General features: G+C 71.4%; 40 protein-coding genes and 2 pseudogenes. 29 read left to right on the top strand and 13 right to left on the bottom strand.

All coding sequences use genetic code 11. From position 1 onward, the window contains the following. Positions 1-168 precede the first annotated feature (168 nt). Both ACIQPT_RS36050 and ACIQPT_RS36045 read right to left on the bottom strand, forming a co-directional pair. Positions 169-1,092 carry a glutamate ABC transporter substrate-binding protein gene (locus ACIQPT_RS36050; protein WP_401162364.1) on the bottom strand — a complete coding sequence of 308 codons (924 nt, stop codon included), beginning with the start codon at positions 1,090-1,092 and terminating at the stop codon, positions 169-171. Between the two features lie 32 nt (positions 1,093-1,124). Further along, a complete protein-coding gene (locus ACIQPT_RS36045) occupies positions 1,125-1,910 on the bottom strand; it encodes an amino acid ABC transporter ATP-binding protein (protein WP_401162362.1) in 786 nt (261 codons plus the stop codon). Between the two features lie 389 nt (positions 1,911-2,299). On the opposite strand from ACIQPT_RS36045, the gene ACIQPT_RS36040 reads away from it, so the two are divergent. Further along, positions 2,300-2,992: a response regulator transcription factor gene (locus tag ACIQPT_RS36040; protein ID WP_073882150.1), complete on the top strand. Its 693-nt coding sequence runs from the start codon at positions 2,300-2,302 to the stop codon at positions 2,990-2,992. Between the two features lie 21 nt (positions 2,993-3,013). After that, entirely contained in the window at positions 3,014-4,411 is a 1,398-nt protein-coding gene (locus tag ACIQPT_RS36035) for a sensor histidine kinase (protein WP_401162359.1), read from the top strand. Between the two features lie 35 nt (positions 4,412-4,446). On the opposite strand, the gene ACIQPT_RS36030 is transcribed toward ACIQPT_RS36035, so the two are convergent. Continuing rightward, positions 4,447-5,448: a TAXI family TRAP transporter solute-binding subunit gene (locus tag ACIQPT_RS36030; protein WP_401162357.1), complete on the bottom strand. Its 1,002-nt coding sequence runs from the start codon at positions 5,446-5,448 to the stop codon at positions 4,447-4,449. 144 nt (positions 5,449-5,592) lie between these two features. On the opposite strand from ACIQPT_RS36030, the gene miaB reads away from it, so the two are divergent. Next, complete coding sequence (gene miaB, locus ACIQPT_RS36025) at positions 5,593-7,113, top strand: tRNA (N6-isopentenyl adenosine(37)-C2)-methylthiotransferase MiaB (RefSeq protein WP_401162355.1); 1,521 nt, start codon at positions 5,593-5,595, stop codon at positions 7,111-7,113. Positions 7,114-7,280: 167 nt separating this feature from the next. After that, positions 7,281-8,000: a class III extradiol dioxygenase subunit B-like domain-containing protein gene (locus tag ACIQPT_RS36020; protein WP_401162353.1), complete on the top strand. Its 720-nt coding sequence runs from the start codon at positions 7,281-7,283 to the stop codon at positions 7,998-8,000. A gap of 93 nt (positions 8,001-8,093) precedes the next feature. Here the strand turns inward: ACIQPT_RS36020 and ACIQPT_RS36015 are convergent, their stop codons facing one another. Then, complete coding sequence (locus tag ACIQPT_RS36015) at positions 8,094-8,363, bottom strand: antitoxin (protein WP_401162351.1); 270 nt, start codon at positions 8,361-8,363, stop codon at positions 8,094-8,096. A 148-nt stretch (positions 8,364-8,511) separates the two neighbouring features. On the opposite strand from ACIQPT_RS36015, the gene miaA reads away from it, so the two are divergent. The 6 genes from miaA (at position 8,512) to hflX (ending at position 16,523) form a co-directional block, all read left to right on the top strand. Beyond that, positions 8,512-9,450, top strand: a complete 939-nt coding sequence (gene miaA / locus ACIQPT_RS36010) for a tRNA (adenosine(37)-N6)-dimethylallyltransferase MiaA (protein WP_401162349.1) — start codon at positions 8,512-8,514, stop codon at positions 9,448-9,450. 107 nt (positions 9,451-9,557) lie between these two features. After that, positions 9,558-10,010 carry a hypothetical protein gene (locus ACIQPT_RS36005; RefSeq protein WP_401162368.1) on the top strand — a complete coding sequence of 151 codons (453 nt, stop codon included), beginning with the start codon at positions 9,558-9,560 and terminating at the stop codon, positions 10,008-10,010. A gap of 72 nt (positions 10,011-10,082) precedes the next feature. Continuing rightward, positions 10,083-10,949 (top strand): diaminopimelate epimerase, encoded by an 867-nt coding sequence (gene dapF, locus ACIQPT_RS36000; protein WP_401162348.1) that lies wholly within the window; start codon positions 10,083-10,085, stop codon positions 10,947-10,949. A gap of 171 nt (positions 10,950-11,120) precedes the next feature. After that, positions 11,121-13,301, top strand: a complete 2,181-nt coding sequence (locus ACIQPT_RS35995) for a RelA/SpoT family protein (protein ID WP_401162347.1) — start codon at positions 11,121-11,123, stop codon at positions 13,299-13,301. A 124-nt stretch (positions 13,302-13,425) separates the two neighbouring features. Beyond that, the gene (locus tag ACIQPT_RS35990) at positions 13,426-14,871 is read left to right on the top strand and encodes a M1 family metallopeptidase (protein WP_401162346.1); all 1,446 of its coding nucleotides are present in this window, start codon (positions 13,426-13,428) and stop codon (positions 14,869-14,871) included. A gap of 131 nt (positions 14,872-15,002) precedes the next feature. Next, the gene (hflX, locus tag ACIQPT_RS35985; protein WP_401162344.1) at positions 15,003-16,523 is read left to right on the top strand and encodes a GTPase HflX; all 1,521 of its coding nucleotides are present in this window, start codon (positions 15,003-15,005) and stop codon (positions 16,521-16,523) included. Between the two features lie 82 nt (positions 16,524-16,605). Here the strand turns inward: hflX and ACIQPT_RS35980 are convergent, their stop codons facing one another. Together ACIQPT_RS35980 and ACIQPT_RS35975 are read right to left on the bottom strand one after the other, a co-directional pair. After that, on the bottom strand, positions 16,606-17,778 hold the full coding sequence (locus tag ACIQPT_RS35980) for a trypsin-like serine peptidase (RefSeq protein ID WP_401162342.1): 1,173 nt from the start codon (positions 17,776-17,778) through the stop codon (positions 16,606-16,608). A 204-nt stretch (positions 17,779-17,982) separates the two neighbouring features. Further along, on the bottom strand, positions 17,983-19,152 hold the full coding sequence (locus tag ACIQPT_RS35975) for a trypsin-like serine peptidase (protein WP_401162341.1): 1,170 nt from the start codon (positions 19,150-19,152) through the stop codon (positions 17,983-17,985). Between the two features lie 355 nt (positions 19,153-19,507). Here ACIQPT_RS35975 and ACIQPT_RS35970 point away from each other — a divergent pair, with 355 nt between their 5' ends. From ACIQPT_RS35970 to ACIQPT_RS35950, 5 genes are all read left to right on the top strand, one after another. Further along, positions 19,508-20,902, top strand: coding sequence for a diaminobutyrate--2-oxoglutarate transaminase family protein (locus tag ACIQPT_RS35970; protein WP_401162339.1), 1,395 nt, complete (start codon positions 19,508-19,510; stop codon positions 20,900-20,902). Between the two features lie 28 nt (positions 20,903-20,930). Beyond that, positions 20,931-22,853, top strand: coding sequence for an IucA/IucC family protein (locus ACIQPT_RS35965; protein WP_401162338.1), 1,923 nt, complete (start codon positions 20,931-20,933; stop codon positions 22,851-22,853). A gap of 83 nt (positions 22,854-22,936) precedes the next feature. After that, positions 22,937-23,662, top strand: coding sequence for a GNAT family N-acetyltransferase (locus ACIQPT_RS35960; protein ID WP_401162336.1), 726 nt, complete (start codon positions 22,937-22,939; stop codon positions 23,660-23,662). A 60-nt stretch (positions 23,663-23,722) separates the two neighbouring features. Beyond that, entirely contained in the window at positions 23,723-25,690 is a 1,968-nt protein-coding gene (locus ACIQPT_RS35955) for an IucA/IucC family protein (RefSeq protein ID WP_401162335.1), read from the top strand. A 38-nt stretch (positions 25,691-25,728) separates the two neighbouring features. After that, the gene (locus ACIQPT_RS35950) at positions 25,729-27,699 is read left to right on the top strand and encodes an ATP-dependent DNA helicase (protein WP_401162333.1); all 1,971 of its coding nucleotides are present in this window, start codon (positions 25,729-25,731) and stop codon (positions 27,697-27,699) included. A gap of 112 nt (positions 27,700-27,811) precedes the next feature. Here ACIQPT_RS35950 and lexA read toward each other — a convergent pair whose 3' ends face one another. Next, the gene (lexA, locus tag ACIQPT_RS35945; protein ID WP_274033980.1) at positions 27,812-28,609 is read right to left on the bottom strand and encodes a transcriptional repressor LexA; all 798 of its coding nucleotides are present in this window, start codon (positions 28,607-28,609) and stop codon (positions 27,812-27,814) included. 534 nt (positions 28,610-29,143) lie between these two features. On the opposite strand from lexA, the gene nrdR reads away from it, so the two are divergent. Together nrdR and ACIQPT_RS35935 are read left to right on the top strand one after the other, a co-directional pair. Beyond that, a complete protein-coding gene (nrdR, locus tag ACIQPT_RS35940; protein WP_030577138.1) occupies positions 29,144-29,656 on the top strand; it encodes a transcriptional regulator NrdR in 513 nt (170 codons plus the stop codon). A gap of 175 nt (positions 29,657-29,831) precedes the next feature. After that, positions 29,832-32,729, top strand: a complete 2,898-nt coding sequence (locus ACIQPT_RS35935) for a vitamin B12-dependent ribonucleotide reductase (protein WP_401162331.1) — start codon at positions 29,832-29,834, stop codon at positions 32,727-32,729. A gap of 145 nt (positions 32,730-32,874) precedes the next feature. Here ACIQPT_RS35935 and ACIQPT_RS35930 read toward each other — a convergent pair whose 3' ends face one another. Both ACIQPT_RS35930 and ACIQPT_RS35925 read right to left on the bottom strand, forming a co-directional pair. Further along, entirely contained in the window at positions 32,875-33,411 is a 537-nt protein-coding gene (locus ACIQPT_RS35930) for a TerD family protein (RefSeq protein WP_401162330.1), read from the bottom strand. A gap of 152 nt (positions 33,412-33,563) precedes the next feature. Next, positions 33,564-34,341, bottom strand: a pseudogene (locus ACIQPT_RS35925) (DUF1152 domain-containing protein); the annotation flags it as partial. Positions 34,342-34,429: 88 nt separating this feature from the next. Here ACIQPT_RS35925 and ACIQPT_RS35920 point away from each other — a divergent pair. From ACIQPT_RS35920 to ACIQPT_RS35895, 6 genes are all read left to right on the top strand, one after another. Further along, positions 34,430-35,035: a YdbC family protein gene (locus tag ACIQPT_RS35920; protein ID WP_401162328.1), complete on the top strand. Its 606-nt coding sequence runs from the start codon at positions 34,430-34,432 to the stop codon at positions 35,033-35,035. A 66-nt stretch (positions 35,036-35,101) separates the two neighbouring features. Then, positions 35,102-35,761 carry a histidine phosphatase family protein gene (locus tag ACIQPT_RS35915; protein WP_401162326.1) on the top strand — a complete coding sequence of 220 codons (660 nt, stop codon included), beginning with the start codon at positions 35,102-35,104 and terminating at the stop codon, positions 35,759-35,761. A gap of 12 nt (positions 35,762-35,773) precedes the next feature. Further along, positions 35,774-36,682: an ADP-ribosylglycohydrolase family protein gene (locus ACIQPT_RS35910; RefSeq protein ID WP_401162325.1), complete on the top strand. Its 909-nt coding sequence runs from the start codon at positions 35,774-35,776 to the stop codon at positions 36,680-36,682. A gap of 187 nt (positions 36,683-36,869) precedes the next feature. Further along, positions 36,870-38,708: a DUF4153 domain-containing protein gene (locus ACIQPT_RS35905; RefSeq protein ID WP_401162324.1), complete on the top strand. Its 1,839-nt coding sequence runs from the start codon at positions 36,870-36,872 to the stop codon at positions 38,706-38,708. 150 nt (positions 38,709-38,858) lie between these two features. After that, a complete protein-coding gene (locus ACIQPT_RS35900) occupies positions 38,859-39,569 on the top strand; it encodes a ribonuclease HII (protein ID WP_401162323.1) in 711 nt (236 codons plus the stop codon). Positions 39,570-39,635: 66 nt separating this feature from the next. Continuing rightward, positions 39,636-40,265, top strand: a complete 630-nt coding sequence (locus tag ACIQPT_RS35895) for a hypothetical protein (RefSeq protein ID WP_401162366.1) — start codon at positions 39,636-39,638, stop codon at positions 40,263-40,265. A gap of 78 nt (positions 40,266-40,343) precedes the next feature. Here ACIQPT_RS35895 and ACIQPT_RS35890 read toward each other — a convergent pair whose 3' ends face one another. Beyond that, positions 40,344-40,994, bottom strand: a complete 651-nt coding sequence (locus ACIQPT_RS35890) for a hypothetical protein (RefSeq protein WP_401162322.1) — start codon at positions 40,992-40,994, stop codon at positions 40,344-40,346. Between the two features lie 306 nt (positions 40,995-41,300). Here ACIQPT_RS35890 and ACIQPT_RS35885 point away from each other — a divergent pair, with 306 nt between their 5' ends. Both ACIQPT_RS35885 and ACIQPT_RS35880 read left to right on the top strand, forming a co-directional pair. After that, complete coding sequence (locus ACIQPT_RS35885) at positions 41,301-43,460, top strand: RecQ family ATP-dependent DNA helicase (protein ID WP_401162320.1); 2,160 nt, start codon at positions 41,301-41,303, stop codon at positions 43,458-43,460. Between the two features lie 108 nt (positions 43,461-43,568). Beyond that, positions 43,569-43,983 (top strand): annotated as a pseudogene (locus ACIQPT_RS35880) (ketosynthase chain-length factor); the annotation flags it as partial. Positions 43,984-44,277: 294 nt separating this feature from the next. Here the strand turns inward: ACIQPT_RS35880 and cimA are convergent. Continuing rightward, complete coding sequence (gene cimA, locus ACIQPT_RS35875; protein ID WP_401162319.1) at positions 44,278-45,882, bottom strand: citramalate synthase; 1,605 nt, start codon at positions 45,880-45,882, stop codon at positions 44,278-44,280. A gap of 286 nt (positions 45,883-46,168) precedes the next feature. Next, positions 46,169-47,773, bottom strand: coding sequence for an aminotransferase class III-fold pyridoxal phosphate-dependent enzyme (locus tag ACIQPT_RS35870; RefSeq protein ID WP_401162317.1), 1,605 nt, complete (start codon positions 47,771-47,773; stop codon positions 46,169-46,171). Between the two features lie 258 nt (positions 47,774-48,031). Here ACIQPT_RS35870 and ACIQPT_RS35865 point away from each other — a divergent pair, with 258 nt between their 5' ends. Both ACIQPT_RS35865 and ACIQPT_RS35860 read left to right on the top strand, forming a co-directional pair. Then, complete coding sequence (locus ACIQPT_RS35865) at positions 48,032-49,357, top strand: FAD-dependent oxidoreductase (protein WP_401162315.1); 1,326 nt, start codon at positions 48,032-48,034, stop codon at positions 49,355-49,357. 150 nt (positions 49,358-49,507) lie between these two features. Next, entirely contained in the window at positions 49,508-50,278 is a 771-nt protein-coding gene (locus tag ACIQPT_RS35860) for an SDR family NAD(P)-dependent oxidoreductase (protein WP_401162314.1), read from the top strand. A gap of 201 nt (positions 50,279-50,479) precedes the next feature. Here the strand turns inward: ACIQPT_RS35860 and ACIQPT_RS35855 are convergent, their stop codons facing one another. Then, complete coding sequence (locus tag ACIQPT_RS35855) at positions 50,480-51,637, bottom strand: acyl-CoA dehydrogenase family protein (RefSeq protein WP_401162313.1); 1,158 nt, start codon at positions 51,635-51,637, stop codon at positions 50,480-50,482. Between the two features lie 185 nt (positions 51,638-51,822). Between ACIQPT_RS35855 and ACIQPT_RS35850 the strand changes: the two genes are divergently transcribed. Both ACIQPT_RS35850 and ACIQPT_RS35845 read left to right on the top strand, forming a co-directional pair. After that, positions 51,823-52,860 carry a ketoacyl-ACP synthase III family protein gene (locus ACIQPT_RS35850; RefSeq protein ID WP_401162312.1) on the top strand — a complete coding sequence of 346 codons (1,038 nt, stop codon included), beginning with the start codon at positions 51,823-51,825 and terminating at the stop codon, positions 52,858-52,860. A 179-nt stretch (positions 52,861-53,039) separates the two neighbouring features. Beyond that, positions 53,040-56,099, top strand: a 3,060-nt coding sequence (locus ACIQPT_RS35845) for a beta-ketoacyl synthase N-terminal-like domain-containing protein (RefSeq protein WP_401162310.1), incomplete at its 3' end; no start/stop codon positions are given.

The raw sequence follows: 56,099 nt of genomic DNA, 5'->3' as shown, positions 1-56,099 counted from the left end.
TACAGCGGGGCATCGGTCAGTACGGCGGCCGCCTCCGGCCAGGGGCGGGCCGTGGGGGGGGGGGGGGGGGGGGCGGGGGGGGGCGGCGGGGGCGGGGGGGGGGGGGGGGGGGGGGGGGGGGGGGGGGGGGGGGGGCGGCCCCCCCCGCCGCCCCCCCCCCCGACGGCGTCAGTAGCGCTCGATGGCCGGCGGGTCGACGTAGTCCGAACCGGACAGGCCCAGCGTGGCCTCGTAGATCTTCTTGTACGTGCCGTCCTTGACGCGGTTCTCCAGCGAGTCGCTGATGGCCTCGCGGAGCACCTTGTCGTCCTTGTTCAGGCCGACGCCGTAGGGCTCGTCGGTGAACGGCTCGCCGACGACCTGGAGCTTGCCGGAGTTGGCGGCGGCGTAGCCCTTGAGGATCGAGTCGTCCGTGGTGACGGCGTCGATCTGCTTGGTCAGCAGCTGCTGCACGCAGTCGGAGTACTTGGCCAGCTCGACGACGCTCGCGCCGTACTCCGGCTTCTTGATCTCCTGGAGCGGCGTGGAGCCGACGATCGAGCAGACCTTCTTGCCCTTCACCGACTCCTTGCCGGTGATCGACTTGTCGTCCTTGCGCACCAGGAGGGCCGCACCGGCCTTGTAGTACGGACCGGCGAAGCCGACCTGCTTCTTGCGCTCGTCGTTGATCGTGTAGGTGCCGACGTAGTAGTCGACCTGGCCCTTGGAGATGGCCGTCTCACGGACGCCGGAGTCGACGGTCTTCCACTCGATCTGCTTGTCGGAGAAACCGAGGTCGGCCGCGACCATCTTGGCGATCTCGATGTCGAAGCCCGAGCGCTCCTTGGTCGACTGGTCCTCGAAGCCGAGGAACGGCTGGTCGGCCTTGGCGCCGATGACCAGCTTGCCGCGCTCCTTGGCCTTCTTGAAGACCGGGGAGTCCAGGTCGACGCCCGTGGCTGCGGTGTACGTGGGGAGTGCGGGAGCCTCGGAGGAACCCGGCTTCGTGCCGCCCGGTTTGTCACCGGCGGAGCCCTCCTTGCCACCACACGCGGTCGCGGTCAGGGCGAGGACGGCGATGGCCGCGAGGGCGGCGGACTTACGGAGCTTCATGTGAACAATCCTTAGGTCGTAGGTCGTTGTCGTCAGTGGTGAAGGATCTTCGACAGGAAGTCCTTGGCCCGGTCGCTGCGCGGGTTGCTGAAGAACTGGTCGGGCGTCGCCTCTTCGACGACCTTCCCGTCAGCCATGAACACGACGCGGTTGGCGGCGGAACGGGCGAAGCCCATCTCGTGGGTGACGACGATCATCGTCATCCCGTCCCGGGCCAGCTGCTGCATGACTTCGAGGACCTCGTTGATCATCTCCGGGTCGAGAGCCGACGTGGGCTCGTCGAAGAGCATGACCTTCGGGTCCATCGCCAACGCCCGTGCGATCGCGACGCGTTGCTGCTGGCCACCGGAGAGCTGCGCCGGGTACTTGTCGGCCTGTGCGCCGACGCCCACCCGGTCGAGCAGGGTCCGGGCCTTCTCCTCCGCCGCCTTCTTGTCGGCCTTGCGGACCTTGATCTGGCCCAGCATGACGTTCTCCAGCACCGTCTTGTGTGCGAAGAGATTGAACGACTGGAAGACCATGCCCACGTCGGCACGCAGCCTCGCCAGCTCCTTGCCCTCCTGGGGCAGGGGCTTGCCGTCGATCGAGATCGCTCCCGAATCGATCGTCTCCAAGCGATTGATCGTGCGGCACAGCGTGGACTTGCCGGACCCGGAAGGCCCGATGACGACCACGACCTCGCCACGGGCGATGGTCAGGTCGATGTCCTGGAGCACATGCAGCGCGCCGAAGTGCTTGTTGACGTTGCTCAGTACGACCAGGTCGTTGGCCGCGGGCGCGGCGTCCTCGGCGGCCTTGGTCACTGAAACTCCGCTCATCGGCTTCTTGCTCCGTCCTCCTCGGTTGAAGAAGGACACTAATGACGCAGTGCTACCAACGTCATTACATCTGAGCGGAAATTGAGCATAACGATCCGGCGGCAACCGGACACTCCGCGTGAAGCGGGACGCCCCGCGCCGCCCCGGGGCGTACCGGGTGCATAACGGAAACCCTGCTGTAACCGGCAGGCTCTTGACTGGCATGCCGCTCATCGGCGTGGATGCCTTGAGCGAGGAAGACGCGAAGCGTCGATGAACGGAAGGTCTCGCCAAGGATCTTCCGGGTGAAGCAGGGTGAAACACGGGATAGCGCCCGGTGACACCGTGCGACGGTGGTACGAACGAACCCGCGGAGCCGGACGGCCCCGGGAGACACGGAGAGGAGGGCCATGAGACTGCTGCTCGTCGAGGACGACGACCATGTCGCGGCGGCCCTGTCCGCCGTGCTCGCCCGGCACGGATTCCAGGTCGTGCACGCCCGCAACGGCGAGGAGGCCCTGCGCGCGCTGCTGCCCGCCGAGAAGGAGCCCTTCGGGGTGATCCTCCTCGACCTCGGCCTGCCCGACCAGGACGGCTACGAGGTCTGCGGGAAGATCCGCAAGCGCACCGCGACCCCCGTGATCATGGTCACCGCCCGTGCCGACGTCCGTTCGCGCATCCACGGACTCAACCTCGGCGCCGACGACTACGTCACCAAGCCGTACGACACCGGCGAGCTGCTCGCCCGGATCCACGCCGTCGCCCGGCGCACCACCAGCGGCGAGGACACCGCGCCGACCCCCGTCGCCGCCCTGCGCCTCGGGTCGGTCGCCATCGAGCTGCCGACCCGCCGGGTCAGCGTCGACGGCACGGAAGTCCAGCTCACCCGCAAGGAGTTCGACCTGCTGGCCCTCCTCGCCCAGCGCCCCGGCGTCGTCTTCCGCCGCGAGCAGATCATCAGCGAGGTCTGGCGCACCAGCTGGGAGGGGACCGGACGCACCCTGGAGGTCCACGTCGCCTCCCTGCGCTCCAAGCTGCGGCTGCCCGCCCTGATCGAGACCGTGCGGGGCGTCGGCTACCGGCTCGTCGCGCCGTCCGCGTAACCCGGCGGGTACGTTCTCCCGGTGCGCTCCCGTCTGCTCCCGCTGCTCATCGTCCTGATGGCCGCCGTCCTGCTCACCCTCGGCTTTCCGCTCGCGATCAGCGTGGCGGCGGCCGAACAGCAGCGCCTGGTGATCGACCGGATCGACGACACCGCACGGTTCGCCGCCCTGGCGCAGTCCATCACCGGTACCTCCCCGGACAGCGAGGAGCGCCGCCGCACCCTCCAGACCGACCTGGAGCTCTACGCCTCGGTGTACGGCATCCGCGCCGGCGTCTTCTTCCCGGACGAGCGGCCCCTGGGCAAGGCCCCCGACTTCTGGACCCTGCCCGCCGAGGGGGAGGGGCGCACGGCCTTCAACGAGGCGCTGCTGGGCCGCCGCTCGCACGACCCCCCGCAGGTCTGGCCCTGGCGCGAGGGCCGCGTCGTCGTCGCCTCGCCCGTCGTGCGCGACGGCGATGTGGTGGCCGTGGTCGTCATCGACTCGCCCACCGGCGAGATGCGGTCCCGGATCCTGCGGACCTGGCTGTTCATCGGCGTGGGCGAGGCGCTGGCCCTGCTGGTCGCGGTCGGGGCGGCGGTCCGGCTCACCGGCTGGGTCCTGCTGCCCGTACGGACCCTGGACGCGGCCACCCGCGACATCGCCGGCGGCCGCATGCGCTCCCGGGTCGCCGCCTCCGCGGGGCCGCCGGAGCTCAGACATCTGGCGCGCTCCTTCAACGAGATGGCGGACAACGTCGAGGACGTGCTGGAGCAGCAGCGCGCCTTCGTCGCCGACGCCTCGCACCAGCTGCGCAACCCGCTCGCCGCCCTGTTGCTGCGGATCGAGCTCCTCGCCCTGGAGCTGCCCGAGGGCAGCGAGGAGATCGCGGCCGTGCGCACCGAGGGCAAGCGGCTGGCCCGGGTCCTCGACGACCTCCTGGACCTCGCGCTGGCCGAGCACGCCGAGGCGGACCTCCAGCTGATCGACATCGTCCCGCTCACCGCCGAGCGGGTCGCCTCCTGGCGCCCCATGGCGGAGCGGGAGGGGGTGGCCCTCGCACTGGGCGGGGCCCCGGCGGCCACCGCCTGGGCCGACCCCATCGCGCTCTCCAGCGCCCTGGACGCGGTGATCGACAACGCCCTGAAGTTCACCCCCGCCGGAGAGGCCGTCACCGTCACCGTCGCCGCCGATGCCCGCGCGGCGACCGTCGTCGTCGCCGACCGGGGCCCCGGCCTCACCGAGGCGGAGCTGGAGCGCGTCGGGGACCGCTTCTGGCGCAGCACCCGCCACCAGAACGTCAGCGGATCGGGCCTGGGCCTCTCCATCTCCCGGGTGCTGCTCGCGGCGGGCGGCGGTTCGATCGCGTACGAGCACCATGAACCGCACGGTCTGCGGGTGACCGTCTCGGTCCCCCGCGACCTGCCGGGCCGTGGCTGAGCCGAGGGGCACGGGGCGGGCAGGGTTTCAGCGCCTCACGGCTTCACCGAGCGGTAGTAGTCCTTGGCCCCGTCGTGCACGTCCAGCGGATCCGTGTAGATCGCCGTCCGCAGATCGACCAACTGCGCCGCGTGGACCTCGCGGCCGATCCGGTCCCGGCTGTTGATCACCGTCCGGGTGAAGGCCTCGGTCATGGCCGCGTCCGTACGGTCGGTCGTGACGAGCAGGTTGGCGACGGCGACCGTGGGCACCGACTGACCCTGCTGGGCCTGCGGATAGGCGTCGGCGGGCATCATGGCCGACCGGTAGAAACGGGTCGGTCCTGTCGCCGCCTGCAACTTCGCGACCAGGGCGGCCTCCAGCGGCACCAGCCGGACGGCGAAGCGCTCCGACAGCTCCTGTACGGCCGCGGTCGGCAGCCCGCCCGACCAGAAGAAGGCGTCGAGCCGGCCCTGCGTCAGCCGTACGGGCATGGTGTCGATGCCCACCGGCACCGGGGTGATGTCGTCGGCCGGATCGAGCCCCGCCGCCGCCAGCAGCCGGTCCGCGACCAGCCGCACCCCGGAGCCCTCCTGGCCGACGCCCACCCGCTTGCCCCGCAGGTCGGAGGCCTTGCGGATGTCGGAGTCGCGGGGGACGACCAGCTGGACGTAGTCGTCGTACAGCCGGACGCAGCCGCGCAGCCGCTGCGCCCCGGGCCTGCCGTCGCGCAGATAGGTCGCCACGGCGTCGGCGGTGGCGATGGTGAAGTCCGCCTCGCCCGTCGCCACCCGGGCGAGGTTCTGCTGCGACCCCTCGCTGGTCCGCAGCCGTATCGACACCTCCGGCATGTCCTTGGCGAGCGCGCCCTCCAGCCGCTCCCCGTACCGCTGGTAGACGCCGCTGGGCACCCCGGTGGAGAAGGTGAGCGTGCCGCTCGGGTCGCCCTCGTCCCCCTGGGGCTGCAGCCACCACGCGAGCAGCCCGAGCACGACCGCGAGGACGGCGCCCGTCTGCAGGGTGCGCCGGCGGCCGAATCGGGACAGAGCGTGGAACATGCGCGCGATCCTGCCAGCTCACCCGCCCCCCTGGCCAGGCTTCCCCGTGAGGCCCGGCCCACAGCGGACGGCCACGGGAGGGGCGGCGGAAGGTTGCGGAAGGCTACGGGAAGGGCCTGCCCGGCAACCGCCTACCCTTGTCCCATGAGCAGCGGCAACCGGAGCGAAGCAGTGGACGTCCAGAAGAGCTACGAGGTGCGCACCTACGGGTGCCAGATGAACGTCCACGACTCCGAACGGCTGTCGGGTCTCCTGGAGGGCGCCGGTTACGTCCGGGCCCCCGAGGGCTCCGACGGCGACGCCGACGTCGTCGTCTTCAACACCTGCGCGGTGCGGGAGAACGCCGACAACAAGCTGTACGGAAACCTCGGCCGCCTCGCGCCCATGAAGACCAAGCGCCCCGGGATGCAGATCGCCGTCGGCGGCTGTCTCGCGCAGAAGGACCGCGACACCATCGTCAAGCGGGCCCCCTGGGTCGACGTCGTCTTCGGCACCCACAACATCGGCAAACTGCCGGTCCTCCTGGAGCGCGCCCGCATCCAGGAAGAGGCGCAGATCGAGATCGCCGAGTCCCTGGAGGCGTTCCCCTCCACGCTCCCCACCCGCCGCGAGTCCGCCTACGCCGCGTGGGTCTCCATCTCGGTCGGCTGCAACAACACCTGCACGTTCTGCATCGTCCCGGCGCTGCGCGGCAAGGAGAAGGACCGCCGCACCGGCGACATCCTGGCCGAGATCGAGGCCCTGGTGGCCGAGGGCGTCTCCGAGATCACCCTGCTCGGCCAGAACGTGAACGCGTACGGCTCCGACATCGGCGACCGCGAGGCCTTCTCCAAGCTGCTGCGTGCCTGCGGCGCCATCGAGGGCCTGGAGCGCGTCCGCTTCACCTCGCCGCACCCCCGCGACTTCACCGACGACGTCATCGCCGCCATGGCCGAGACGCCGAACGTGATGCCGCAGCTGCACATGCCGATGCAGTCCGGTTCGGACCGCATCCTTAAGGCGATGCGCCGCTCCTACCGCCAGGACCGCTTCCTGGGAATCATCGAGAAGGTGCGCGCCGCGATGCCGGACGCCGCCATCTCCACGGACATCATCGTGGGCTTCCCCGGCGAGACCGAGGAGGACTTCGAGCAGACGATGCACGCCGTCCGGGAGGCGCGTTTCGCCAACGCGTTCACCTTCCAGTACTCCAAGCGTCCCGGGACCCCCGCCGCCGACATGGACGGCCAGATCCCCAAGGAGGTCGTTCAGGAGCGGTACATGCGCCTGTCCGCCCTCCAGGAGCAGATCTCCTGGGACGAGAACAAGAAGCAGGTCGGACGCACCCTGGACGTCATGGTCGCGGAGGGCGAGGGCCGCAAGGACGGCGCCACGCACCGCCTCTCCGGCCGCGCCCCCGACAACCGTCTCGTCCACTTCACCCAGCCCGGCCAGGACGTGCGCCCCGGTGACGTGGTGACCGTCGAGATCACCTACGCCGCCCCGCACCACCTGCTCGCCGAGGGCACGCCGCTCGCCGTACGGGCGACCCGCGCGGGCGACGCCTGGGAGAGGCGCAGCACCGAGGCCGCCGCCAAGCCCGCCGGAGTGATGCTCGGCCTCCCGGGCATCGGCGCCCCGGACCCGCTCCCGGCCGCCGCGGCCCCGGCCTGCGGCATCGGCTGACGGCTTCGGCTGACGGCTTCGGGCGGCGGCTTCGGGCGGCGGCTTCGGACGGGCGTGGCTCGGACCACGGCCCGCCCGCGGGACCGGACCACGGCCCGCCCGCGGGACCGGAGCACGGCCCGGCCCGCGGGACCGGCCGACGGCACCCGACAAGTACGCTGACCGGCATGCTTGTCGCCGCCGCCGTGTGCCCCTGTCCGCCCCTCCTGGTGCCCGAGGTCGCCGCCGGGGCCGCCCCCGAGCTCGACGCCGCGCGGGACGCGTGCCTCGACGCCGTGGGGGTGCTCGCCGCCTCCCGCCCGGACCTGCTCGTCGTCGTGGGTCCGGGCGACGACCGGTCCGCCGGGACCTACCCGGCGGGGGCGCACGGCTCCTTCCGGGGCGTCGGCGTGGACCTCGACGTGACGCTCGGCGACGCACCGCGCGGAGCCGCCGCCCCGGACCGGCCGCTGCCGCAGTCCCTGACCGTGGGCGCGTGGCTGCTGGGCCGGGCCCGATGGACGGGCGCCCCCGTCGAAGGGCTCGCCGTGGCGGAGCGCGAGGCCGCCGAGGAGTGCGCCGAGTCCGGACGTACCCTCGCCCGACGGGCCGAACGGGTCGCGCTCCTGGTGATGGGCGACGGCAGCGCCTGCCGCACCCTCAAGGCCCCCGGCTACCTCGACGACCGGGCCGCCGCCTTCGACCTACGGGCCACCGAAGCGCTCGGCTCCGCGGACCTCGACACCCTCGCGGCGCTCGACGCGACGCTCGCCCACGAGCTCAAGGCGGCCGGACGGGCCCCCTGGCAGCTGCTCGCCGGCGCCGCGCGGGACGCCGGGCTCGCCGGACGGCTGCTGTACGAGGACGCCCCGTACGGCGTGGGCTACACCGTCGCCGCCTGGTCCTGAGCCGCCTGGTCCTGAACAGACCGACGGCGGCACCGGAGAGATCCGGTGCCGCCGTCGAGGGCCTGCCGCGGTCGGGGGCCCGCCGCTGCCGGGTCAGGAAGCGGGCGGCGGAGGGGGAGGCGTGCTGCCGGGGGTGCCCCCAGGAGTGCCCCCGTCCTTCTGCCCCAGCTTGTCCACGGCCTCCTTGGCCTTGCGCGTACCCGAATCGATCTTGTCGCTGTATTTGCCCTTGGTCTTCTGGTCGACCGTGCGCGCGGCCTTGTCGAGGCCCTGCTCGATCTTGCCCCCGTGCTGCTGCGCGAGGTCGCCGACCTTGTCCTTGGCCGGTCCCAGCTTGGCCTTCAGGTTGTCCAGGAACCCCATTGGGTCACCTTCCGTGCAGTGAGGACTGTTCGCGGGAGCGTTCTCCCGCCCCCATTGTCCGTCACCTGTCCGTTCCTGCCGTTTTTACTCGCCCTATAGCGCTCTCCGGTGTGTTCGGGACGGCCCGGATATTTGGGAGACTGTCCGGGTGACCCCTCCCGCTTCCGCCCCCCGCGTCATCACCGTCGTAGGCCCCACCGCAGCCGGAAAATCGGATCTGGGGGTCTTTCTCGCCCAGCGGCTCGGCGGCGAGGTGATCAACGCCGATTCCATGCAGCTCTACCGGGGGATGGACATCGGCACCGCGAAGCTGACGCTCCCCGAGCGCGACGGCGTGCCGCACCGGCTGCTGGACATCTGGGACGTCACCGAGGCCGCCAGCGTCGCCGAGTACCAGCGCCTGGCCCGCCTGGAGATCGACCGGCTGCTCGCCGAGGGACGCACCCCCGTCCTGGTCGGTGGCTCCGGGCTGTACGTGAAGGGCGCCATCGACGCCCTGGAGTTCCCCGGTACGGACCCCGAGGTGCGCGCCCGCCTCGAAGCGGAACTGACCGAGCGCGGCTCGGGCGCCCTGCACGAACGCCTCACCGCCGCCGACCCGGACGCCGCCCGGTCCATCCTGGCGAGCAACGGCCGCCGTATCGTGCGCGCCCTCGAAGTCATCGAGATCACCGGCAAGCCCTTCACCGCCAATCTCCCCGGCGACGAGCCGGTCTACGACGCCGTGCAGATCGGCGTCGACGTGGACCGCCCCGAACTGGACGAGCGCATCGCCCTGCGCGTGGACCGGATGTGGGAGGCGGGGCTCGTGGACGAGGTGCGCGCCCTGGAGGCGTCCGGGCTGCGCGAGGGACTCACGGCCTCGCGGGCCCTCGGCTACCAGCAGATCCTCGCGGCGCTCGCGGGGGAGTGCACCGAGGATCACGCGCGGGCCGAGACCGTGCGCGCCACCAAGCGCTTCGCCCGCCGTCAGGACTCCTGGTTCCGCCGCGACCCGCGCGTCGTATGGCTCGGCGGCGGACACCGTGACCGGGGGGAACTCCCGGACCGGGCGCTGACGTTGGTCGAACGAGCGGTCACAGCCTGATCACGTGATGGCATCGGGAAGCTCCGCCCGTCAATTCGGCACCCGTGATCGTGCCATCATCGAGCATCGATCCACCAGTGGAGTCCGAGTTGGGAGGGCGCGTGGCGATGGAGGCCGGCCCTCGCGACACGGAGCAGCGCGACACAGAGCACGACGTGCCATCACAGCGGGAGACCGCGGGGCGGCTGAGCCCGGACGGGCCCGACGAGCAGGACCTGACCCCCGAGGTCGAGGTCGAGCTGCGGCCCACCCGCAAGCTGCGGATCTGGCAGCTCGCGCCCATCGTCATGCTGGCCGCGGTCGGCTCGCTGATGTTCGCCTTCCCCCTCGCCTTCGAGTTCGGTGACGGTGGCGCGATCGTCGCCATGCTGGGGCTCCTGATCAGCTGCTGCGCGGCCGGCTGGGGCATGATGGCGGCCCGCCGCGTCGGTCACACCTGGCCGGGACTGCCCTCCCGCGGCTCCGGCGACCGCCCCGACTGGCGGGTGATCGCGCTGTACGCCGCGACCGGCATCGCTCTGGTCGCCCTCGCCGTCTGGCGTGTGGCCCGCCTGCGCTGACGGCGTCGCGGCGAGGCCCGTACGACCGGGCCGCTCGTGCGGGTGGTCGGCGCCGCCTCGTACAGTTGGCGTGTGAGCACCTCGCAGATCGCCTTCCTCAAGGGTCACGGCACCGAGAACGACTTCGTGATCGTCCCGGACCCGGACAACGCCCTCACGCTGCCCGCAGCCGTCGTCGCCCGGCTCTGCGACCGCCGGGCCGGCATCGGCGGGGACGGCCTGCTGCACGTCGTGCGGTCCGCCGCGCACCCCGAGGCCCGGGACATGGCGGAGACGGCCGAGTGGTTCATGGACTACCGCAACGCGGACGGCTCGATCGCCGAGATGTGCGGCAACGGCGTCCGCGTCTTCGCCCACCACCTCCAGCGCGCCGGCCTCGTCGAGGAGGGCGACCTCACCGTCGCCACCCGGGGCGGACCCAAGCGCGTGCACCTCGCCAAGAACGGCGACATCACGGTCTCCATGGGACGCGCCCTGCTGCCCGAGGACAGCGTCACCGTCAGCGTCGGCGACCGCAGCTGGCCCACCCGCAACGTCAACATGGGCAACCCGCACGCGGTCGCCTTCGTCGACGACCTGGACCACGCCGGTGACCTGTTCACCGCCCCGCCCATCAGCCCCGGGGCCGTCTACCCCGAAGGCGTCAACGTCGAGTTCGTCGTCGACCGGGGCCCGCGCCACGTCTCCATGCGCGTCCACGAGCGGGGCTCCGGCGAGACCCGCTCCTGCGGCACCGGCGCCTGCGCGGTCGTCGTCGCCACCGCCCGCCGCGACGGCGCCGACCCCGCCGTGACCGGTCTCCCCGTCACGTACCGGGTGGATCTCCCCGGCGGCACCCTCGTCATCACCGAGCACCCCGACGGCACGATCGACATGACCGGCCCCGCCGTGATCGTCGCCGAGGGCGTCATCGCCCCGTCCTGGCTCGAAACCCTCTGAGGAACCGCCCGCTCGAAACGGTGATCGGTCCGGGCTTCGCTCGAATGGGTGATCCGTTTCACGCTGGGCGAGAGCTGGACTGCGCCACGTGGTGGGGTCGATAGCATCAAGCACCGGCCCCGAGGGGCATCCGCCCCTCCCCAGCGCCGGTCGACGTCGCCGGAGGTGCCCATGAGTGCAGAGGCCGCCGATCCGGGCGCTCCCCTTCGCAGGCGGAGCCGCCCCCGGATCGATCTGCGCAGACTGGGCCGGGTGGCACTGCGCGGCCCGGTCTCCCGCGACCGGCTGCCCGACGCCATCGGCCATGTCGCCGAGGCGCACCGCGCCCACCACCCCGACGCCGACCTCACCATCCTGCGCCGGGCCTACGTCCTCGCGGAGTCCTCGCACCGCGGCCAGATGCGCAAGAGCGGCGAGCCGTACATCACGCACCCGCTGGCCGTCACCCTGATCCTCGCCGAGCTCGGCGCCGAGACCACCACCCTCACCGCCTCCCTGCTCCACGACACCGTCGAGGACACGGAAGTGACTCTCGATCAGGTACGCGAGCAGTTCGGCGACGAGGTCTGCTATCTCGTCGACGGCGTCACCAAACTGGAGAAGGTCGACTACGGCGCCGCCGCCGAACCGGAGACCTTCCGCAAGATGCTCGTCGCCACCGGCAACGACGTCCGGGTCATGTCGATCAAGCTCGCGGACCGGCTGCACAACATGCGCACCCTCGGCGTGATGCGCCCCGAGAAGCAGGCCAGGATCGCCAAGGTCACCCGGGACGTCCTCATCCCGCTCGCCGAACGGCTCGGCGTGCAGGCGCTCAAGACCGAGCTGGAGGACCTGGTCTTCGCGATCCTGCACCCCGAGGAGTACGAGCACACCCGCGCCCTGATCGCCGCCGCGGCAGGCCCGGACGCCCCCCTCGACACCATCGCCGGCAACGTACGGCACACCCTGCGGGACGCCGGCATCAGCGCCGAAGTCCTCATCAGGCCCCGCCACTTCGTCTCCGTGCACCGGGTCCGCAGGAAACGCGGCGAACTGCGCGGCACCGACTTCGGCCGACTGCTCGTCCTGGTCGGCGAGGACGCCGACTGCTACGCCGTCCTCGGTGAACTGCACACCTGCTTCACCCCGGTGATCTCCGAGTTCAAGGACTTCATCGCCGCCCCCAAGTTCAACCTGTACCAGTCGCTGCACACCGCGGTCGTCGGCCCCGAGGGCGCCGTCGCCGAAGTCCTCATCCGTACCCACCGGATGCACAAGGTCGCCGAGGCGGGCGTCGTCGCGCTGGGCAACCCGTACGCCCAGGACCACACCGCCGCCCCGCAGGCCGAGCCGTCCGACGAGCGCGCCGACCCGACCCGGCCCGGCTGGCTCTCCCGGCTGCTGGACTGGCAGGAGTCCGCCACCGACCCCGACACCTTCTGGACCACCCTGCGCGACGACCTCGCCCAGGACCGCGAGATCACCGTCTTCCGCACCGACGGCGGCACCCTCGGGCTGCCCGCCGGGGCCAGCTGCGTCGACGCCGCCTACGCGCAGTACGGCGACCGGGCCCACACCTCCATCGGAGCCCGGGTCAACGGCCGCCTCGCCACCCTGAGCACCGTCCTCAGCGACGGCGACACCGTGCAGCTGCTGCTCGCCCAGGACACCGGATCCGGCCCCTCGCCCGACTGGCTCGACCATGTGCGCACCCCCGCCGCCCGGATCGCGATCACCGGCTGGCTCACCGACCACCCCGACGAGGCCAAGCCCACCCCCTCGACCACGACGCCCGTGGACGCGGACGGACCCGGCCGGGCCGAGCCCGCCGCCGGCGCCCCGGAACGCGAGCCCCAGGCCACGGCACCGCCGCGCACCCGGTCCGGCCCCCGTGCCACCGGTGTCCTCGTCGACGGGGCGGGCGGTCCTGTGCGCCTGGCCGGCTGCTGTACGCCGGTGCCCCCCGACGAGCTGACCGGCTTCGTCGTCCGCGGCGGCGCGGTCACCGTGCACCGCCGCGAGTGCCCCGCCGTGGCCGCCATGCAGGAGATCGGCCGCGCCCCGGTCGGGGCCCGCTGGGCGGACGCCGAGGGCCGGGAGTCCGACGCGGGCTGCCGGGTCACCCTCGTCGCCGAGTCCTTCGGCCGCCCCCGGCTCCTCGCCGACCTCACCGAGGCCATCGCCACCGCCGAGGCGGCGATCGTCTCCGCCACCGTGGAGCCCCCCAGCGAACAGCGGGTCCGCCACACCTACACCCTCCAGCTCCCCCACGCGGCGGGTCTTCCCGCCCTGATGCGCGCCATGCGTGAGGTCGCCGGGGTCTACGACGTCAGCCGCGCCCAGCATCCGGCCCCGGCCCCGGCCGGCTGAGCAACCACGTGTCGAGCGCCTCGGCCCCGGCCGGGGCGCTCCCCCCACGGGCGGCGCGTTCTCGTTCGGGTGGTGCGGCGCGCGGCTCCCCGCCGGGACCGCCGAGCGCTGATAGCGGTAGTCCATGCCGCTCCTGACCCGCCGCCTGCGCGCCGCCCTGCTGGCGACCGCCTCGGCCACTCTCGTCGCTGCCACCCTGCCCGCCCCCGAGCCCCTGGGCATCGGCGACCGGCTCTTCCCTGAGCTGGGCAACCCCGGATACGACGTACTCGCGTACGACATCGCCCTCACGTACCACGGCAGCAACACCGAGCCCCTGGACGCCGTCACGAAGATCAGGGCCCGCACCACCGCCCCACTGGACCGGATCAACCTCGACTTCGCCCGGGGCACCGTCCACGGGGTCGAGGTCAACGGTCTCGCCGCCGACTTCGGCAGCAAGAGCGAGGACCTCATCGTCCAGGCCCCCCGCCGCCTCCCCGCGGGCGTACCGCTGAACATCACCGTCCGGCACACCAGCGACCCGAGCGGATCCGGGGACGACGGCGGCTGGGTGCGTACCGCCGACGGGCTCGCCATGGCCAACCAGGCCGACGCCGCCCACCGCGTCTTCCCGAGCAACGACCACCCCTCGGACAAGGCGTACTTCACCTTCCGGATCACCGCCCCCGAGAAGCTGACGGCGGTCGCGGGCGGTCTGCCCGCGGGGAAGACCCGGAGCGGGGCCACCACCACCTGGACCTACCGCACCGAGCACCCCATGGCCACCGAACTGGCCCAGGTCTCCATCGGCAGCTCCGCCGTCCTGCACCGCACCGGACCGCACGGACTGCCGGTGCGCGACGTCGTCCCGGCCGCCGACCGGAAGACGCTGGAGCCCTGGCTGAAGAAGACCCCGGCCCAGCTGGAGTGGATGGAGAAGCAGGTCGGCCGCTACCCCTTCGAGACGTACGGGGTGCTCGTCGCCGACAGCCCCATCGGCTTCGCCCTGGAGACCCAGACGCTCTCGCTGTTCGGGAAGTCGTTCTTCACCGAGCCCGGCTACCCGGAGTGGTACGTCGACTCGGTGATGATCCACGAGCTGGCCCACCAGTGGTTCGGCGACAGCGTCTCGCCCGCGAGCTGGTCCGACCTGTGGCTCAACGAAGGACACGCCAGCTGGTACGAGGCCCGGTACGCCGAGGAGAACGGCGGCGGGACCCTGGAGCGGCGGATGCGGCAGGCGTACGAGCTCTCCGACGGCTGGCGCGCGGACGGCGGCCCTCCGGCGCACCCGGACGGACCGGCCCCGGGGCAGAAGCTCAGCCTGTTCCGCCCGGTCATGTACGACGGCAGCGCACTGGTGCTCTACGCGCTGCGCCAGGAGATCGGCGAGGCCGCCTTCGACCGGCTGGAGCGCACCTGGGTCCGGGTGCACCGGGACTCCACGGCGACCACCGCGGACTTCACCCGGCTGGCGTCCGGCGTCGCGGGACGCGACCTGACCGCCTTCTTCGACGGCTGGCTGTACGGCGAGAAGACCCCGCCGATGCCCGGACACCCCGACTGGAGCAGCGCGAAACCCGCGTGACGGGCCCGGTGGGGCCGTGCCACTATCGACGCGTCGGCGCGGCGGACCGCACCGGAGGTCCCGGAAGGGAATCATCCGGGAAGATCACACGTTGTGACTGACGTAAAGACTTCTATCGACGTAAGGATCCAATGACCTCCTCTTCTTCCCTTCCCCAGGACGCGCAGGACGCGCAGAGCGCCACGGAGAACACCCCCGAGAGCCTCACCGAGAGCCTTCGGGCCGACGCCCTGATGGAAGAGGACGTCGCCTGGAGCCAGGAGATCGACGGAGCACGCGACGGCGACCAGCTGGACCGCTCCGAGCGTGCCGCGCTGCGACGCGTGGCCGGTCTCTCCACGGAGCTCGAGGATGTCACCGAGGTCGAGTACCGCCAGCTGCGCCTGGAGCGCGTGGTGCTGGTGGGCGTCTGGACCTCGGGGACGGTGCACGACGCGGAGATCTCCCTCGCGGAGCTCGCCGCACTCGCCGAGACGGCGGGCGCACAGGTGCTCGACGCGGTGTACCAGCGGCGCGACAAGCCCGACCCGGCCACCTACATCGGCTCGGGCAAGGCGCTGGAGCTCCGCGACATGGTGCTCGAATCCGGTGCCGACACCGTCGTCTGCGACGGTGAGCTGAGCCCCGGCCAGCTGATCCACCTGGAAGACGTCGTCAAGGTGAAGGTGGTCGACCGGACCGCGCTGATCCTCGACATCTTCGCCCAGCACGCCAAGTCCCGAGAGGGCAAGGCGCAGGTCTCGCTGGCCCAGATGCAGTACATGCTGCCGCGGCTGCGCGGCTGGGGTCAGTCGCTCTCCCGTCAGATGGGCGGCGGCGGTTCCAGCGGCGGTGGCGGCATGGCCACCCGTGGACCCGGTGAGACCAAGATCGAGACGGACCGGCGACGGATCCGCGAGAAGATGGCGAAGATGCGCCGGGAGATCGCGGAGATGAAGACCGGCCGCGAGATCAAGCGCCAGGAGCGCAAGCGCAACAAGGTGCCCTCCGTCGCCATCGCCGGATACACCAACGCGGGCAAGTCCTCGCTGCTCAACCGCCTGACCGGGGCCGGTGTCCTGGTGGAGAACTCGCTGTTCGCCACCCTGGACCCGACCGTCCGCCGGGCCGAGACGCCGAGCGGCCGCATCTACACCCTGGCCGACACCGTCGGGTTCGTCCGGCATCTGCCGCACCACCTCGTCGAGGCGTTCCGCTCCACCATGGAGGAGGTCGGCGAGTCCGATCTCATCCTCCACGTGGTGGACGGCTCCCACCCGGTGCCGGAGGAGCAGCTCGCCGCGGTGCGCGAGGTGATCCGGGATGTCGGCGCGGTGAATGTGCGCGAGATCGTCGTGATCAACAAGGCGGACGCGGCGGACCCCCTGGTCCTCCAGCGGCTGCTGCGCAACGAGAAGTACGCCATCGCGGTCTCGGCCAGGACCGGTGCCGGCATCGACGAGCTGCTCGCGCTCATCGACGCCGAGCTGCCCCGTCCTTCCGTCGAGATCGAGGTGCTCGTGCCGTACATCCAGGGGGCGCTGGTCTCCCGGGTGCACGCCGAGGGCGAGGTGCTCTCCGAGGAGCACACCGCCGAGGGCACCCTGCTCAAGGCCCAGGTCCACGAGGAGCTGGCAGCCGAGCTCGGGACGTTCGTCCCCGCCGCGCACTGACGGCGGCCCGACAGCCGAAGGCCCGGCCCAAACTCTCCAGAGAGTTTGGGCCGGGCCTTCGGCGTACGGTCGGCGTCCGGGACTACCGGCCCTCGAACTTGTCGCTGATCATCGAGAAGGTGCGCCGGGCGTCCTCACCGAGCTGAGGACCGGCCAGCCAGCCCGAGGTGACCGGGCCGATCGAGGTGTTGGACACCAGCATCGACTTCCCGTCAGGACCGGCGACGAACCAGCCGCCACCGGAGGAGCCGCCGGTCATCGTGCAGCCGATCCGGTACATGGTCGGGGTGCCCGGGGCGATCGAGAGCCGGCCGGGACGGTCGACGCACTGGTGCATCAGCAGACCGTCGTACGGCGGACCGGCCGGGTAGCCCCAGGCGCCCATGCCGCTGATCTGCTGGACCTCCGGAGCGTCGAAGGAGACCGGCAGCGCGTTGCCCACCGTCTCCTCCAGCGACTTCGTGCCCTTCTCGGGCTTCACGTGCAGGATCGCGTAGTCGTACGGTGCTCCCGCGCCGCCCGTCGGGCCGCCGCCGGAGATCCACTCACCGGAGGACGCGGCCCAGTCCGCCCAGTAGGTGCCGTAGGGGGCGATCTCCTGCGGCTGCGCGGTCCGCAGCTGCGCCGCGTTCTTGCCCTGGTCGTTGTACGAGGGCACGAAGACGATGTTGCGGTACCAGCCGCCGCCCGCGCCCGCGTGCACACAGTGCCCGGCGGTCCACACGAGGTTCGACCGGCCCGGGTTCTTCGGGTCCTTCACGACCGTGCCCGAGCAGACCATGGAGCCCTTGGGCGAGTCGAAGAAGACCTTGCCGACCGGGGCGGCGTGCCGGTGGTACGGCAGCTTCTCCGGCTTCGCCCGCACCGGCGCGGGCTCCGGGTCGCTGACGCCCTGCCCGGCGGAGAGGTCACCGGCCGACATCGTCTTGGCGGGCTCGTCGGCCGTGGCCATCCGGTCCGGCTTCCACAGGCCGTCGATGACCGGGTTGACGAAGTCCTCGGCCTTGCGGAGCCAGCCGTCCTTGTCCCAGTTCTTCCACCCCCCGTCCTTCCACTTCTCCGGGTCCACCCCGTGCTTCTCCAGGGCGTCGCCCAGATCACCGGGAAGACCGGCGGCGGGGTCCTTGTCGGGAGCCCCGTCGGTGGCCGACGGCTTCGCGGCGGCGGCGTCCTCCTCCGGGCCGCAGGCCGTGGCCGTCAGTGTGAGCGCCGCGACGAGGCCGGTGGCGGCCAGCAGCGGACGTATCGATCGCATGGAAGAGATCCCCCTGAGAACCTGAGTCGTGCGTTGGTACGTGTGCATGGATGGGTGCACGGATATGCGGTCGTGCATTCTGTCATGTGCTTGTCATGTGTGGATCCGGGGTTCACCGCCGGTCATCCGCGGCCCCCGGACGGCGACTGCCGTGCCGGGGGCCGCGGAAGAGAGATTCCGTGCGGAGAATCCCGCTGCCGGGGCCTACTGACCCGCGTACTTCTCGCTGACCGCGCGGTAGATGCCCTCGGCCTCCTTGCCGAGCCGCGGACCGGCCAGCCAGCCCGCCGTGACCGGGCCGATCGAGGTGTTCGAGACCAGGGCGGGCTTGCCGTCCTTGCCCGCCGCGACCCAGCCGCCGCCGGAGGAACCGCCGGTCATCGTGCAGCCGATGCGGTACATCGTGGGCTGGTCCTGGAAGACGGAGAGCCGGCCCGGCTTGTCCTGGCACTGGAGCAGCTTCTGACCGTCGAACGGCGGCGCGGCCGGGTAGCCCGTGGCCGTCATGCCGGCGATCTCCGGCACGGCGGGAGCGTTGAACTCCACCGGCAGCGCCGAACCGACCGTCTCCTCCAGCGACTTGCCGCCCGCGCCCTTCTCCGGCGTCACATGCAGCACCGCGAAGTCGTACGGGGCCCCCTGGCCGCCGACCGCGGCGCCCTGGGCGATCCACTGCTCGGAGGTCTGGGCCCACTGGCCCCACCACACGCCGTACGGAGCGATCTTCTCCTTGGGCGCGGACTCCAGCTGGTCCAGCGACAGGCCGTCGTTGTTGTATGCCGGGACGAAGGCGATGTTGCGGTACCAGCCGCCCTTCTTGCCCGCGTGCACACAGTGCCCGGCGGTCCACACCATGTTGGACTTGCCGGGGTTCGCCGGGTCCTTCACCACGGTCGCGGAACAGACCATCGAGCCCTGCGGGCCGTCGAAGAGCAGCTTCCCGGACTCCGGGGCGTTGTCGTGGTACGGCGTCGCGACACCGGCGGCCTTGACCGGGGCCGGCGTCGGGTCCGTCACGCCGTCGTCGCCCGAGATGTCGTTGTCGACCGGGTTCTCCGGGGGCTTGTCGGCCTCCCGCATCCGGTCCGGGTCCCACAGACCGTCGATGATCGGGTTGACGAAGTCCTTGGCCTCACGCAGCCACTTGTCCTTGTCCCAGTTCTTCCACTCACCGTCCCGCCACTTGTCGGGGTCGATCCCGTGTTCCTTGAGACGGTTCTTGAGGTCGTCCGGAATGGTGACCTTGCCGTCGGACGGCTGTTCGGCGGAGGCGCTGGGCGTGGAGCCCGCGTTGTCCTCCTCCGGGCCGCACGCGGTGGCGGTGAGAGCCAGCACGGCGGCGACGGCGGTCGCGGCGAGCGCCGAGGAGGGCATGCGCCGAGCGCGCCTCCCGCGCCGTGCGGTATCGGTCGGGCGAATGGGTCGCATCTCGTGATCCCCCTGGGACTTCGTCACTCGGTACTCGTACTGCATTGCGGACACTTCGGGCGCCGGAGCAGGTGCTTCCGCGCCGCTGTGCGGCCCCCACTATGCCGGTGCCGATGGTGACGGCGCGCGGCAGGTCCGCGGTTCCGTCGCCGCGAGGATGTTCCGATTTACCCGTGATCCATGGCGGACGGCGTCGTTGGTACGTACGGGGGACACCAGGACAGCGTTCACTCCCTCGGTGCGTCCGCGCGAAATCGTACCGACGTGCAACGCAACTGTTACCGCAGGAGGATCAAGAGCCGTGTCCGTGACCGAACCCGCACCGGTGGCGCCGCCCTCCGCGCACGAAGGCATCCTCCGCCGGCAGACCCTGCGCGAATCGGCGGCCCGCACCTACGCGCGGTCCCTGCCGATCGTCCCGGTGCGCGCCCGCGGGCTCACCATCGAGGGCGCGGACGGACGGCGCTATCTGGACTGCCTGTCGGGAGCGGGCACCCTGGCGCTCGGGCACAACCACCCCGTCGTGCTCGAAGCCATCCGCAAGGTCATCGACTCCGGCGCGCCCCTGCACGTGCTGGACCTCGCCACCCCGGTCAAGGACGCCTTCACCACCGAGCTGTTCGCCACGCTGCCCCGGGAGCTCGCCGACAACGCCCGCATCCAGTTCTGCGGCCCCGCCGGCACGGACGCCGTGGAGGCCGCGTTCAAACTGGTCCGCGCCGCGACCGGCCGCACCGGACTACTGACCTTCACCGGCGCCTACCACGGCATGACCGCCGGCGCCCTGGAGGCCTCCGGCGGCGCCACCGACGTACGGGTCACCCGGCTGCCCTTCCCGCAGGACTACCGCTGCCCGTTCGGGACCGGCGGCGAGCGCGGCGCCGCTCTCGCCGCCCGCTGGACCGAACACCTCCTGGACGACCGCAAGGGCGGAGTGCCCGCCCCGGCCGGGATGATCGTGGAGCCGGTCCAGGGCGAGGGCGGCGTCAACCCCGCCCCGGACGCCTGGCTGCGCCGCATGCGCACGATCACCGCGGACCGCTCCATTCCGCTCATCGCCGACGAGGTGCAGACCGGGGTCGGCAGGACCGGCGCCTTCTGGGCCGTCGAGCACAGCGGCGTCGTGCCCGACGTCATGGTCCTCTCCAAGGCGATCGGCGGTTCCCTGCCCCTCGCGGTGATCGTCTACCGCGCTGAGCTGGATCTTTGGCAGCCGGGCGCACACGCGGGTACGTTTCGTGGCAACCAGCTCGCCATGGCGGCGGGCGCGGCCACGCTCGCGTACGTCAGGGAGAATCAACTGGCGGACCGCGCGGCGGTCCTGGGGGCCCGGATGCTCGCCCGTCTCAGGGAACTGAGGGCGCATCACCCGGGCATCGGTGACGTACGGGGGCGGGGACTGATGATCGGCCTGGAGCTGGTGGATCCCGAGAGCGCGCCCCTGCCCGCCGAAGCCGGCGACCCCGCCCCGGCCCCGCCGCCCGACCCGGCCCTCGCCCTCGCCGTCCAGCAGGAATGCCTGCGCCGCGGCCTCATCGTCGAACTGGGCGGCCGGCACGACGCCGTGGTCCGCCTCCTGCCGCCCCTCACCCTCACCGACGAGCAGGCGAGTGCCGTCGTCGACCGTCTCGCCGACGCGCTGGCAGCCGCGACACGCTCCCCGCACCGTCGGACCACCGCCGGGCCGACCACCTGATCCCGGAATCCCCACAAGGAAGAACGCCGTGAACCCCACCCCCGCGTCCGAGGCCGACGGCCCCGGTACCCCCCAGCACCGAGGGCAGGACGGACCGGCCGCCCCCGGCACGGTCGAGGCGACGACCGTGCCCCGTCAGAAATCCGCGCACGCCGGCGACCCGAACCCCTTCGCGTACGGGCCGGGTTCGGTCCCCGAGGCGCCGGCGGACCAGGACCGGGACCAGGAGCGGCGGCCCGACCCGCTCGACGATCCGGACCCGCTGCGGGCCGCCGACGCCGCGGGCACGGAGAGCCTCCTGCGCTGCTGGACCCGGGAGTGCGACCTGCCCCGCCCCGAAGGCGACACCCTGCGCATCGCCTTCCCCGCCAGCGGCACCGCCCTCCTCGTCCCCGTGCACTACTGGTCCGCCACCGGGGCCCACCGCTTCGGCGCGCCCGCCCTGGAGAACGCCCCCGCCGGCGCACCGCCCGCCGACGCCGCCACCGTCGCCGTCCTCATCGGCCGCGAGGGCGGCGAGAGCGGCGCGGGCGATCTGGTCGGCCGGGTCGCCGACTCCGTACGCCACACCGCCGGCTTCATCGAGCAGCGGCGGCGCAGCCCGGCGGACCCCGCCGAGGCCGACCTCTTCCTCACCGCCGAACAGTCCCTGCTGCTCGGGCACCCCCTGCACCCCACGCCCAAGAGCCGCGAAGGCCTCTCCGAATCGGAGTCCCGGCGCTATTCGCCGGAGCTCCACGGCTCCTTCCCGCTCCACTGGTTCGCCGTCGACCGGTCGCTGATCGCCACCGACTCCGCCTGGACCGACGGCGGTCCGGCCACCGCCGAGGAGCTGCTCGCCCCGCACGCCGAAGGGCTGAAGACGCCCCCCGGCACCGTCGCCGTCCCCGTACACCCCTGGCAGGCCGCCGACCTCGTCCACCGCCCCCAGGTCCGGGCCCTCGCGGAGACCGGCCTGCTCCACGACCTCGGCCCGCACGGCGAGCACTGGCACCCCACCTCCTCCATCCGCACCGTGCACCGGCCCGGCGCGCGGGTGATGCTCAAGCTCTCCCTCGGCGTACGCATCACCAACTCCCGCCGGGAGAACCTCCGCAAGGAGCTGCACCGGGGCGTCGAGGTCCACCGCCTCCTGTCGACCGGGCTCGCCGAGCACTGGCAGCGCGAGCACCCCGGCTTCGACATCGTCCGGGACCCCGCCTGGCTCGCCGTCGACGACCCGGAGGGCGCACCCGTCACCGGGCTCGACGTGATGCTCCGCCACAACCCCTTCGGCCCGGGCGACGACGCCGCCTGCATCGCGGGGCTCACCGCCGAGCGCCCCCGGCCCGGCCGGCCCGGCATGCGCTCCCGGCTCGCCGAGGCCGTCTCCTCTCTCGCCGCCCGCACCGGCCGCTCCACCACCGCCGTCTCCGCCGAATGGTTCCGCCGCTATCTGCACCACGTCGTGCGCCCCGTGCTCTGGCTCGACGCCCACGGCGGAGTCGCGCTCGAAGCCCACCAGCAGAACACCCTCGTCCTCCTCGACCCGGACGGCTGGCCCGTCGGCGGCCGCTACCGCGACAACCAGGGCTACTACTTCCGCGAATCCCGCCGCGCCGAGCTGGACCAGCGGCTCCCCGGCATCGGCGCCGTCAGCGACACCTTCGTCTCGGACGCGGTCACCGACGAGCGGTTCGCCTACTACCTCGGCATCAACAACGTCCTCGGCCTGATCGGGGCGTTCGGGGCCCAGCGCCTGGCCGACGAACAGGAACTCCTCACCGTCCTGCGCCAATTCCTCACCGAGACCGCGGAACTGGGCTCGCCCCTGCCCGCGTATCTCCTTCAGAACCGTCAACTGCGCTGCAAGGCCAACCTGCTGACCCGGCTGCACGGACTCGACGAGCTGGTCGGACCGGTCGACACCCAGTCCGTGTACGTCACCATCGCCAACCCCCTGCACAACTGAGCACCCGCACCAGGCAGACTCCGAGCGCACCCGTCCCGGAGCAGCCCACCGACCGCACCCGGTCCAGAGAGGAGAGCGCCACCGTGCCTCCCGCCGACGCCTCAGCGGAACCCGGCGCCGCGCCCGACGGCGGGAGCACCGGCGTCGAGGACACCCTCGACCTGAAGCTCACCGAGGAGCTCCTCGCCCTGATCGCCGAGGAGCGGAACGCCGGTGCGCCCCCCGCGTCCGCCCCCGGTGAGCTGCTGGGGGATCCGGGCGCCTGGCCGCCGGCGGCCACGGAGGCGGGGGAGTTCCGGCTGCTGCCCGTCCGGCCGGAGCGCGATCTCGCCGTCCTCAGCCGCTGGATGAACGACCCCGCCGTGGCGGCCTTCTGGGAGCTCGCCGGACCGGAGTCCGTCACCGCCGACCACCTCAGGCCCCAGCTCGAAGGGGACGGACGCAGCATCCCCTGCCTCGGCGTGCTCGACGGCACGCCCATGAGCTACTGGGAGATCTACCGCGCCGACCTCGACCCGCTGGCCCGCCACTACCCGGCCCGCCCCCACGACACCGGTGTCCACCTCCTCATCGGGGGCGTGAAGAACCGGGGCCGGGGCGTGGGAACCACCCTGCTCCGCGCCGTCGCCGACCTCGTCCTGGACAACCTTCCGCGCTGCGGCCGGGTCGTCGCCGAGCCGGACCTGCGCAACACCCCATCCGTATCCGCGTTCCTCAGCGCCGGCTTCCGCTTCTCCGCCGAAGTGGATCTCCCCGACAAACGCGCCGCGCTGATGATCCGCGACCGAACGTACCGAGCCCAGCTGTGACTTACTCGCCGCTCTTTCCACACCGCTCGAACCTCATAGGTTCCCTCCGGAGGAGTCCCCGTGCCGACATATCCCGCGAGCCGTGATTCAGCCGAGTCCCCGCAGCTGTTCAGCCCTCCGGAGCTGAACCGGCAGATCTGGGACCGGGCCGCAGCACGGCTCCTCGCCAAGATGCTCGGCGAGTTCGCCTACGAGAAGATCATCGAGCCGGTCCCGGGGCCCGGGACCGGCGGACTCCACCGGCTGACCCTCGACGACGGGGGAGTGCTCGCCTTCACCGCCCGGCGCGGCGTCTACGGCAGCTGGCGCGTCGACCCCGACTCGATCGAGATCACCGCGCAGCCCCCGGCCGCCGCGCACACCGGCGCACCGCACAACGGCTCACCGGCCCCCGCGCCCGCCGGCATACAGTCCAGCGGCTCACCGACCGCAGGATCCGGCGACGCGCAGTCCAACGGCTCCGCCACCGCCACCGGACCCCGGCCGTTCCGCGACCCGCTGACCTTCCTCACCCGGGCCCGGGGACTCCTCGGACTCGACGGCACCACCCTCGGCCATCTCATCCGCGAACTGACCCTGACCCTGTCCGCCGACGCCCGGCTCGACCACACCGCGCTCACCGCGGACCGCCTCGCCGCCCTGGACTACGCGGAGCTGGAAGGCCATCAGACCGGCCACCCCTGGCTGGTGGCGAGCAAGGGACGGCTCGGCTTCTCCGCCGCCGACGCCGCCCGCTTCACCCCCGAGACCCGCAGCCCGCTCCGGCTGCCGTGGATCGCGGTCAGCACCCGCATCGCGCAGTACCGGGGCGTGGGCCGCCTCACCACCCCCGACCAGCTGTACGCCGGTGAGCTCGACCAGGACGTCCGGGACGCCTTCGCCGAGGAGCTGCGGGCCCGGGGACACGACCCGCGGGACTACCTCTACCTCCCCGTCCACCCCTGGCAGTGGGACGAGTGGATCGTGCCGCTCTTCGCCCCGGCCATCGCCGACGGCGACATCGTGGCCCTGCACACCGACGGGGACGCCCGCCTCCCGCAGCAGTCCATCCGCACGTTCGCCAACGTGGAACGGCCCGAGCGGCACACCGTGAAGCTCCCGCTCTCCATCCTCAACACCCTGGTCTGGCGCGGCCTGCCGACCGAGCGGACCCTCGCGGCCCCCGCGGTCACCGCCTGGGTCCAGGGGCTGTGCGAGAGCGACCCGTTCCTGCGCGACACCTGCCGGGTGGTCCTCCTCGGCGAGGTCGCCTCCGTCGCCGTCGAGCATCCGCTGTACGACCACCTCCCGGAAGCGCCCTACCAGTACAAGGAAATCCTCGGCGCGATCTGGCGGGAGCCCCTGCCGCCCCGCCTCGCCCCGGGCGAACGCGCCCGTACGCTCGCCTCGCTCCTCCATACGGATCCGGCGGGCCGCGCGTTCACCGCCGAGCTGGTCGAGCGCTCCGGACTGTCCCCGGACGTCTGGCTCAAGCGGCTCTTCGCCGCCCTGCTGCCGCCCCTGCTGCACTTCCTCTACCGCTACGGCACCGTCTTCTCCCCGCACGGCGAGAACGCCATCGTCGTGTTCGACGAGAACGACGTGCCCGTACGGCTCGCGATCAAGGACTTCGTCGACGACGTCAACGTCAGCGCCCGTCCGCTGCCGGAGCACGACACCATGCCCGACGAGGTACGCGCCGTCCTCCTCACCGAGGAGCCGTCCTTCCTCACCCAGTTCATCCACTCCGGACTCTTCGTCGGCGTCTTCCGCTACCTCTCCCCCCTGTGCGAGGAGCAGCTCGGCGTCTCCGAGGACACGTTCTGGTCACTCGTCCGGGCGGAGATCGTGCGCCACCACGCCCGCTTCCCGGAGCTGAAGGAGCGGTTCGAGCTGTTCGACATGCTCACCCCCGAGATCGAACGCCTCTGTCTGAACCGCAACCGCCTGCATGTCGACGGCTACCGGGACCGGGCCAGCCGCCCGCACGCGGCGATCCACGGCACGGTTCCCAACCCGTTGCACCCCTCCGCCCGCGTCCGGGAGTGACCGCCGTTGTCAGTGGTGCGCCGTAGGGTGGTCGGGCTATGACGAAGCCATCCCTCCCCGAGCTCCTGCACGCCGCCGTCACCGCCGTCGGCGGTACGGAAAGGCCCGGCCAGGTCACCATGGCCGAAGCCGTCGCCGAGGCTGTCGACGACCAATCCCACCTGCTCGTCCAGGCCGGCACCGGTACGGGCAAGTCGCTCGGCTATCTGGTGCCGGCCCTGGCGCACGGGGAGCGGGTCGTCGTGGCCACGGCCACCCTCGCCCTCCAGCGCCAGCTGGTGGAGCGGGACCTGCCGCGTACGGTCGACTCCCTGCATCCGCTGCTGCGCCGCCGCCCACAGTTCGCCATGCTCAAGGGCCGGTCGAACTACCTCTGTCTGCACCGGCTCCACGAAGGGGTTCCGCAGGACGAGGAGGAGGGGCTGTTCGACCAGTTCGAGGCGGCGGCCCCGTCCAGCAAGCTGGGGCAGGACCTGCTGCGGCTGCGGGACTGGTCGGACGAGACGGAGACCGGCGACCGGGACGATCTGACCCCCGGCGTCTCGGACCGGGCCTGGGCGCAGATCTCGGTCTCCTCGCGCGAGTGCCTGGGCGCGACGAAGTGCGCGTACGGCGCGGAGTGCTTCGCCGAGGCGGCCCGCGAGCGCGCCAAGCTCGCGGACGTGGTCGTCACCAACCACGCCCTGCTCGCGATCGACGCCATCGAGGGCGCGCCGGTGCTGCCCTCGCACGAGGTGCTGATCGTCGACGAGGCCCATGAGCTGGTCTCCCGGGTCACCGGCGTCGCCACCGGCGAGCTCACCCCCGCCCAGGTCAACCGCGCGGTCCGCCGTGCGGCGAAGCTGGTCAACGAGAAGGCCGCCGACGCCCTCCAGACCGCGGCCGAGGGCTTCGAGCGGGTCATGGAGCTGGCGCTCCCGGGCCGTCTCGAGGAGGTGCCCGAGGACCTCGGGTACGCACTGATGGCGCTGCGCGACGCGGCGCGCACGGTGATCTCCGCGATCGGCGCCACCCGGGACAAGTCGGTCGAGGACGAGAACGCCGTACGCAAGCAGGCCCTGGCCGCGGTCGAGTCGATCCACGGCGTCGCCGAGCGCATCGCCCAGGGCTCCGAGTACGACGTCGTCTGGTACGAGCAGCACGACCGGTTCGGAGCCTCCGTCCGGGTCGCCCCGCTCTCCGTCTCCGGGCTGCTGCGCGAGAAGCTCTTCGCCGAGCGGTCCGTGGTGCTGACCTCGGCCACCCTCAAGCTCGGCGGCGATTTCAACGGGGTGGGCGCGTCCCTCGGGCTGGCCCCCGAGGGCACGGCGGGCGAGGACGTCCCGCAGTGGAAGGGGCTGGACGTCGGTTCCCCGTTCGACTATCCGAAGCAGGGCATCCTCTATGTCGCCCGGCATCTGAACACCCCGGGGCGCGAGGGATCGCGTACGGACATGCTGGACGAGCTCGCCGAGCTGGTGGATGCGGCCGGCGGCCGCACGCTCGGGCTGTTCTCCTCGATGCGGGGGGCCAAGGCGGCGGCCGAGGAGCTGCGCGGCCGGATGGACCGGCCGATCCTGCTCCAGGGCGAGGAGACGCTCGGGGAGCTGATCAAGAACTTCGCGGCCGACCCGGAGACCTGCCTCTTCGGCACCCTGTCGCTCTGGCAGGGCGTCGATGTCCCGGGGGCGAGCTGTCAGCTGGTGGTCATGGACCGGATTCCGTTCCCCCGGCCCGACGATCCGCTGATGAGCGCCCGGCAGAAGGCGGTCGAGGAGGCGGGCGGCAACGGCTTCATGGCGGTGGCGGCGACGCATGCCGCTCTGCTGATGGCCCAGGGGGCGGGCCGGCTGGTCCGCGCCACGGGCGACAAGGGCGTCGTCGCCGTGCTGGACCCGAGGCTCGCCAACGCGCGGTACGGAAGCTATCTGCGCGCCTCGCTGCCGGACTTCTGGTACACGACGGACCGGAACCAGGCGCGCCGCTCCCTGGCCGCCATCGACGCGAAGGCCAAGGCCGAGGAGGCGTAGACGGAAGGGAAAGGGTCCCGGGGGCAAGGCAAAGCCCCGGGACCGACGTCATGATCGACGTCCTAGGCAGAGATCCCGGGGCGGACGAGCCGTGACCGACGCTTCCGTCTCCTCAGACCCGCCGCAGCACCGCCACCACCTTGCCCAGGATGGTCGCCTCGTCGCCGGGGATCGGCTGGTACGCGGCGTTGTGCGGGAGCAGCCATACGTGACCGTCCTCCCGGCGGAAGCGCTTGACCGTCGCCTCGCCGTCGAGCATGGCGGCGACGATGTCCCCGTTCTCCGCGACGGGCTGGCGGCGGACGGTGACCCAGTCGCCGTCACAGATCGCGGCCTCGATCATCGAGTCGCCGACGACCTTCAGGACGAACAGCTCACCGTCGCCGACGAGCTGGCGGGGGAGCGGGAAGACGTCCTCGACGGACTCCTCCGCGAGGATCGGGCCACCGGCCGCGATCCGGCCCACCAGCGGCACATAGGACGCGGCGGGCTTGCCCGTCGTGTCGGTCGGCTGGGTGCTGGGCTGGTCCGATCCGCGCACCTCGTAGGCGCGGGGCCGGTGCGGGTCCCGGCGGAGGAAGCCCTTGCGCTCCAGCGCCATCAGCTGATGGGCGACGGACGAGGTGCTGGACAGGCCCACCGCCTGACCGATCTCCCGCATGGAGGGCGGGTATCCGCGCCGCTGCACGGAGTCGCGGATGACCTCGATGACCCGCCGTTGCCGGTCGGTGAGGCCCGAGCTGTCCGCCCGGATACCGGGAGGCCTGCCGGGCATGGAACGTCCCGGGCGTGCGGGCTCGGACCCGTCCGTGTTCGTGACTGAGTCATTCATGGCATGCACCGGCTCAAGTCGGCTCTGGGAGCGGTGGTCCCGGGCGGTGATGGTGGCACTGTCTGCGGTGGTGGTCACGTCGGCCCCTCTCGAATGTTCTCCCTAGCTGGACAACGGTAGTAGCTTTCGAAAGGTTGCGCCAAACACACGTTCGAGTGAAAAACGAATAAAGGGGTGCCGCGGTGCTACCGACAGGTGTATGAGCGGCAGGTCGGGGTTCGCGCGCGGCCTCCGGGGAGGCCGCAGGTGGTCTGTGCGGAGGGTCGTACGCGGTCCCCGCGAAGACCTGCCGCGGTCCCGGACCGAGTCTTTCATCCGGACCCGTGCGCCGGAGCCCCGGCGGCTCGGCGGCCCCGCGTTTCCCGTACCCTCTTCCCTGGCCCACGCTCCCCCCGAACGGCCTCCGACCGAGGTCCGGCGCGCGACACGCGATAGGGCCGAAAACGCGACTCAACCCTAGATCTAGTGGTTGGATTGCTCCAGTCACCCAGAAGTTGTGGTCTCGGTTCAAACGCGCCGTGGGCATCGCCTATGCTGGGAACTGCTTCCAGGGGCCCGGACAAGGCCCTGAAGAGGCTATTCAGTCGTGCGTGTGAAGGAGGGTTGGGAGCCATGCACTGCCCCTTCTGCAGGCACCCCGACAGCAGGGTCGTCGACAGTCGCACCACCGACGACGGGACGTCGATCCGTCGCCGCCGGCAGTGCCCCGACTGTTCCCGCCGTTTCACCACGGTGGAGACCTGCTCGCTGATGGTGGTCAAGCGCAGCGGCGTGACCGAGCCCTTCAGTCGCACCAAGGTCATCTCCGGCGTCCGCAAGGCATGCCAGGGGCGACCCGTCACGGAGGACGCCCTCGCCAAGCTCGGCCAGCGGGTCGAGGAGGCGGTGCGCGCCACCGGCAGCGCCGAGCTGACCACCCACGACGTGGGACTGGCCATCCTCGGCCCCCTGCAGGAACTCGACCTCGTCGCGTACCTGCGCTTCGCGTCCGTGTACCGGGCGTTCGATTCCCTGGAAGACTTCGAGGCCGCCATCGTGGAACTGCGTGCGCAGCGGCCTTCCGCAGAGGACTGCGGGAGCGGCGAGACCCTTGAGGTCCCCGCCCCCGCCATTGCCGCCGACTGAGAGCGGTACCCGCCCGGGACGCCCGTGCCCGCAGACGTATCTCTGCGGACCGGCGGCAGGGCGACATGAGATGTGCTTCCGGCTGCCGAGTGCGGCTTCCGGAGCATCGGACACACATTGTGCCTGGGAAGATCTGGGCACTTCAGGGCGTTTTCGCCCACATATGGGAGGCGGCATGACAGAGACGGCGAGCGGCCCGGCACGAGGTTCCCGCACCAAGGGCGCCAAGGCGAGCAAGGGTCTGCGTATCGAGCGCATCCACACCAACCCCGGCGTGCATCCGTACGACGAGGTGGCGTGGGAGCGCCGTGACGTCGTCATGACCAATTGGCGCGACGGCTCGATCAACTTCGAGCAGCGTGGCGTCGAGTTCCCCGACTTCTGGTCGGTGAACGCGGTCAACATCGTCACCAGCAAGTACTTCCGCGGCGCTGTCGGCACGCCGCAGCGCGAGACCGGTCTCAAGCAGCTGATCGACCGGATCGTGAAGACGTACCGCAAGGCCGGTGAGGAGAACAGCTACTTCGCCTCTCCCGCGGACGCCGAGATCTTCGAGCACGAGCTGGCGTACGCCCTCCTGCACCAGGTCTTCAGCTTCAACTCCCCGGTCTGGTTCAACGTCGGCACGCCCCAGCCGCAGCAGGTCTCCGCCTGCTTCATCCTGGCCGTCGACGACTCCATGGAGTCGATCCTCGACTGGTACAAGGAAGAGGGCATGATCTTCAAGGGCGGCTCCGGCGCCGGCCTGAACCTCTCCCGTATCCGCTCCTCCAAGGAGCTCCTCTCCTCCGGCGGCAACGCCTCGGGACCGGTCTCGTTCATGCGCGGCGCCGACGCGTCCGCCGGAACGATCAAGTCGGGCGGCGCCACCCGCCGCGCGGCCAAGATGGTCATTCTCGACGTCGACCACCCCGACATCGAGAACTTCATCGAGACCAAGGTCAAGGAGGAGGAGAAGATCCGCGCCCTCCGTGACGCGGGCTTCGACATGGACCTGGGCGGCGACGACATCACGTCCGTCCAGTACCAGAACGCCAACAACTCGGTCCGGGTGAACGACGAGTTCATGAAGGCCGTCGAGGCGGGCGGCAAGTTCGGCCTGCGCGCCCGGATGACCGGCGACATCATCGAAGAGGTCGAGGCGAAGTCCCTCTTCCGCAAGATGGCCGAGGCCGCCTGGGCCTGCGCCGACCCGGGCATCCAGTACGACGACACCATCAACGCCTGGCACACCTGCCCGGAGTCCGGCCGGATCAACGGCTCGAACCCGTGCAGCGAGTACATGCACCTGGACAACACCTCGTGCAACCTCGCCTCGCTGAACCTGATGAAGTTCCTCAAGGACGACGGTCTGGGTCACCAGTCCTTCGAGTCCGAGCGCTTCGCCAAGGTCGTCGAGCTGGTCATCACCGCGATGGACATCTCGATCTGCTTCGCGGACTTCCCCACGCAGAAGATCGGCGAGAACACCCGCGCCTACCGCCAGCTGGGCATCGGCTACGCCAACCTCGGCGCCCTGCTGATGGCCACCGGTCACGCGTACGACAGCGACGGCGGCCGCGCCCTGGCCGGCGCCATCACCTCGCTGATGACCGGTACCTCCTACCGGCGCTCCGCCGAACTGGCCGCGGTCGTCGGCCCGTACGACGGCTACGCCCGCAACGCCGAGCCGCACCAGCGCGTCATGAAGCAGCACTCCGACGCCAACGCCAAGGCCGTCCACGTCGACGACCTCGACTCGCCGGTCTGGGCCGCCGCGACGGAGGCCTGGCAGGACGTGATCCGGCTCGGCGCGAAGAACGGCTTCCGCAACGCGCAGGCCTCGGTCATCGCGCCCACCGGCACCATCGGTCTCGCGATGTCCTGCGACACCACCGGTCTGGAGCCCGACCTCGCCCTGGTCAAGTTCAAGAAGCTGGTCGGCGGCGGCTCGATGCAGATCGTCAACGGCACGGTGCCGCAGGCGCTGCGCCGCCTCGGCTACCAGCCGGAGCAGATCGAGGCGATCGTCGCCCACATCGCCGAGAACGGCAACGTGGTCGACGCCCCGGGTCTGAAGACCGAGCACTACAGCGTCTTCGACTGCGCGATGGGCGAGCGCTCCATCTCCGCGATGGGCCACGTCCGGATGATGGCGGCCATCCAGCCGTGGATCTCCGGCGCGCTCTCCAAGACGGTGAACCTCCCCGAGACGGCCACCGTCGAGGACGTCGAAGAGGTCTACTTCGAGGCGTGGAAGATGGGCGTCAAGGCGCTCGCGATCTACCGCGACAACTGCAAGGTCGGCCAGCCCCTCTCCGCCAAGACCAAGGACAAGGAGAAGGAAGCGGTCACCGCGAAGGCCGAGGAGACCATCCGTACGGCGGTCGAGAAGGTCGTCGAGTACCGCCCGGTCCGCAAGCGTCTCCCCAAGGGCCGTCCCGGCATCACCACCTCCTTCACGGTGGGCGGCGCCGAGGGCTACATGACCGCCAACTCCTACCCGGACGACGGTCTCGGCGAGGTCTTCCTGAAGATGTCCAAGCAGGGCTCGACCCTCGCGGGCATGATGGACGCCTTCTCCATCGCCGTCTCGGTCGGTCTGCAGTACGGCGTCCCGCTGGAGACGTACGTCTCGAAGTTCACCAACATGCGCTTCGAGCCGGCCGGTATGACGGACGACCCGGACGTGCGGATGGCGCAGTCGATCGTCGACTACATCTTCCGTCGCCTGGCGCTCGACTTCCTGCCGTTCGAGACCCGCTCGGCCCTCGGCATCCACTCCGCCGAGGAGCGTCAGCGGCACCTGGACACCGGCAGTTACGAGCCGTCGTTCGAGTCGGACGGCCTGGACGCGGGCAGCCTCACCCAGCCGGCCCCGGTCCACGCCGAGCCCCTGAAGGTGGTGGCGGCTCCCCAGGAGACCGCCGTGAAGCCCGCGCCGAAGACGGCGCACACCTCGGCCGAACTGGTCGAGATGCAGCTCGGCATCAGCGCCGACGCCCCGCTCTGCTTCTCCTGCGGTACGAAGATGCAGCGCGCCGGCTCCTGCTACATCTGCGAGGGCTGCGGCTCGACGAGCGGCTGCAGCTGACGACGTGCGGAACCGCGTCGGACGCACGGTGCGACGTAGTCCGCATCCGTAGCTGACGTACGGCTCACGAAGGGGACCGGCCCATGGCCGGTCCCCTTCGGCAGGTCACCGGCGCCCGCACCGGATTGTCCGGAAACGGCCGATGTCACGCTTCGGAGATCCGGCTTCCCATCACCGCGGCGAACGCGTCGGGGTCGTCGTCGAAGCCGCGCACGCCCGCCCGGAACACCCAGGGCCCCGAGCCCTCCCTGGCGAACTCCCCGATGACCGCCGCGGTTGCCCACGCGACGCCGGAGAAGTCGTTCTCGGCCAGAATGGTGTAACCCTCGCCGATCTCCATCGCCGTGCTCCCTATGGCGCCGAAGGTCTTGTGGCCGTCGCGCTGCTGGATGGCGACACCGACCACCACCCGCCCGTACCGGTCGGCCAGCCGGTCCAGCTCGATGGTCATGACCTCGTCGAAGCCGAAACCCTGGCCGGTGCGGCTGTCCCGGTTCAGCGTGATGGTGCCGTCCGGCGAGCGGCTGTCGAAGTGCACCAGGTAGGCGGGGGCGCCGTACGGCTCGTCGACCGGGTAGGTCGCCGCGATGATGTCGAGGTCGTTGGCCGCCGCCCCGTGCGGGCTGGGGTCCCATTTGACCCGCACCTCGACCTTTTCGATGTCCTTGTTCGGAGTGCTCAAGGGACTTCCCTCCCGGCCGACGGCCCACGGACCGTTCTCATCACCCGATACACGATTGACCCGATCATGTACGGAACCGGCCGCGGAACCAACTGCCCCCGTCATGGACGGCGGATTCGGGCCATCCGTCCGCCGCGCCGGGTCCCTCACCCCAGATAGAGGCACCGCTCGGCCAGCCCTTCGAGCTCGAAGGCGAAGTGCAGGGCCATCAGCGGATTGACGAAGAGTTCGCTGCTCTTGGTGCGCGAGGTGAACTGCACGTCCCCGAACTCCCCCGTACGGCTGCCGTTATGGAACCGTTGACGATGCTGGGGTGGTCCGGCGTCTGTTCCTGGGCATGGGCGACCGCGTCGAGGAACAGTGCGCCCTCCCGGGTCGTACGGGGTACGGAGAACGCCCCCAGATACGCGCCCGCGCGCTCCAGCCCCGCGATGTTCTCCAGGACCAGGCCGTGGCTCACCCCGTGATAGGCGTCGACCCCGAACCCGATGGACACGACGAGGCGTTCGGGGCCCTCGATGCCGGCGAGCGCGGCAACACTGGCCAGATCCTCCTCCGGCGTGCCGAGCCCCGCCTCGTCCCCGCGCATCAGGATGTCCGTGCTGCCGTCCACGAGGACGACGGCGTCGATGTCGTACCGCTCGATCAGCGCGCCCGGTACGCGGCGCGCAACGGCTGGACCCCGACCCGTGACAGCGCGTGCACCGTGCCGGGGTAGCCGTGCTGGGTGAGCCACCGGGCGAGGGCGCGCTCGGGGAAGTACGGCTGGTGCGGGGCCGTGTCCGGGGTGATCACCGCCAGATCGGGGGCCACCCAGGATTCCAACGGCAGCCCGGCGTAGATGTCGAAGCCCCCTCCCGCTCCCGCGACGAGGACGCTCCGGGCGGAGTCGAGCCGACTGAACAGGGGGTGGGCGTGCAGCGCTGTCATGGCGATCATTGTGCGAGCGCGACGACCCCTTGGGGCGCACTCCCCGGGACCGTGACGCGTGCCACCTTCCGCGCCGTACGATGGCGCGGTGCTGGTGAAGTGGATTCGCTGTTCCGTGGTGGACCGTCATGGTTTCGAACGGGGACAGCGGAAGTGGGCGGGGCTGCTCGGCGAGCCGGGGTTCAGAGGACAGAGCGGCGGGTGGAGCCGAACGCGCCCCGACGTCGCCCATGTCTTCGCGTTCTGGGAGAACCGCGTCTTCTACGACTCCTTCATGGCCCGCGGGCACGACCGGCTGGCGGCCGGACAGTCGGGCATGTTCCGCGATATGCAGGTCACCCTCTTCGAGCGCCGCTTCGACGTGAAGACGGGCTTCGAGCCCCACTTCGCGGAGGCGGACGTCGTCAGGGTCGCGCACAGCCGGGTGCACGAGGAGCGCGCCGAGCACTTCGTGTTGATGCAGAAGCAGGTGTGGAATCCCGCCATGGCCGGATCACCCGGCATACTGCGCGGCGTGTTCGGCGAGGCGCCCGGCAATGAGTTCCTCGCGCTGTCCCTGTGGAAGTCGAGCGCCGAGCGCGGCAAGTACCGCGCGGCGGGGGCCGAGCGGCTGGCGGCCCGTGCGCAGACCGAGACGGACGTGATCGAGCTGACGGGAGACGTCGTGGAGCTGGAACCGTCCTGGACGGTGTGACCCCGGGCGGCCTCCTCCCGCCGCCCCGACCGGTCGTGCGGTCGCGATCCGATCTAGGCTCGGGACATGGCACGACCGCAGCGCATTGTCCTCGTCCGGCACGGTGAGTCCGAGGGCAACGCCGACGACACGGTGTACGAGCGGGAGCCCGACCACGCGCTCCGGCTCACCGACACGGGTCTGCGGCAGGCCCGGGAGACCGGGGAGGGGCTGCGCGAGCAGTTCGGCGGGGAACGGGTGAGCGTCTACATCTCGCCGTACCGCCGCACCCACGAGACGTTCCGGTCCTTCGGCCTCGACCCGGCGCGCGTCCGGGTCCGCGAGGAGCCCCGGCTGCGCGAGCAGGACTGGGGCAACTGGCAGGACCGGGACGACGTACGGCTGCAGAAGGCCTACCGGGACGCGTACGGGCACTTCTTCTACCGGTTCGCCCAGGGCGAGTCCGGCGCCGACGTCTACGACCGGGTCGGGGCGTTCCTGGAGAGCCTGCACCGGAGCTTCGAGGAGCCGGACCACCCGGAGAACGTCCTGCTGGTCACCCACGGACTGACGATGCGGCTGTTCTGCATGCGCTGGTTCCACTGGTCGGTCGCGGAGTTCGAGTCGCTGTCCAACCCGGGCAACGGCGAGACGCGGACCCTGCTGCTGGGCGAGAACGGCCGTTACACCCTCGACCGGCCCTTCCAGCACTGGCGGACCCCTGAGCCGTACGGCCGCACCGGATAGAGTGGCAGGGCGATGACCGCTGATTCTGCTTCCGAGCGGCGCTTCGAACGCGCCCTGGCCAGCCTGCGTGGGCTGTCCGTGGGAGACGCCCTGGGCTCCCAGTTCTTCGTCCCCGTCAACTACCCCCTGCTGAAACAGCGGGCCCTGCCGCCCGGGCCCTGGCAGTGGACCGACGACACCGAGATGGCCTGCTCGGTCCTCGCCGTGCTCACCGCGCACGGCCGCATCGACCAGGACGCGCTCGCCCGCTCCTTCGCCGAGCACCACGACTTCGACCGGGGCTACGGCCCCGCCGTCAACCGGCTCCTCAGGCTCGTGCGGGAGGGTGGCGACTGGCGGGAACTGGCCTCGGCGCTCTTCAAGGGCCAGGGTTCCTGGGGCAACGGTTCGGCGATGCGTATCGCCCCGCTCGGCGCCTGGTACGCGGACGATCCCGAGCAGGCCACCCATCAGGCGGAGATCTCCTCGTACACCACGCACCAGCACCGCGAGGCCGTCGTGGGCGCGATGGCCGTCGCCGCCGCCGCGTCGCTCGCCGCCGCCCCCGGCGGACCGCCGAGCCCCGAGGACCTCCTCGACGGCGTCATCGCGCTCGTGCCCCGCAGCGCCGTCGGCGCGGGGCTGCGCCGGGCCCGCGACATGCTGGACTACCGGGACGCCGGGACGGTCGCCGCGGTCCTCGGCAACGGCCGCCGGACCAGCGCCCACGACACCGTGCCGTTCGCGCTCTGGTCGGCCGCCAGGAGCCTCGGGGACTACGAGGAGGCGTTCTGGGTCACGGCCCAGGCGGGCGGCGACGTGGACACGACGTGCGCGATCGTCGGCGGTGTCGTCGCCTCGGGGGAGGCCGGAGCGCCGCCCGCCGACTGGCTGGCACAGACCGAGGAACCGCCGGAGTGGCTGACCCCGGCCCTGCGCTGACCCTGTCTGTCACGGTCCTGCCACAGGATCACTCTGTGTGTCCGTGAAGGGTTTACGAACGCGAGTTCGGGATTACTCTTTCGCCCACGCCGCCCCTGGTTGATCTTGAGGGCGTGCGCCGAATGAGACGCCGGGGACGGGCGTTCGGCTCCCGGCCGCGCGTGGACCCGGTGGGGGAGGGGTCCCAATGTCAGATCAGCCGTCCGAGGCGTCCAGACCGCCGGAGGAGTCCCAGGAAGCCGGTACGCCCCGGCCACCGGAACCGCCGGAGCCGGTAGCGGTCTCCGAGGTCGCACAAACAGCCGAAACAGCCGAAACAGCCGAAACACCGGCGGCGGACACGAAGCAGTCCTCCGGGGCGCCGCAGTCCGGGACGCAGCCGTCCGAGGCACCGCCGTCCCGTGCGAAAACCTCCGGTGCGCAGGCCACCGGTGCGCAGGCCTCCGGTGCCGCGCGGCCGGGCGACCCCTGGCAGTACGCCGCGGGGGCGCCCGGCGCCAAGGACGACGACGGTGTGACAGCCCGGCTCCGGCCGGCCGCTCCGCCGCTGATCCGCCCCGCCGTGCTCTGGTCGGTCCTGGCCACCGCCGTCCTGAGCGCGCTCTTCCTGGGCGAGGGGCTCGGGGTGAACCTCCTGATCGTGGCGGTGCCCGCCGCGCTGGCCGCGTACTTCGCCGCGCGTTCGGCGGGCCGCCGGCTGCGGCCCTGGACCGCGACCTGGGCGGTGGGAGGGCTCGCGCTGCTCGTGGTGCCGGCGCTCCGGGACGCGGGCTGGCCCACCTTCCTCGCCGTCGTGTCGGCCTTCGCGCTCGGCTCGCTGGCGCTGCACGGCAGCCGCAGCTGGCTGGGCGTGCTGATCGGCTCGCTGGGCCTCTTCGACTCGGTCGTCCCCGGCATCATCTGGGGCGTGCGGGGGATCCGCGCACGGGCCGACGGTTCCCGGGCCCGCTGGGGAGCCGCGCTGCGCACCACGGCGGTCGCTCTCGTACTGCTGGTGGTGTTCGGAACCCTCTTCGCCAGCGCGGACGCCGCGTTCGCCGATCTGCTGGGCAGCCTGATGCCCGACGCCTCGGTCGGCGAGGGACCGTGGCGGATCTTCCTGTTCGCACTGGGCCTGGCCGGGGCGCTCGCCGCCGCGTACGCCGCGGCGGCCCCGGTGCGCTGGGACGGGCTCACCGTCCGGCCCGGCAAACCCCGCGGACGGGCCGAATGGGCCCTTCCGCTGATCGTGCTCAACCTGCTCTTCGCCTCGTTCATCGCCCTCCAGCTCGTCGTCCTCCTCGGGGGCTACGACAAGGTGCGGGCGGAGACCGGGCTCGATCACGCCGAGTACGCCCGCCAGGGCTTCTGGCAGCTGCTGTGGGCCACCCTGCTCACCCTCCTCGTGATCGCCCTGGCCCTGCGCTGGGCGCCGCGCGGCGGCACCCGGGACCGGACGCTGGTGCGCGCCGTCCTCGGCACCCTGTGCGTGCTCACCCTCGTCGTGGTCGCCTCGGCGCTGCGCCGCATGGACCTGTACGTCGACGAGTACGGCCTGACCAGGCTCCGGATATCCGTGGCCGCGATGGAGCTCTGGCTCGGACTGGTGCTGGTCCTGATCCTGGCGGCCGGGGTCTTCGGGGCCCGGTTCCTGCCGCGGGCCATCGCGGTGAGTGCGGCGGCCGGGGTCCTGGCGTTCGGGCTGCTCTCGCCGGACGGGCTGATCGCCGAGCAGAACGTCCAGCGTTTCGAGGACGGCAAGTCGACCGCCATCGACATCGACTACGTCAAGGACCTGTCCGCCGACGCCGTACCGGCCCTGGACCGACTGCCCGAACCGGAACGCTCCTGTGCGCTGCGGATCATCCAGAACGAGGTCCTGTACGCCGACACCCCCTGGTACGCGACCAGCTGGGGAGAGGCGCGGGCGAAGGAGATCCTGGAGAAGCGCCCGGTGAAGGGCGACGGACGCGACTGCTACAGCGTGGGCAGAGGCGGATCCCGCGACGGATACGAGCCGGACGAGGACGGCTACGACCCGTACTGACCGGACGGCCTTCCGGGCCCGCGGGTGTTCCGAGCCCGCGGGTCCAGGGGGCCCGGAGGCCTCCGGACCCGCCTCCGATGGCTGATTCGCGGTCTGCACGGCGCCCCGGGGTGTTGCTGCCGTGGCTCTCGGCGTACGCTGGCTGGCGCCATGCCGTACGAACCACCCACGCACACCGTCGAGCGCTCGCTTCGCGCTACCACCGGTGCCAGGACCGTCGCCGGTGTCGATGAGGTCGGACGCGGTGCGTGGGCCGGACCCGTCACCGTGTGTGCGGCCGTCACCGGCCTGCGCCGACCGCCCGAAGGCCTCACCGATTCCAAGCTGTTGACCCCCCGGCGGCGTGCCGAACTCGCTCCCGTGCTGGAGAGCTGGGTCACTGCCTACGCCCTGGGCGACGCCTCGCCGGAGGAGATCGACGACCTCGGAATGACCGCCGCCCTCCGGCTCGCTGCCGTGCGGGCCCTGGACGGGCTGCCGGTACGGCCCGACGCGGTGATCCTCGACGGCAAGCACGACTATCTGGGCGCTCCCTGGAAGGTCCGCACCGTGATCAAGGGCGACCAGTCCTGTATCGCGGTCGCGGCGGCCTCGGTGATCGCCAAGGTGCGCCGTGACCGGATGATGGCCGAGCTGGGCGCCGCGTCCGACGCGTACACCGACTTCGCCTTCGGTGCCAACGCGGGGTATCCCTCGCCCGTGCACCGGGCCGCGCTGGAGGAGCGGGGGCCCACGGCCCATCACCGCCTCTCCTGGGCGTATCTGGACGCGCTGCCCCGGTGGCAGCACCTGAAGAAGGTCCGTTTTTCCGCCGAGGCGGCCGCACTCGAAAGCGGGGGCCAGCTCGGCTTCGAATTCTGATCGCGCACACGCGCCCCTTTTACCGACGCCGACGACATCGGCGTTCGCCACAGACCACCTTCATGCCTGATCTCCGAGGAGCCTCAGATTCCCGAGAGCGCCCAGGGTCCCCGCGTCACTCCGGCCGCCGGCCGCACCGCGCCGACCCCCCGTCCCGTACCCGGTCCGCGTTCCGCGGCCACCCCGCGTCCCGGTCGTCCGGGCCCGCGTCCCGCACCCCCGGCGCCCCGTGCCCCCGCGGCACCCGCTCCGGCGGCACCCGCCGCTCAGGCGCCCACCCGCCCGGAGCCTGCCGAGGACCGTTCCGCACCGCAGATCCAGCTGATCCCGGCCCCGGCGGCCGGTGCGCTCGACGCGGCCGAGGAAGCCGTCGACCTGCTGCTGGAGTCCGGTCGCGCGCCGGGCGACATCCTGGTGCTCACCACCGGCGAACAGCACCCGTGGGCCGTCCACGAGCTGTCCTTCGGCGAAGCCGCCTACTGGGCCCAGCACGACGCGGGCGACGACGTCTTCTTCGCCGACGTCTCCGCGGTCGACCGGGCGAAGCCCCGGCCCGTCGTCGTCGTGGCGGTCAACGGGGACGCCGGTGACGCCGTCGCCCGCGCGCTGCCCGTCGCACGTGACCGCGCCGCCGCGCTGCTGATCGTCTGCGGAGACCCGCAGACGGTCAACTCCGCACTCGGCGCGGGCGTCTGAACCGTCGTACCCGTCGTACGCAGGAGCCCCGGCCGCCGTCACGGGCGGCCGGGGCTCAGCTTCCGGTGCGCTCCCCGGTCACCGGGCGGCCGAGCGGCGCAGCGCCTGGGCGGAGCCGCCACCGGTCCGCGTCAGCGCGGGCTGCTGTTCGGTGACGAGGCCCGACAGCGGGGCCGGCTCCGACAGGGAGCTGGGCCGCCGTCCGCCCCGCCCCTCGCCGAGCACCTGCCAGCCCCCGCCGGTCAGCGTGATGTACGCACCGCACCGGAGCCCGTGCAGGGTGCAGGCGTCCCGCAGGCCCCACATCCACGCGCCGTCCTCCTCGGTCCACCGCTCGTCGCCGTCGCGGCAGTAGAGAAGCACGGCTGTACGCACCGGAGTACGCCGGCGCAGATCGTGCGGGATGACGCGCCGCAGGTGGGCGAGCAGGGCGTTGCGGAAGTGCCAGCCGTCCGCCGCCACCGTGTCCCGGCGCGTGAACGAGGAGCTCGCCGTGAGCCGTTCCTCATGGTCGAGGACCGCCACGACGGCGGTGGCGGGCGTCGGCCGGTGCCGGGAGTGCAGCCCGCTGACGACCTCGCGCGGACTGCGCAGCAGCGGTATCCCCGCCGAGGCCCACTCGGCGGGTTCGAGCATCCGGGCAAGGCGGTTGACGGAGTCCGCGGCACCCGGTGGGGTCGAGAACGCCGATATCGAAGTGGCTGAGGACGGGGCGAATCCGAAGGTCATGGTCCTCCCTTCGCTACGCGCCCATGGTGCGGGCAGGGTCGGGTGAGGGCGCGCCGCGGCACAGCCCTTCCGGGCCCGACGAGAACTGTGCGGGGAGCAGTCCCAATTCTTCCTGGCGTATCGGCAGGCGGCAACGAGCAATTGACGACGCTGACGGGTATCAGTCGGAATGCCACTGATATCCCTGCCCAGCCCCGGCCGGATGACGCCTCCTGTCACCCCCGAACCGTGAGGACCAGCGGAAACACCCTGCTGCGCCAGGCCGCGGATTGGGCCGTTGTCGGTGCCGTGAGGTTGCATGGGGGTATGAGCAACCAGGAGCTGCGTGCAGAGGCCGACGCCATCCTCGCTGAGCTGGTCGGCGACCCGGGAGGTCCGGCGCGGCTGCGGGAGGACCAGTGGCAGGCGGTGGCGGCGCTGGTGGAGGAGCGCCGACGGGCGCTGGTGGTCCAGCGCACCGGCTGGGGCAAGTCCGCGGTGTATTTCGTCGCCACCGCTCTCCTGCGCCGACGCGGCTCCGGCCCCACCGTGATCATCTCGCCGCTGCTGGCGCTGATGCGCAACCAGGTCGAGTCGGCGGCACGGGCGGGCATCCAGGCACGCACCATCAACTCGGCCAACCCGGAGGAGTGGGACACGATCTACGGGGAGGTCGAGCGCGGCGAGACCGACGTTCTCCTGGTCAGTCCGGAACGTCTCAATTCCGTCGACTTCCGCGATCAGGTGCTTCCCCGGCTCGCGGCCACCACCGGTCTGCTGGTGGTCGACGAGGCGCACTGCATCTCCGACTGGGGCCATGACTTCCGCCCCGACTACCGCCGGCTGCGGGCGATGCTGGCCGAGCTGCCCGAAGGCGTGCCGGTGCTCGCCACCACCGCGACCGCCAACGCGCGGGTGACGGCGGACGTGGCGGACCAGCTGGGCACGGGAGCCGGCGAGGCCCTGGTGCTCCGCGGCCCGCTGGAGCGGGAGAGCCTGCGGCTCGGTGTGGTGCGGCTGCCGGACGCCGCGCACCGCCTGGCCTGGCTCGCCGAGCACCTGGACGAGCTGGCGGGCTCGGGGATCATCTACACCCTCACCGTCGCCGCGGCCGAGGAGGCCACCGCCTTCCTCCGGCAGCGCGGCTTCCCGGTGGCCTCGTACACCGGGAAGACGGAGAACGCCGACCGGCTCCAGGCCGAGGTCGACCTCCAGGAGAACCGGGTCAAGGCGCTGGTCGCCACGTCGGCCCTGGGCATGGGCTACGACAAGCCCGACCTTGGGTTCGTGGTGCACCTCGGCTCGCCGTCCTCGCCGATCGCCTACTACCAGCAGGTGGGGCGCGCGGGGCGCGGGGTGGCCCACGCCGATGTGCTGCTGCTGCCGGGCAAGGAGGACGAGGCGATCTGGCGCTACTTCGCGGACACCGCCTTCCCGCCCGAGGCCCAGGTCCGCCAGACCCTCTCGACCCTCGCCGACGCGGGCCGGCCGCTGTCGGTGCCGGCCCTGGAAGCGGCCGTGGACCTTCGGCGTGCGCGGCTGGAGAGCATGCTCAAGGTCCTCGACGTGGACGGCGCGGTCAAGCGGGTGAAGGGCGGCTGGAGCGCCACGGGTGAGGCCTGGGTCTACGACTCCGAGCGGTACGCCTGGGTGGCCCGGCAGCGGGCGGCCGAGCAGCAGGCCATGCGTGATTACGTGAGCGCGTCGCAGTGCCGGATGGAGTTCCTGCGACAGCAGCTGGACGACGAGGGAGCCGCCCCGTGCGGCCGCTGCGACAACTGCGTGGGGCCCTGGGCCGATCCCTCGGTCTCGCCCGAGGCGTTGACGGGGGCGGCGAAGGAGCTGGACCGCCCGGGGGTGGAGATCGAGCCGCGCCGGATGTGGCCGACGGGGATGCCCGCACTGGGCGTCGACCTCAAGGGGCGTATCCCGGTCAAGGAGCAGTGCTCCACCGGTCGTGCCCTGGGCCGCCTCTCGGACATCGGCTGGGGCAACCGGCTGCGGCCGCTGCTGGCCGCGAACGCGCCCGACGGCCCGGTCCCCGATGACGTCCTGCGGGCCGCGGTCGCCGTCCTGGCCGACTGGGCGCGCTCCCCGGGCGGTTGGGCGCCGGACGTGCCGGACGCCTCGGCCCGGCCGGTGGGGGTCGTCGCCGTGCCGTCCCTGACCCGCCCGCAACTGGTCGGCTCCCTCGCCGAGGGGGTCGCGACCGTCGGCCGTCTCCCGTTCCTGGGCACGCTGACGCGCACCGGGCCGAACGGCGCGCACACCGCACGCCGCAGCAACTCCGCCCAGCGTCTCAGGACGCTCTCCGGGGCCTTCGCCGTTCCCGGGGAGCTGGCCGACGCTCTCGCCCGCACACCCGGCCCCGTCCTGCTCGTGGACGACTGCACGGACTCCGGGTGGACCCTCGCCGTCGCCGCCCGGTTGCTCCGGCAGGCGGGCGCCGACCAGGTCCTGCCTCTGGTTCTCACCACGGCGGGCTGAAAGGGCCCGCCGCAGGGCCGGTCGCCGTTCGGACGCCGAGAGCGCGGGCGTACCAGGGCAGGCCAACGGGGCCGGGGGCGACGGGGAGGGGTCGTTCGGGTTCACCGTTGGAGCAAGGGCGGCCGGTTCGTCAGCGCGTACCAGTCCTTCGCCTGGTTCTACGCCGTCAACACCGGCCGGATCGCCATCCGGCACGGGCTGAAGGGGCCGAGCAGCGCCATCGTCACCGACCAGGCGGCCACGTTCGACCCCGACCCGGACGACCCCGCCGCCGACGGTCTGGAGCGGGCGATACGTGCCGCCCTCGCGGACGCGGACCGCGCCGAAGCGGCTGCGCTCACCGCCGTGTTCAGTTCACGCGGAGTGCCGGTCGCCGCACCGAAGGCGCAGACCGGCCGCCTGTACGCGGGCGGTGCCGTCCTCGACCTGGCCTCCGCGCTGCTCGCCCTGCGCGACGGCACTGGTGCCGGCCCGGGGTGAGGGCGGATTCAACGCGGCTGCGGTGGTCACCCGCACCGACTGATGTCCCGACGAGCAGATGAAGTGGACGAATCGACAATCCGGTACCTGGGCACCGGACGGAAGGAAACCACCATGAGCGCGAACGAGCTGACAGCACTGAGCATCGACGTCTTCACCCGCATCCTGCGCGAGTGAGCCGGTGAGGACGAGGCCGTGGACCTCAGCGGAGAGATCGCCGACCTGCCGTTCACCTACCTCGGCTACGACTCCCTCGCCCTGCTGGAGGTCGCGGGCCGCATCACCCGCGACCAAGATCCGCCGGACGCGCCCTGGGCCTGCCCGCTGTCGGTGAGGTCTACTCGATCGGCTCGATGCCCGCGCGCAGGAGTGCGTAGGTGTACGCGTCCTTCAGCGCGCCCCAGGAGGCGGCGATGACGTTCTCGGCGACGCCGACGGTCGACCATTCGCCTTCGCTGTCGCTGGTGGAGATCAGGACGCGGGTAGTGGAGGACGTGCCGTGCTTGCCCTCCAGGATGCGGACCTTGTAGTCCACCAGCTTCAGCTTGGCGAGCTGGGGGTAGATGCGCTCCAGGCCGCCCCGCGCCGCCTCGTCCAGGGCGTTGACCAGGCCGTTGCCCTCGGCGGTCGCGACGATACGCTCGCCCTTGGCCCACAGCTTCACGGTGGCCTCGCTGTCGTGGGTGCCGTCGGGGCGGTCCTCGATGATGGCCCGCCAGGATTCCACCCGGAAGTAGCGCCGGGCCCGGCCCTCGACCTCCTCGCGCAGCAGCAGCTCGAAGGAGGCATCGGCCGCCTCGTAGGTGTAGCCCTTGAGTTCGCGGGCCTTGACGCGGTCCACGACGCGGCCGATCAGCTCGCGGTCGCCGCCGAGGTCGACGCCGAGTTCCTTGCCTTTGAGCTCGATGGAAGCCCGCCCGGCCATGTCCGAGACGAGCATCCGGATGCGGTTGCCCACCAGGTCGGGATCGATGTGCTGGTAGAGGTCGGGATCGACCTTGATGGCGGAGGCGTGCAGGCCCGCCTTGTGGGCGAAGGCGGAGAGGCCCACGTAGGGCTGGTGGGTGGAGGGGGCGAGGTTGACGACCTCGGCGATGGCGTGCGAGACCCGGGTCATCTCGCGCAGCGCGCCCTCGGGCAGGACCCGTTTGCCGTACTTGAGCTCCAGGGCCGCCACGACGGGGAAGAGGTTGGCGTTGCCGGCGCGCTCGCCGTAGCCGTTGGCGGTGCACTGCACGTGGGTGGCGCCCGCGTCGACGGCGGCCAGGGTGTTGGCTATCGCACAACCGGTGTCGTCGTGGGCGTGGATGCCGAGGCGCGCGCCGGTGTCGGTGATGACTGCCGCTACGGTCGACTGGATCTGGGCGGGCAACATGCCGCCGTTGGTGTCGCACAGGACGACCACGTCGGCACCTGCCTCGGCGGCGGTCCGTACGACGGACTTGGCGTAGGCGGGGTCGGCGCGGTAGCCGTCGAAGAAGTGCTCGCAGTCGACGAAGACCCGGCGCCCCTGGGCCACGAGGTGGGAGACGGTGTCGCGGACCATCTCCAGGTTCTCCTCCCGAGTGGTGCGCAGGGCCAGCTCCACGTGCCGGTCGTGGGACTTGGCGACCAGTGTGATGACCGGGGCGCCGGAGGCGAGCAGTGCCTGGACCTGCAGGTCGTCGCTCGCCTTGCCGCCCGGGCGGCGGGTGGCGCCGAACGCGACGAGTTGGGCGTGCCGGAAGGTGATCTCTTGCTTGGCGCGGGCGAAGAACTCCGTGTCGCGGGGGTTCGCGCCGGGCCAGCCGCCTTCGATGAAGCCGACACCGGAGTCGTCCAGGTGCTGAGCGATGGTCAGCTTGTCCGCGACGGTGAGGTTGATGCCCTCGCGTTGCGCGCCGTCGCGGAGGGTGGTGTCGAAGACGTGGAACGCATCGTCGGGTGTGCTGGGTTCCGTCATGCTGATCTGGCTCCTGTGTCGGATCTCGTGACTTGCGAGAGCAGCGGAGACTTGGGAGGCGTTGGTCACTTCGGAGGTGGTGGTGGCTTCGCGGCACGCGACGACGGGAGACGCGCCCTGAGGAATCGGCGCGCGGCGCCGAAGCCGCAGGGCGGTCCCGCACAGTCATCGCCGGGCACCGGGCGCCCGGTGCAGCCCGGTCACGGTCGTCGTGCGGAGTGACCACCGCACAGCCGATCAGGATCTGCGCCTGGGCAGCCCGCCGTACAGGGAGCGAGGAGTGCCCTCAGCCTGTCAGGCGTCGCTCGTCCGCGTCGCGGAACACGGCGCACAGGTCGCGCAGCGCCGCTTCCAGGTGGTCGGTCTCCTCCTGCGTCAGGTGCAGGGAAGGGGCGAACCGCAAGGTGTTCGGGGCGCTGGCCGTCGGCAGGACCCTGATGCGGTGTGCTCCGAGGAGGTAGCCGGCCGCGACATAGCCCAGGAAGCCCCCTTGGGCGGCGCCGCTGATCGTCGCGGAGGCGGAGCCGGACTGGTCGTGGAGTTCCAGGCCCTGGAGCAGGCCCTTGCCTCGGGTGTCCTTGACGACTTCGGGATAGTCCGCCCGCACCCGGTCGAGTGCCGCGCGCAGCATCTCGCCGCGCTCCACGACCTGCTGGTACGCCGCGCCGCCGTCCGCCTCCAGCAGTTCCACTACCTTATGGGCGATGGCGGTGGAGAAGCCGTCCTTGGCGAAGGTCGAGCTGTGCACCATCTCGAACTCGCCGCGGTAGCGCTTCTGGTGCACCAGGACGACCGAGCTCTTGGCGATGCCGCCGCCCAAGCTCTTGGAGAGTACGTAGTAGTCGCCGCGCAGACCCACCAGGGAGGAAGCGAGGAAGGCGCCGGTGCGGCCGAGACCCGTCTGGATCTCGTCGATCAGCAGCGGACAGTCCGCCGCGGCGGCCACGCTCTGGAGGTGCTCCGCCGAGGCGCGGTCCAGCACACGGATGCCGCCCTCGCCCTGGATCGGTTCCAGCAGGAAGGCGCAGAAGGCGGGGAAGTCACGCTCCACGACGTCGGCGACGTCGTCGGTGACGACCACGTCGAGGACGCGCGCCTGGTCCCGTATGCCGTCCACGGTCTTGGTGAGGACGTCCGGCTGGTTCGGCGGCACGAAGTGCGCCTGGGTGCCGAGGCCGCCGAAAGCCGAGCGGAACGCGCTGTTGTGAGTGAGCTGCACGCTGCCCGTCAGCTTCCCGTGGAACGAACCTTCCAGGGCCAGCAGCACCGGAGGGCGGCCCGCGACTTCGCCGTTGCGGCGGGCCACGGCGTCCAGGAGGTGTTCGAGGGCCTCCGCGGGTGATCCGGCGGCGGTCGCGGGCGGCGCCTGTATGCCGACCGCGGCGAAGGCGGAGTCCGCCACTTGCAGGCGGCCCTCCTTCGCCGCTTCCCGCGCCTCTTGGACGTGCCCCCCGATCTCGCCCATCAGCGCCGACACCTTGAGCACGCGGTCGAACTCGGCGTGCTTGACGGCCGTTTCGATCGCCTCGGCACCGGTGCTGGCGAAGTGCGCGAAGTAGGGCTCGGTGGTGCCGGTCTCGCGCGAGACGATCTCGTTGAGCCGCACCGCGAGCCGGTTGGCGGCGGAGTGGCCCGAGAACTGGGCGTACACCGGGATCCCGGAGTCCAGAACGGCCTTCGCGTGGGCGGTGAGCTCCGCGTTGTTATGGCCCAGGATCAGCGACGCGTAGCCGCCGCAGTAGTCGGTGACGGGCACTTCTTCGCCATCGGCACCGAGATGGAAGACCGTGTTTCCTTCGGCTCGCACGTATTCGACACCAAGGCCCGCATTCGACAACACGGTGGTCAGATACGGTTCGGTGAGCTGGGGTTCCGTTGCTGTCGAGTCCATCGTCTCTCCTTCGGTGCGGGGGTGCGGTTACTCACCCGCCCTTCCCCGCTGTGCCGCCACGTTGGTGTGAGCCTAGGAAATCTGTACCGGGTGGGAAACAGCACCCGCTAATGCGCTGGTAATCCCGTATTCGCACCGGAGCGTGCTCGGGCGGTGGACGTGTTGTGAGCGGCGTGCGCCTACTTTGGCTGCGTTCTTCCGACTGCTGCGAAAGAGGCTCGGAAGGCCACGCAAATCGACCACGAGGAGTCGCTCGCCATGAAGTTTTGTGCAGAAGGCCACGCGGTCGTGGTGGGGGCCGGCCCGGCGGGCCTCTTCGCTGCCCGGGTACTGGCCGACGTCTTCGAGCGGGTGACCGTCGTGGAGCGGGACGGTACGGGCGATGAGCAGCGGCGCGGCGTTCCGCAGAGCGGACACGCGCACGACTTCCTGATCCGGGGCCACCAGATCGCGGAGGAGCTCTTCCCCGGCCTCGGCGATGAGTTGGTGGCCGGTGGGGCCCACGCCGGGGACATCGGGCGCGACATGCGCTGGGTGATTGCCGGCCGCCCTCTGGTCAAGGGGGACTCCGGCCTGTCCACCGTGGTCAGTTCCCGCACCTTCAGGGAGCGCCACCTGCGGGCCCGTGTGGAGGAGCTGCCGCGCGTGACCGTGCTCGGCGGACAGGACGTAGAAGGGCTCTCCTTCAGCGAGGACGGCAGCGTCGTCGACGGGGTACTACTGGCGGGCGACAAGGGCGGAAAGCTCGCGGCCGACCTCGTCGTGGACGCCTCGGGGCGTGGCTCGCGCACCCCGGTGTGGCTGGAGGAGCACGGCCACGGCCGGGTCGAGGAGGAGAAGCTCAAGGTCGACGTGGGGTACGCGACCCGCATCGTACGGGCGCCGGCCGACGTCTTCGCCGGGGACGTCTGCGTCAATGTCCTCGCCTCTCCCGACTCCCCGCGCGGGGGAGCGTGCCAGCGGGTGGAGGGCGACCGCGTCGTGGTGACGCTCTACGGCGTGCTCGGTGACCACCCGCCGGTCGATCCCGAGGGCTTCAACGCCTTCGCCAAATCCCTGGCGGCCCCCGACATCCACGAGATCCTGGAGGTCTCCGAGCCTCTCTCGGCGGCGCGGCGCTACCGCTTCCCGGCCGCTCTGCGGCGCCGCTACGAAAGCATGGACTCTTTCCCCCGCGGGCTCCTGGTGCTCGGCGACGCCGTGTGCAGCCTCAACCCCCGCTACGGGCAGGGCATGGCGTTCGCCGCGATGCAGGCCTCGGCGCTGTCCGACCACCTGCGTGCGGAAGAGCAGCTTCCGGAGCCGGACGTCTACTTCCGGCGGCTCGCCGAGCAGGCCGTCGACCCGGTGTGGGGCATGACGCTGCTCGGCGACCTCAGTTTCCCCGGGGTCCAGGGAGAGCGGACCCCAGAGATGCTGGAGGCGCTGGAGCTCGTGGGGCGGACCCAGTTCGCGGCCACCTTCGACGGGCAGCTGGCCCTCAGCTGCCTGCGGGTCTTCGGGCTGCTCGACCCGCCGACCGTGCTGCTGGACCCCGCGATCCAGGAGCGTGTCCACAAGACGCTGTCCCGGCAGCCGGCCTAGGGGTGTCCGGCGGATCAGGGCCGGACAGGCCGTGCCAGGCGTCGTGGGCCCGGCCAAGATCCGCCGGACGCGCCCTGGCCCGGCTGTGGAGCAGTACGCCGTCCACCGATGTCAGACACGAACACCAGAACCGACAAGGAAGTGTGAGACATGGATCTCGGATACGCAGGCAAGACCGTCGTAGTGACCGCGGCAGGCCGGGGCATCGGAGCCGCGGTGACCAGCACGCTACTGGCGGAGGGGGCGCACGTCCTCGGGGCGGACGTGGAGGTTTCCACGGAGCTGAAGGAGAGCGGTGCCCTCACCTTCGAAGGGGACCTGACGACCGAAGAGGGCGCCAGGCTGCTGGCCGAGCGGGCGGCCGAGGAGTTCCCGGAGGGAGTCGACGTCCTGGTAAACGGGGTCGGCGGACTGGCCGGTCTGCCGCTCACCGGCCTGGACGGGCTCACTGAGGAGGTCTGGCAGCGCGGCTTCGACCTCAACCTCAACTCGGCGGTCCGGGTGACCCGGGCACTGCTGCCGCAGCTCAGGGAGTCCGTGGTGAGCATCGCTTCCAGCGTCGGCCGGTGGCCGGGCCAGGGCCCGTACTTCTACGCGTCGTCGAAGGCAGCCCTGCGGGCGTGGTCCAAGGGACTGGCGGACGACCTCGGCAAGCGGGGAATCCGGGTGAACTCCGTCTCTCCCGGGCTGATCAGGACGCCGCTGTGGGACGAGTACGGGCCCCGTCTGAGCAAGGAATGGGGCGTCGATTCCTTCGAGCAGTTCGAGCAGGAGTTTCCCGCCATGGCCCACATCACGGCGGGGCGGTGGGGAACGCCGCAGGAGGTCGCCAACCTGATCGCTTTCCTGGGTTCGCCGGTCGCCGCCTACATCACCGGGGCCGACTATCTGATCGACGGCGGTATGGAGAAGGTTCTCTGAGTCCGGCACATAAGAGGCCGCCGAGCTGACGGCGAAAGTTCCCAGTATCTTCATCGGCCGTTCCCGCGAGTGGAGGGGAACGGCCGAATCGGCTCCTTGGGCTGCTTCGACCTGTCACATGCACGTGTGGAGTGGGTCACCCTGCGTAGGACCGGCGAGAGTCTCATCTCTCGCCGGTCCTGCTTTCTGTGCGCACGGTTCTCAGGAGCGACGCGACACAGGTATCACGTAGCGGCTGAACAGCAGTTCACGCAGCACGTCGTCGCCGCCCTCGACGAGGGAGACGTACCGCATGTCCCTGAGCAGTTTCCCGATCGGCAACTCGTGTGTGTACCCGAGGCCGCCGAACATCTCGGACCCGGCACTCGCGATGTTCCAGCCCGCCTGGCCGCAGAAGAGCTTCGCCGTCAGCGCCGACTTCAGGATGCCCTTCCGGGTGAACACCTTGGTGGCGTCCGGCCCCGCCATGATCTCGTCGTACTCGCGGGCCGCCCTGAGGCAGTGGCCCTTCATGACGTCGATCTGCATCTCCATCTGCCCGATCTTCTGCGCAAGCACCGGGCTTTCGAGCAGAGAACCCCCGCGGAACCGCTTCTCCTTCGCGTACGTCATGCAGAGATCGCGGATGCGCCTGGCGACGCCGATCGCGGTCGCCGCGATGAGGGTGCGGCTGGCGTTGAGCCCCGTCTCCAGGAGGCGCAGCCCCGAACCGGGCAGGCAGTAGGCGGCGGGCACCCGGACGTTGTCCAGCCGCACCGCGTAGGTGTGCGAGGCGCGCAGACCGATGACGTCCCAGCGCTTGACGATCTCGATCCCCGGCGTGTCCCTCGGGACCACGACCGCGAGGTACTCGTCGGGGTCCTCGGCGCCCCTGGCGATGACGACGAGGAAGTCGGCGAAGTCCGCGTTGGTCGCGAAGAACTTCTCGCCGGTGAGGACGAGGTCCCCGCCGGACCGCGCGGCGACCGTCTCGATTCTGTTCAGCTCACTGCCCGCCGCGCGCTCGCTGCCCAGCGCGGCACAGAACGTCCCGTCGGCCGCCATGGGCGCGAGGAAGCGGGCCTTGAGGTCGTCCGATCCGTGCAGCTGGACCATGCTGCTGCCGAGAATCGACACCAGCAGCGCGAAGGCCACGCCGGCATCCCCGTAGGAGAGCTCGTTGACGATCTCGACGCCGTCCTCGAGGGGGAGGCCGCGGCCCCCCACATCCTCGGGCAGCCACCAGTTGGCGAGTCCCGTCGCAGCGAACGTCTCGAACAATTGCAGGGGTTTCTCCGACAGAGAGTCCAGCTTATCGTTGTCGCTGCCGAGTTCGCTTGTGACAAACTGTCGCACTATCTCCAGGTCTTTTGCTTCCATTTCATGGAAGTTAACGCTGCCCGTTCATTGCGCGGGCACCTGTTCGGAACCGATGTCCCATTACCCTCCGATTACCGGACGGAGAGCATTCTCCTCCCTTCATGCTCCATCTTGGTCCTGTGGCTTCATGCCACGTCGAGGGCTGGAAAGCAGGACTTACGGGAGCGGAAAGGAGACACCAGCTGATGAGGTACGAGGACCTGTACATCACCGGAGTCGGCGTCCACATACCCGGGCGGGTGAAGGCCGCGGACGCCGTGGAGCGCGGTGACTTCGACGAACGGCTGGCACGGCAGACGGACATGGCCTCCGTCGCCGTCTCGGACGGCGCGGCGGCGCCGGAGATGGCGGTCGAGGCCGCTCGCACGGCACTGCGGCGCTCCGGGACCGGCCCTCTGGACATCGACCTGATCCTGCACGCCGATGTCCACTACCAGGGACACGACTGCTGGGCTCCTGCCTCCTACATCCAGCGTGAGGCGGTGGGCAACCGCTGCCCCGCCATCGAGGTACGTCAGCTCTCCAACGGTGGGATGGCGGCCCTGGAACTGGCCGCCCGCGCGCTCGACGGCAACGGTCTCCCCACCAGCTCGGCCCTGCTCACCACGGGCGACCGGTTCTGCGAGCCGGGCTACGACCGGTGGCACAGCGATCCGGGCACGGTGTTCGGCGACGCCGGCACCTCGCTCGTCCTGTCCCACCGGCCCGGCTTCGCCCAGTTGCGCAGCCTGTGCACTGTCTCCGAGCCGGAACTCGAGAAGATGCACAGGGGCGACGATCCGTTCGGAGCGGAGCCGTTCGAAGTCCGTCAGCCCATGGACGCGGAGGCGACCAAGCAGGCATTCCTCAACGAGGTGGGCACCTCCTACAGTCTCGCCCGCGTGCAGGCCGGCCAGTCGGAGGTGCTCAAGCGGGCGCTCCACGACGCCGGGTGCGAACTCTCCGACATCGACTGGTTCGTGCTGCCGCACTTCGGCCGCCGCCGCATCACCCAGACGTTCCTCCAGCCCTGGGGCATCGACTTCCCCGCGACCACCTGGTCCTGGGGCAGGACCGTGGGGCACCTCGGCGCCGGCGACCAGATCGCGGGCCTCGCCTACCTCGCGGAGTCGGGCAGCGCCAAGCCGGGGCAGCGCTGCCTCATGGCGGGCATCGGAGCGGGGTTCACCTGGTCGTGCGCCGTGGTGGAGATCCGGCGGACCCCCTCGTGGGACACCCCGTAGGTCTTGTCGACAGGTCGAAATGCTTCGTGCCCGCCATCGGCTATCCGGAAAAAGGCGGGTACCGAGGCTCCCTTCATACGCGGCAGAACGCATGGTTACCGGCGCATTGTTGTGCCTGATTAGGGTTTCCAGCGGGTGCAGAAGCTACTCGCAGAGCATCGTTCCGGTAGGAGAACGCAGTGTCTAAAGAACCGTCCGGCGGCGAACTTCAGATGGAGGGGATCGCGGTCGTCGGTATGTCGTGCTGGGCACCGAACGCGACCGGCCTCACGGCTTTCTGGCGCCTGGTGAGCGCTGACACCTCCAGGGCGTCCGGGGCGGATGCCGAGGAGGACGTGAGCAGCGGCACCGGAGAAGCCGGCCCGTTCGACGCGGAGTTCTTCGGGCTCACCGCGAGCGAGGCCGCCTCCCTCGGCCCGCGCGCGCGTCTGCTGCTCGAACTGTCCTGGGAAGCGTTGGAGGACGCTGCCCTCCTCCCCGCCGAACTGCGCGGCACCCCGGCCGGGGTCGGAGTGTTCGTCGGCGCGAGCGCGAGCGCGAACGACACGGACGCGGCCGTGGTCTCCGGCAATCTGGGACTCGTCGGCCCGAGCCGCACCGAGGACCCGGGCCCCTCCTCCTCGGCAGCCGCGCTCGGCCGGGCATGCGAGAGCCTGCGCTGCGGCGAGAGCACCACCGCACTCGTGGCGGGGCCGCTCGTGCTCCCCGCGCCGGGCGCCCTCGGTGGTGACGGCGCCGCGGTCCTCGTACTCAAGCCCCTGAGGCGGGCCCTGTCCGACGGCGACCGCATCCACGGAGTCCTTGCCGCCGGCACCACCGGCGAGGACGACGGCCCCGCGGCCGGCATCACCGAGGTCCTCACGGTGCTGTTGCGCCTCCGCGAGCAGGGGCAGGAGTCCGGCCACGACGACCCGGACCGTGCGACGACGACCACCGGCCACCCCATCGTCGAGGCGCCACCGCTCGGTGACCGATCCGCTCCCGACCACGGCACTCCCCACTGGTTCGCGCCCGCCGACGGCGGCGCTCCGGCCGTGATTCCTTGGCCGCTGTCGGGCCACACCCCCTCCGCGCTGCGCCGTCAGGCGGCTGCCCTGCTCACCCTGGCCGAGGGTGACCGGAGCGTGCGTCCGCAGGACATCGGCCGGTCCCTGGCCGGCGGACGCACCGTGTTCTCCCACCGTGCCGTCGCTCTCGGGAACAGCCGGGAGGAACTGCTGGCCTCGCTCCGGGAGGTGGCCGACGGACACACGTTCACCGGACCCCTCGCCGGACCGGACAGCGGCCGTACCGCCTTCGTCTTCCCCGACACCGCGGAGAGCACCGACCCCGCCCGCCTCGTGCGGTCGGCGGCCGAACTGTGCGAGGCGTCACCGGCATTCGCTGCGCGCATCGCCGAATGCGACGAAGCGATGGCGGAGTTCGCGGACTGGCGGCTCAGCGAGGTGATCCGGGGCGCTCAGGGCCCCTCACCGACCGACTCGCCCGAGATCGCTCGGGCCATCCGCTTCGCGCACACGGTGGCGCTCGCCGAGGTGTGGCGCTCCTACGGTGTGGTCCCGCGCCGCGTCGTGGCGGAGACGGTCAGCGCCGAGGCAGCCGCCTGCGTCGCGGGATCGCTCTCGCTGCGCGACGCCGTGCGCTCCGTCGTCTCGGTGCCCCGGCACCCGGTGCACCTGTCGCCCGGAGACGGCTCCATGCCCTGCCACCTGGCGTCCCGGGACAGCCTTCAGGAAGCCGTCCGTGCCGTACTGGACGACGGCACCGCCGTCTTCATCGAAATCTCTCCCCACCCCGTGCTGGCGGGCGAGCTGATACGGACCGCGGCTGACATGGACCGGTCCTGCGCCGTCATCACATCCCTGCGTGACACCGAACCCGCCTGGCGCAGGCTGACGGCCGCCCTGGCCGAGGCGTTCGCGAAGGGCGTGGCCGTCGACTGGCGGAACGCCTTCGAGGGCAGCGACGCGCACCGGGTGGACCTGCCGCCCTACGCCTTCCCGCGCACGGGCCCCGGGGCACGGAAACCGCGCCCGGACGCCCCCGCGCAGGGTTCGGACGCCGCCTCCGCCCCCTCCGCGGACGGTACCGCCGTGGCGGGCGGCCAAGGGAACAGCAAGGAACTGGTACGGCTCGTACTCGCCCAGGCCGCCGCCGTCCTCGACGACGAGCAGTTCGGCCCCGCCGAGAAGAGCGTGTCGTTCAGGGACCTCGGCCTCGACTCGCAGTCCGCGATGGCCGTGACCAACCGGCTCGCCGAGGCGACCGGCCTGCGCCTGCCCGCCACCTTGCTCTACGACCACCCCACCCCCGAGGCGGTGGCGGGTTACCTGGAGGACCTTCGCAACGGGGTCACCCGGAAGCCGAGCCACGCACCGGCGGAGGCGGCACGGACCCGCCGCCGCGTTCGGCAGGACGAGCCGATCGCCATCGTCGGCATGGCCTGCCGCTATCCCGGAGGGGTGGACTCCCCGGAGGACCTGTGGCAGGTCGTAGCCGAGGGGCGCGACGTCATCTCCCCCTTCCCCACGACCCGGGGCTGGGACAAGGACGTCTACGACCCGGATCCCGAGAACTCCGGGCACAGCTACACGCGCAGCGGCGGATTCCTGGACGGTGTGGGCGACTTCGACGCCGCCTTCTTCGGGATCGCACCCCGCGACGCGCTGGCCATGGACCCGCAGCAGCGGCTGATGCTGGAGGTCGCCTGGGAAGCCGTCGAGCGGGCGAAGCTCGATCCGCACGACCTCCACGGCTCGCGCACCGGCGTGTTCGTCGGCGCGCTCGCCCCGGACTACGGCCCCCGCATGCACGAGGCCCCCGAGGACGTCGAAGGGCACGTACTGACCGGCACCCAGGCCAGTGTCATCTCCGGGCGCATCGCGTACCACCTCGGACTGACCGGACCCGCCCTCACCATCGACACGGCCTGCTCCTCGTCCCTCGTAGCCCTGCATACGGCGATGCGTTCCCTGCGCACACAGGAGTCCGACATGGCGTTGGCCGGCGGTGTGACCGTCATGGCCACGCCCGGCCTCTTCCTGGAGTTCTCGCGGCAGCGGGGTCTGGCCGCGGACGGGCGGTGCAAGGCGTTCGCGGCGGCCGCGGACGGCACGGGCTTCGCCGAGGGTGCGGGGGTGCTGTTGCTGGAGCGGTTGTCGGACGCTCGTCGCCTGGGCCATGAGGTTCTCGCGGTGTTGAGGGGTTCGGCGATCAATCAGGACGGTGCGTCCAATGGT

Source organism: Streptomyces sp. NPDC091289 (assembly GCF_044757365.1).
Classification (GTDB): domain Bacteria; phylum Actinomycetota; class Actinomycetes; order Streptomycetales; family Streptomycetaceae; genus Streptomyces.
This window is presented reverse-complemented; position numbering and strand designations above follow the sequence as displayed.

Coding starts and splice junctions, on each gene's coding strand:
- ACIQPT_RS35900 (WP_401162323.1), top strand. CDS start 38,859: ATGCCGTACGAACCACCCACGCACACCGTCGAGCGCTCGCTTCGCGCT.
- ACIQPT_RS35860 (WP_401162314.1), top strand. CDS start 49,508: ATGGATCTCGGATACGCAGGCAAGACCGTCGTAGTGACCGCGGCAGGC.
- ACIQPT_RS35935 (WP_401162331.1), top strand. CDS start 29,832: ATGACAGAGACGGCGAGCGGCCCGGCACGAGGTTCCCGCACCAAGGGC.
- ACIQPT_RS36030 (WP_401162357.1), bottom strand. CDS start 5,448: ATGTTCCACGCTCTGTCCCGATTCGGCCGCCGGCGCACCCTGCAGACG.
- ACIQPT_RS36015 (WP_401162351.1), bottom strand. CDS start 8,363: ATGGGGTTCCTGGACAACCTGAAGGCCAAGCTGGGACCGGCCAAGGAC.
- ACIQPT_RS35995 (WP_401162347.1), top strand. CDS start 11,121: ATGAGTGCAGAGGCCGCCGATCCGGGCGCTCCCCTTCGCAGGCGGAGC.
- ACIQPT_RS36020 (WP_401162353.1), top strand. CDS start 7,281: ATGCTTGTCGCCGCCGCCGTGTGCCCCTGTCCGCCCCTCCTGGTGCCC.
- ACIQPT_RS35855 (WP_401162313.1), bottom strand. CDS start 51,637: ATGGAAGCAAAAGACCTGGAGATAGTGCGACAGTTTGTCACAAGCGAA.
- ACIQPT_RS35905 (WP_401162324.1), top strand. CDS start 36,870: ATGTCAGATCAGCCGTCCGAGGCGTCCAGACCGCCGGAGGAGTCCCAG.
- ACIQPT_RS35980 (WP_401162342.1), bottom strand. CDS start 17,778: ATGCGATCGATACGTCCGCTGCTGGCCGCCACCGGCCTCGTCGCGGCG.
- ACIQPT_RS35865 (WP_401162315.1), top strand. CDS start 48,032: ATGAAGTTTTGTGCAGAAGGCCACGCGGTCGTGGTGGGGGCCGGCCCG.
- hflX (WP_401162344.1), top strand. CDS start 15,003: ATGACCTCCTCTTCTTCCCTTCCCCAGGACGCGCAGGACGCGCAGAGC.
- miaB (WP_401162355.1), top strand. CDS start 5,593: ATGAGCAGCGGCAACCGGAGCGAAGCAGTGGACGTCCAGAAGAGCTAC.
- ACIQPT_RS35870 (WP_401162317.1), bottom strand. CDS start 47,773: ATGGACTCGACAGCAACGGAACCCCAGCTCACCGAACCGTATCTGACC.
- ACIQPT_RS36050 (WP_401162364.1), bottom strand. CDS start 1,092: ATGAAGCTCCGTAAGTCCGCCGCCCTCGCGGCCATCGCCGTCCTCGCC.
- ACIQPT_RS36040 (WP_073882150.1), top strand. CDS start 2,300: ATGAGACTGCTGCTCGTCGAGGACGACGACCATGTCGCGGCGGCCCTG.
- ACIQPT_RS36045 (WP_401162362.1), bottom strand. CDS start 1,910: ATGAGCGGAGTTTCAGTGACCAAGGCCGCCGAGGACGCCGCGCCCGCG.
- ACIQPT_RS35910 (WP_401162325.1), top strand. CDS start 35,774: ATGACCGCTGATTCTGCTTCCGAGCGGCGCTTCGAACGCGCCCTGGCC.
- ACIQPT_RS36005 (WP_401162368.1), top strand. CDS start 9,558: ATGGAGGCCGGCCCTCGCGACACGGAGCAGCGCGACACAGAGCACGAC.
- cimA (WP_401162319.1), bottom strand. CDS start 45,882: ATGACGGAACCCAGCACACCCGACGATGCGTTCCACGTCTTCGACACC.
- ACIQPT_RS35950 (WP_401162333.1), top strand. CDS start 25,729: ATGACGAAGCCATCCCTCCCCGAGCTCCTGCACGCCGCCGTCACCGCC.
- ACIQPT_RS35990 (WP_401162346.1), top strand. CDS start 13,426: ATGCCGCTCCTGACCCGCCGCCTGCGCGCCGCCCTGCTGGCGACCGCC.
- ACIQPT_RS35850 (WP_401162312.1), top strand. CDS start 51,823: ATGAGGTACGAGGACCTGTACATCACCGGAGTCGGCGTCCACATACCC.
- ACIQPT_RS35885 (WP_401162320.1), top strand. CDS start 41,301: ATGAGCAACCAGGAGCTGCGTGCAGAGGCCGACGCCATCCTCGCTGAG.
- ACIQPT_RS35915 (WP_401162326.1), top strand. CDS start 35,102: ATGGCACGACCGCAGCGCATTGTCCTCGTCCGGCACGGTGAGTCCGAG.
- ACIQPT_RS35890 (WP_401162322.1), bottom strand. CDS start 40,994: ATGACCTTCGGATTCGCCCCGTCCTCAGCCACTTCGATATCGGCGTTC.
- ACIQPT_RS35975 (WP_401162341.1), bottom strand. CDS start 19,152: ATGCCCTCCTCGGCGCTCGCCGCGACCGCCGTCGCCGCCGTGCTGGCT.
- nrdR (WP_030577138.1), top strand. CDS start 29,144: ATGCACTGCCCCTTCTGCAGGCACCCCGACAGCAGGGTCGTCGACAGT.